43 protein-coding genes, 2 tRNA genes and 1 pseudogene are annotated in these 57,671 nt (G+C 63.5%); 20 read left to right on the top strand and 26 right to left on the bottom strand.

Going from position 1 to position 57,671, the window contains the following annotated elements; all coding sequences use genetic code 11:
- Window positions 1-44 precede the first annotated feature (44 nt).
- From yidD to KF708_20165, 7 genes are all read left to right on the top strand, one after another.
- Complete coding sequence (gene yidD / locus KF708_20195) at window positions 45-242, top strand: membrane protein insertion efficiency factor YidD (GenBank protein MBX3415015.1); 198 nt, start codon at window positions 45-47, stop codon at window positions 240-242.
- Window positions 243-421: 179 nt separating this feature from the next.
- Window positions 422-2,287 carry a flagellar basal body P-ring protein FlgI gene (locus KF708_20190; protein MBX3415014.1) on the top strand — a complete coding sequence of 622 codons (1,866 nt, stop codon included), beginning with the start codon at window positions 422-424 and terminating at the stop codon, window positions 2,285-2,287.
- 66 nt (window positions 2,288-2,353) lie between these two features.
- Window positions 2,354-6,007 carry a chromosome segregation protein SMC gene (gene smc, locus KF708_20185; GenBank protein MBX3415013.1) on the top strand — a complete coding sequence of 1,218 codons (3,654 nt, stop codon included), beginning with the start codon at window positions 2,354-2,356 and terminating at the stop codon, window positions 6,005-6,007.
- 911 nt (window positions 6,008-6,918) lie between these two features.
- Entirely contained in the window at window positions 6,919-7,491 is a 573-nt protein-coding gene (locus KF708_20180; GenBank protein MBX3415012.1) for a response regulator, read from the top strand.
- A gap of 356 nt (window positions 7,492-7,847) precedes the next feature.
- Complete coding sequence (locus KF708_20175; GenBank protein MBX3415011.1) at window positions 7,848-9,431, top strand: glycosyltransferase family 39 protein; 1,584 nt, start codon at window positions 7,848-7,850, stop codon at window positions 9,429-9,431.
- A gap of 224 nt (window positions 9,432-9,655) precedes the next feature.
- A complete protein-coding gene (moaC, locus tag KF708_20170) occupies window positions 9,656-10,144 on the top strand; it encodes a cyclic pyranopterin monophosphate synthase MoaC (GenBank protein MBX3415010.1) in 489 nt (162 codons plus the stop codon).
- A gap of 45 nt (window positions 10,145-10,189) precedes the next feature.
- Window positions 10,190-11,200, top strand: a complete 1,011-nt coding sequence (locus tag KF708_20165) for a polyprenyl synthetase family protein (GenBank protein MBX3415009.1) — start codon at window positions 10,190-10,192, stop codon at window positions 11,198-11,200.
- Between the two features lie 128 nt (window positions 11,201-11,328).
- Here the strand turns inward: KF708_20165 and KF708_20160 are convergent.
- Window positions 11,329-11,415: transfer RNA gene (locus KF708_20160), tRNA-Ser, on the bottom strand.
- A 365-nt stretch (window positions 11,416-11,780) separates the two neighbouring features.
- Between KF708_20160 and KF708_20155 the strand changes: the two genes are divergently transcribed.
- The gene (locus tag KF708_20155; GenBank protein MBX3415008.1) at window positions 11,781-12,074 is read left to right on the top strand and encodes a hypothetical protein; all 294 of its coding nucleotides are present in this window, start codon (window positions 11,781-11,783) and stop codon (window positions 12,072-12,074) included.
- A gap of 189 nt (window positions 12,075-12,263) precedes the next feature.
- Here KF708_20155 and KF708_20150 read toward each other — a convergent pair whose 3' ends face one another.
- The gene (locus KF708_20150; GenBank protein MBX3415007.1) at window positions 12,264-12,722 is read right to left on the bottom strand and encodes a type VI secretion system amidase effector protein Tae4; all 459 of its coding nucleotides are present in this window, start codon (window positions 12,720-12,722) and stop codon (window positions 12,264-12,266) included.
- Between the two features lie 185 nt (window positions 12,723-12,907).
- On the opposite strand from KF708_20150, the gene KF708_20145 reads away from it, so the two are divergent.
- Entirely contained in the window at window positions 12,908-13,918 is a 1,011-nt protein-coding gene (locus tag KF708_20145) for a ThuA domain-containing protein (protein MBX3415006.1), read from the top strand.
- Window positions 13,919-14,005: 87 nt separating this feature from the next.
- On the opposite strand, the gene KF708_20140 is transcribed toward KF708_20145, so the two are convergent.
- Window positions 14,006-15,721: a hypothetical protein gene (locus KF708_20140; protein ID MBX3415005.1), complete on the bottom strand. Its 1,716-nt coding sequence runs from the start codon at window positions 15,719-15,721 to the stop codon at window positions 14,006-14,008.
- A 343-nt stretch (window positions 15,722-16,064) separates the two neighbouring features.
- Entirely contained in the window at window positions 16,065-17,024 is a 960-nt protein-coding gene (locus KF708_20135; protein MBX3415004.1) for a C-terminal binding protein, read from the bottom strand.
- A gap of 163 nt (window positions 17,025-17,187) precedes the next feature.
- Between KF708_20135 and KF708_20130 the strand changes: the two genes are divergently transcribed.
- Both KF708_20130 and KF708_20125 read left to right on the top strand, forming a co-directional pair.
- Window positions 17,188-18,300 (top strand): aminopeptidase, encoded by a 1,113-nt coding sequence (locus KF708_20130; protein ID MBX3415003.1) that lies wholly within the window; start codon window positions 17,188-17,190, stop codon window positions 18,298-18,300.
- A 22-nt stretch (window positions 18,301-18,322) separates the two neighbouring features.
- The gene (locus KF708_20125) at window positions 18,323-19,552 is read left to right on the top strand and encodes a threonine synthase (protein MBX3415002.1); all 1,230 of its coding nucleotides are present in this window, start codon (window positions 18,323-18,325) and stop codon (window positions 19,550-19,552) included.
- A gap of 45 nt (window positions 19,553-19,597) precedes the next feature.
- Here the strand turns inward: KF708_20125 and KF708_20120 are convergent, their stop codons facing one another.
- Window positions 19,598-20,044 carry a hypothetical protein gene (locus KF708_20120; protein ID MBX3415001.1) on the bottom strand — a complete coding sequence of 149 codons (447 nt, stop codon included), beginning with the start codon at window positions 20,042-20,044 and terminating at the stop codon, window positions 19,598-19,600.
- A gap of 605 nt (window positions 20,045-20,649) precedes the next feature.
- Between KF708_20120 and KF708_20115 the strand changes: the two genes are divergently transcribed.
- Window positions 20,650-22,353, top strand: coding sequence for an alginate export family protein (locus KF708_20115; GenBank protein MBX3415000.1), 1,704 nt, complete (start codon window positions 20,650-20,652; stop codon window positions 22,351-22,353).
- 243 nt (window positions 22,354-22,596) lie between these two features.
- Here the strand turns inward: KF708_20115 and KF708_20110 are convergent, their stop codons facing one another.
- From KF708_20110 to lysS, 6 genes are all read right to left on the bottom strand, one after another.
- The gene (locus KF708_20110) at window positions 22,597-22,773 is read right to left on the bottom strand and encodes a hypothetical protein (GenBank protein MBX3414999.1); all 177 of its coding nucleotides are present in this window, start codon (window positions 22,771-22,773) and stop codon (window positions 22,597-22,599) included.
- A gap of 125 nt (window positions 22,774-22,898) precedes the next feature.
- Window positions 22,899-22,969: transfer RNA gene (locus tag KF708_20105), tRNA-His, on the bottom strand.
- Between the two features lie 42 nt (window positions 22,970-23,011).
- Window positions 23,012-23,875, bottom strand: coding sequence for a branched-chain-amino-acid transaminase (gene ilvE, locus KF708_20100; GenBank protein ID MBX3414998.1), 864 nt, complete (start codon window positions 23,873-23,875; stop codon window positions 23,012-23,014).
- A gap of 169 nt (window positions 23,876-24,044) precedes the next feature.
- Entirely contained in the window at window positions 24,045-24,854 is an 810-nt protein-coding gene (locus KF708_20095; GenBank protein ID MBX3414997.1) for an ABC transporter ATP-binding protein, read from the bottom strand.
- Window positions 24,847-26,658 carry an ABC transporter permease gene (locus KF708_20090; GenBank protein ID MBX3414996.1) on the bottom strand — a complete coding sequence of 604 codons (1,812 nt, stop codon included), beginning with the start codon at window positions 26,656-26,658 and terminating at the stop codon, window positions 24,847-24,849. The genes KF708_20095 and KF708_20090 overlap by 8 nt, the downstream gene beginning before the upstream one ends.
- Window positions 26,659-27,075: 417 nt before the next feature.
- The gene (lysS, locus tag KF708_20085) at window positions 27,076-28,596 is read right to left on the bottom strand and encodes a lysine--tRNA ligase (GenBank protein ID MBX3414995.1); all 1,521 of its coding nucleotides are present in this window, start codon (window positions 28,594-28,596) and stop codon (window positions 27,076-27,078) included.
- 413 nt (window positions 28,597-29,009) lie between these two features.
- Between lysS and KF708_20080 the strand changes: the two genes are divergently transcribed.
- Entirely contained in the window at window positions 29,010-29,300 is a 291-nt protein-coding gene (locus KF708_20080; GenBank protein MBX3414994.1) for a hypothetical protein, read from the top strand.
- A 21-nt stretch (window positions 29,301-29,321) separates the two neighbouring features.
- Here KF708_20080 and KF708_20075 read toward each other — a convergent pair whose 3' ends face one another.
- From KF708_20075 to KF708_20060, 4 genes are all read right to left on the bottom strand, one after another.
- Window positions 29,322-31,385 (bottom strand): WD40 repeat domain-containing protein, encoded by a 2,064-nt coding sequence (locus tag KF708_20075; protein MBX3414993.1) that lies wholly within the window; start codon window positions 31,383-31,385, stop codon window positions 29,322-29,324.
- 415 nt (window positions 31,386-31,800) lie between these two features.
- Complete coding sequence (locus tag KF708_20070; GenBank protein ID MBX3414992.1) at window positions 31,801-32,475, bottom strand: 1-acyl-sn-glycerol-3-phosphate acyltransferase; 675 nt, start codon at window positions 32,473-32,475, stop codon at window positions 31,801-31,803.
- Between the two features lie 67 nt (window positions 32,476-32,542).
- Entirely contained in the window at window positions 32,543-33,196 is a 654-nt protein-coding gene (gene cmk, locus KF708_20065) for a (d)CMP kinase (GenBank protein ID MBX3414991.1), read from the bottom strand.
- 4 nt (window positions 33,197-33,200) lie between these two features.
- A complete protein-coding gene (locus KF708_20060) occupies window positions 33,201-36,065 on the bottom strand; it encodes a hypothetical protein (protein MBX3414990.1) in 2,865 nt (954 codons plus the stop codon).
- Between the two features lie 218 nt (window positions 36,066-36,283).
- Between KF708_20060 and KF708_20055 the strand changes: the two genes are divergently transcribed.
- The 6 genes from KF708_20055 (at window position 36,284) to KF708_20030 (ending at window position 47,820) form a co-directional block, all read left to right on the top strand.
- Window positions 36,284-36,532, top strand: a complete 249-nt coding sequence (locus tag KF708_20055; GenBank protein ID MBX3414989.1) for a hypothetical protein — start codon at window positions 36,284-36,286, stop codon at window positions 36,530-36,532.
- Between the two features lie 344 nt (window positions 36,533-36,876).
- Window positions 36,877-39,012: a type IV pilus assembly protein PilM gene (gene pilM, locus KF708_20050; GenBank protein ID MBX3414988.1), complete on the top strand. Its 2,136-nt coding sequence runs from the start codon at window positions 36,877-36,879 to the stop codon at window positions 39,010-39,012.
- Between the two features lie 29 nt (window positions 39,013-39,041).
- A complete protein-coding gene (locus KF708_20045; protein MBX3414987.1) occupies window positions 39,042-40,298 on the top strand; it encodes a hypothetical protein in 1,257 nt (418 codons plus the stop codon).
- 29 nt (window positions 40,299-40,327) lie between these two features.
- Entirely contained in the window at window positions 40,328-42,013 is a 1,686-nt protein-coding gene (locus KF708_20040) for a hypothetical protein (protein ID MBX3414986.1), read from the top strand.
- A 474-nt stretch (window positions 42,014-42,487) separates the two neighbouring features.
- Window positions 42,488-47,098 carry a hypothetical protein gene (locus KF708_20035; protein ID MBX3414985.1) on the top strand — a complete coding sequence of 1,537 codons (4,611 nt, stop codon included), beginning with the start codon at window positions 42,488-42,490 and terminating at the stop codon, window positions 47,096-47,098.
- Between the two features lie 212 nt (window positions 47,099-47,310).
- On the top strand, window positions 47,311-47,820 hold the full coding sequence (locus KF708_20030) for a PH domain-containing protein (GenBank protein MBX3414984.1): 510 nt from the start codon (window positions 47,311-47,313) through the stop codon (window positions 47,818-47,820).
- Here KF708_20030 and KF708_20025 read toward each other — a convergent pair.
- The 6 genes and pseudogenes from KF708_20025 to KF708_20000 all read right to left on the bottom strand — a co-directional run bounded on the left by KF708_20025 (window position 47,810) and on the right by KF708_20000 (window position 53,222).
- Window positions 47,810-49,291: a hypothetical protein gene (locus tag KF708_20025; protein MBX3414983.1), complete on the bottom strand. Its 1,482-nt coding sequence runs from the start codon at window positions 49,289-49,291 to the stop codon at window positions 47,810-47,812. The genes KF708_20030 and KF708_20025 overlap by 11 nt on opposite strands.
- A 190-nt stretch (window positions 49,292-49,481) precedes the next feature.
- Entirely contained in the window at window positions 49,482-50,084 is a 603-nt protein-coding gene (locus KF708_20020) for a pyroglutamyl-peptidase I (GenBank protein MBX3414982.1), read from the bottom strand.
- Window positions 50,085-50,111: 27 nt separating this feature from the next.
- Window positions 50,112-51,077: an aldo/keto reductase gene (locus KF708_20015; protein MBX3414981.1), complete on the bottom strand. Its 966-nt coding sequence runs from the start codon at window positions 51,075-51,077 to the stop codon at window positions 50,112-50,114.
- A 50-nt stretch (window positions 51,078-51,127) separates the two neighbouring features.
- Window positions 51,128-52,012 (bottom strand): SDR family oxidoreductase, encoded by an 885-nt coding sequence (locus tag KF708_20010; GenBank protein MBX3414980.1) that lies wholly within the window; start codon window positions 52,010-52,012, stop codon window positions 51,128-51,130.
- Between the two features lie 72 nt (window positions 52,013-52,084).
- Window positions 52,085-52,828 (bottom strand): hypothetical protein, encoded by a 744-nt coding sequence (locus KF708_20005; GenBank protein MBX3414979.1) that lies wholly within the window; start codon window positions 52,826-52,828, stop codon window positions 52,085-52,087.
- 220 nt (window positions 52,829-53,048) lie between these two features.
- Window positions 53,049-53,222 (bottom strand): annotated as a pseudogene (locus tag KF708_20000) (transposase).
- Window positions 53,223-53,563: 341 nt separating this feature from the next.
- Between KF708_20000 and KF708_19995 the strand changes: the two are divergent.
- The gene (locus KF708_19995) at window positions 53,564-54,250 is read left to right on the top strand and encodes a transposase (protein MBX3414978.1); all 687 of its coding nucleotides are present in this window, start codon (window positions 53,564-53,566) and stop codon (window positions 54,248-54,250) included.
- A 212-nt stretch (window positions 54,251-54,462) separates the two neighbouring features.
- Here KF708_19995 and KF708_19990 read toward each other — a convergent pair whose 3' ends face one another.
- From KF708_19990 to KF708_19970, 5 genes are all read right to left on the bottom strand, one after another.
- Window positions 54,463-54,570 (bottom strand): hypothetical protein, encoded by a 108-nt coding sequence (locus KF708_19990; GenBank protein ID MBX3414977.1) that lies wholly within the window; start codon window positions 54,568-54,570, stop codon window positions 54,463-54,465.
- Window positions 54,571-54,656: 86 nt separating this feature from the next.
- Entirely contained in the window at window positions 54,657-55,052 is a 396-nt protein-coding gene (locus KF708_19985) for a hypothetical protein (GenBank protein ID MBX3414976.1), read from the bottom strand.
- A 153-nt stretch (window positions 55,053-55,205) separates the two neighbouring features.
- Window positions 55,206-56,369 carry a hypothetical protein gene (locus KF708_19980; GenBank protein ID MBX3414975.1) on the bottom strand — a complete coding sequence of 388 codons (1,164 nt, stop codon included), beginning with the start codon at window positions 56,367-56,369 and terminating at the stop codon, window positions 55,206-55,208.
- Between the two features lie 132 nt (window positions 56,370-56,501).
- Window positions 56,502-57,245: a hypothetical protein gene (locus KF708_19975; protein MBX3414974.1), complete on the bottom strand. Its 744-nt coding sequence runs from the start codon at window positions 57,243-57,245 to the stop codon at window positions 56,502-56,504.
- The coding region (locus KF708_19970) for a hypothetical protein (protein MBX3414973.1) at window positions 57,223-57,671 on the bottom strand (449 nt) is incomplete at its 5' end. The genes KF708_19970 and KF708_19975, both read right to left, overlap by 23 nt.

Genomic DNA, 57,671 nt, shown 5'->3' with positions numbered 1-57,671 from the left:
GGTCGGGGCAAACCGCCAGATTCGTCGTGCAATTGCCAGCGCTGATGCTGATAGCGCTGGTGCGATGTTATCAAGTCGCCCTGAGCCCATTGTTGGGGGCGAACTGCCGTTTCCAGCCCACCTGCAGCGCCTACTTTATCGAGGCCGTGCGCAAGTACGGCGCGCTGCGGGGTGGCTTCCGTGGCATTTTAAGGATCTGTCGTTGCCATCCGTTTCATCCCGGTGGATACGATCCGCCTTGAGGTTGCGCTCGCCGAACTTGTCTTGACCCGCGCTACCGGGCCGATTATCTTCCCGCCCTCGTCTTATCCGCTGGAACAGAGCGCGTGGGATCTCGCGAAGTAGGATGCTTCGCCGGGAGGCACGTTGCAACGGTCTGTCCCGCGCGAAGGTTCGATCCAAGGATGGAGCACACCTCGGCATGACGCGCTGGTCGTCGATCGCCGTTTGCGCCTGCCTGTTCGTCGCGGGTTGTGCTGCGCCTGCGGTGCGTTCGCAGAGCCCCGAAGCGGAAGAGATGGAGGCCGCATCGAAGGTGAAGCTCGTCGGCGAGTTGGCCGCCACCTATGGATTGCACACGGTCGAGATCGATGCGATTGGCCTGGTGACGGGACTCGACGGGACGGGGAGCGATCCGGCCCCCTCGCCTGAACGTGCCGCCTTGCTGGCCGATATGCAGGCCCGGGGGGTCGCTCAGCCGAACCAGGTGCTTGCCTCGCCCGATACCTCGCTGGTCTTGGTGCGCGGTTATCTGCGGCCGGGCATTCAGCCGGGCGACAAGTTCGACCTCGAAGTTCGCATTCCCTCGCGCAGCGAGACGACGAGTCTGGCTGGCGGTTGGCTGATGGAGACGCGGCTCAAGGAAATGGCCATGATCGGCAGCCGCCTGCACGACGGCCATGTATTGGCCTTGGCGCAAGGAGCGGTGCTGGTCGAGGCGCCGGCGACCGCGGGAAAAGACTCGGACAACGTTATGCAGAATCGCGGCCGTATCCTGGGAGGGGGCGTCGCGCTCAAGCCTCGCCCGCTCGGTCTGGTACTCAAGCCGGGCAAGCAATCGGTGTCGAACAGTTCGCTCATCGGCACCGCCATCAATCAGCGTTTCCACACCTTCAATCAGGGGGTGAAGGAAGGGGTCGCCACGCCCAAGACCGACGACTACATCGAGATCGTCGTTCATCCGCGCTACAAGGACAACATTCCGCGGTACCTGCAGGTGTTGCGCTCGGTGCCGCTGCGCGAGACGCCCACGCAGCAGATGGCGCGTCTGGCCCTGCTCGAGCGGCAAATGCTCGACCCGGTGACGGCCTCGACGGCCGCCCTGCGGCTCGAGGCCCTGGGCAAGCGCGGCATCGACGTATTGGCCAAAGGCATCGAGTCGAAGGACCTCGAGGTCCGCTTCTATGCGGCCGAGGCACTCGCCTATCTCGACGACAAGCGCGCGGTCGAGCCCCTGGTGGCCGCCGCCAAGAATGAATCGGCGTTCCGCGTGTTCGCCTTGACCGCGCTCAGTGCCATGGATGACCTGGCCGCGTACGAAGGGCTCCGCGGCCTGCTCGATGTGTCGAGTGCCGAAACCCGCTACGGTGCGTTCCGCTCGCTGTGGGCCATGAATTCGCAAGACTCGCTGGTCAGCGGCGAATATCTCGGCGGACAGTTCAGCTACCACGTGCTCGATACGTCCGGACCGCCGCTGATCCACGTGACCCGCAGCTACCGTCCCGAAGTGGTGGTCTTCGGCGCGGACCAACGCCTACAAACCCCCTTCGTGCTCGAGGCGGGCAAGCAGATCATGGTCATCTGCAAGGACGACGGCGACGTGGTCGTCAGCCGGTTTGCCATCGGCAAGGACGACCAGAAGCGGGTCGTCACGAACCGGGTCGACGACATCATTCGGGCCATCGTGGAGTTGGGTGGCACCTATCCCGACGTGGTCGACTGTCTGCAAAAAGCGGTCGCTGCGCGGTCCCTCACCAGCCGTTTTGCGGTCGATGCCGTGCCGCAGGCCGGCCGGACGTACGACCGAGTTTACGAGGACGAGGCCCTGGCCGACTCCGGCGACGGCGAGTCGGTCGACGGAGACGTGGCCCACGCCGCGGGGGGCGCCCACGAGGGTGAAGGGGTCAAGCAGGCCTCGTTCGTGGCCGACGGCCCCGTGCCCGACCTGTTCGCCCAGCCCAAGGAAAAGCCCGATCGTAAGAAGCGCAAGAAGACGGAATCGAGCCAGGGAGCGGACGCCAAATCGAAGAAAACCGCGGAAAAGCGGCGTTGGTTTGGTAAGCTATAAGAGTCCCACCGAGCACGGCGAGGCCGTGCCTTTTGCCTTTTCCGCCTCGGCCCTCCGAGCGCTCCCATGCTGAAGGCCCTCGAACTCGTCGGCTTCAAAAGCTTCGCCGATAAAACGCGTTTCGAGTTTCCCTCGGGCATTACCACGATCGTGGGCCCGAACGGGTCGGGTAAATCGAACGTCGTCGACGCCATCAAGTGGGTGCTGGGCGAACAGAGCGTCAAGAGCCTGCGCGGCAAGGAGATGGCGGACGTCATCTTCAATGGCTCGGGGAGCCGGCCGCCGCTGAACTGCGCCGAGACCACGCTCACCTTCAACAACGCCGATCGGCTGCTGCCGATCGACACGCCCGAGGTCCACGTCACGCGACGTGTCTATCGCAACGGCGAGGGGGAGTATCTCATCAATCGCCAGCCTTGCCGGCTGCGCGACATCCGCGACCTGTTTTCCGGCACCGGCGTGGCCACCGAGGCGTACAGCGTCATCGAGCAGGGCAAAGTCGACGTGATGCTGCAGTCCTCGCCGCGCGACCGCCGCGCGATCTTCGAGGAAGCGGCCGGCGTCAGTCGCTTCAAGGCCAAGAAGATCGAATCGATGCGGCGTCTGGAACGCGTCGAGCAGAATCTCTTGCGGCTGGCCGATATCGTCGCCGAGGTCGAGAACCGTTTACGCGGCGTGCGCAATCAGGCGGTGAAGGCCCGCCGCTACAAAGACTACAACGATCGGCTGCAGTCGCTCCGGACGCAGATCGGCCTGGCCGACTGGCGCCGCCTGGGCGAGGAACTCGACGCGCGGCTCTCGACCGTGCGGACGTTGACCGAAGAAGCGACCCTCCTCGACGCGAGTGCGGAAACGCTCGAAGCACAGTCTTTGAGCCACGACGTCGAGATCAGCGCAATCGGCGAAGCGATTCGCGCGGCCGAAGCACAGTTGGCCGTATGCCGCGAGCGCATCGCCACGAGCGAATCGACCATCGATCACGAACGTGGTCGTCTGGGCGACCTGGAAGCGCAGGCCGAGCGGCTGCGCCGCCACGTGGCCACCATGAGCGTACGCGCGGGGGATGTCGAGAATCAGCTCGTCGACGCCTCGCAGCAGTTCGCCGAAGCTGATGCCGAGCATCAGGCGATCCGACGTCGCGTGGCCGACGACGAGCGGCTCGTGGCGCAATTGACGGCGCAGCTGCAGGAGTTGCGCTCGCGAAACGAGATCCGCCGCGGGTCGCACATGGATGCCATGCGATCGGCCGCCCGCTGGACGAGCGAGATCAAATCGCACGAATCGCAGGCCACGAGCGCTCAGGTGGCCAGCGAACGCCTGACTCAGCGCCAAGCGGCCCTCTCGACCGAACGAGCCGCCTTGTCGCAAGCGGTCGACGCGGCGCGCGGGCAGCAGCAAGCTGCCAGCGAGGCGGTCCACGCACGCCAGCGCGAGCTCGTGCAGGCTCAAGCGGGATTGGCCGAACGCCGCGCCAAGCTCGGCGCCCGTATCGGCGAGTTGCACCAGGCGCAACAGCGCCGCACGGCTGCCCACGAGCGTGCCACGCTCCTCGAAGAACTCGAGTTGCGACAGGAAGGGCTCGGCGCCGGCGTGAAGCAGGTGCTCGATCAGGTGCATGGCGACGCCGAGAGCTTCTGGAAGCAGACGCGCGGGCTCGTCGCCGACCGCCTGCAGGCAGGGGTCGAAATGGCGCCGCTCGTCGATGCCGCGCTCGGAGCAGTGGCACAATACTTCATCGCGTCCAACGACCCTGCCTGGTTGGCCGAACTGGCGAATTGGTCTCGGCAACTGGCTGGTCCCGTCGGTGTCTTGCGTTTGGACGACTCGGGGGATCGCGCGACGTCGTCGGATCTCGACTTCACCGGGCGTTCCGGCGTCTTGGGGCGGGCCGATCGCCTGGTCGAAGCCGCTCCCGATTTCGCCACCCTGGCCCAGCAGTTGCTCGGCGAGACGTGGTTCGTCGAATCGCTCGCCATCGCGCTGGAACTCGCCGGCGAGGCGCCGGGACGAAACGTGACCTTCGTGACGCGGGCGGGCGAGGTCGCGACGACCGATGGTCGCCTGCTCGTCGGCCGCAGTCAGGGGGGGACCGGCATCATCTCGCGGCGCAGCGAGCTGCGCGCCCTGCGGCAGCAGATTGCCGACGCCGAGGTACACATCGGCGAGCTGTCGATCGGCGTGAACCTGCTCGAGTCGGAGGTGACCGAGTGGGAACAACGTTCGACGAGCCTGATCACGGCCCACCAGGAGGCGCTCGACAAGCTGTCCGAGGGCCGAGTTGCCAGCCAGGCGGCCGAGGCGCAACTTGCCCGGCACGATGAGCAAGCTACCCAGTTGGCCCAGGAGCTAGCCGACGCAGAAACGCTACTCTCCAGCAGCACGCAGGCCTACGAACGCGGCAGCCGCGAGCTGATCGCCAACGAGCAGTTGTTGTCCGAGCTCGAGGTATTGATCGCCGAGGCCTCGCGCGAGATCGACGAGCTGGACGAGGATCGCCTCGCTCGCAGCCGGGAAGCCACCTCGGTCAAGGTGCAGTTGGCCAAGAGCGAAGAGCGGCTCGCCAGCCTGCGCGTGCAGATGGAGCGCTATCGCCAGGATCAACTGGAGCGACAGCGTTCGCTGGAAGAGAATCGGGCGCAGCTTGCCGACTGCGGCGCGCGTGCGGCGCAGGCCCAGCAGTCGATCCTGCGGACCGAATCGCACGTGGCCGAGCTCTACCTGCAGAAGGAACGCTGGGGGGGCGAAATCGTGCTGCTGATAGCCCGCCGCGAGCAGTTGCGCGACGAACGCACGCAGCACACTCAGGTGGCGCAGGAACAGCGTGCGCAGGCCCGCGTCGTGCAAGACAAGCTGCACGCCGAGGATCTCGCCGCCAACGAGCTGCGCATGCAGCGCGATACGCTGGCCTCGCGGCTGCGCGACGACTACGGCATCGAGCTGGCCGAGTTGCAGCACACCCCCTCCGAGGAAGAGCAGCGGGAACGGGCGCAGATCGATCAAGAGATCGCCGAGCTGCGCCGCAAGCTGCAGAACATCGGCAGCGTGAATCTCGAGGCGCTCGACGAAGTGACCGAGCTCGAGACCCGTTTCACGAACCTCAAGTCGCAGTACGACGATCTCGCCTCGGCCAAGGCGTCGCTCGAACAGATCATCGTCAAAATCAACGCCGACAGCCGCAAGCTGTTTGCCACCACCCTGGAAACCGTCCGCGGACACTTCCAGGTGTTGTTCCGCAAGCTGTTCGGGGGGGGGCATGCCGACATCGTGCTCGAGCAGGACGTCGACATCCTCGATAGCGGGGTGGAGATCGTCGCGCGGCCGCCGGGCAAGGAGCCGCGCAGCATCTCGCTGCTGAGCGGTGGCGAAAAGACGATGACCTGCGTCGCGCTGCTCTTGGCCATCTTCCGCAGTCGGCCCAGTCCCTTCTGCGTGCTGGACGAAGTCGACGCCGCGCTCGACGAAGCGAACATCGAGCGATTCATCGGCGTATTGAAAGAGTTCCTGGCCTGGACCCAGTTCATCATCGTTACCCACTCGAAGAAGACGATGACCTGTGCCACCACGCTTTACGGCGTGACGATGCAGGAGACGGGAGTCTCGAAACGGGTTTCGGTCCGGTTCGAAGATGTCAGCGACAACGGCGAGATTCGTTTCCGACCGCGTGGTGCCAGTGCGGAAGATTCCCCCCCCGCCGACCACGACGAGACGCAAGCGGCCTAGCCGCGAACGCTGCTACCGAGTCGCGGCGAAGATTTTTATTCGGCGCGGCGACATCTTTTTCGTGGCGTGATCCGTGCGCGCGACGGGCGACAAGTCGCCGACGGGTTCCCCGTTAATCCCTTTAGGGCGCACATTCCGTGCCCGCGGCACGACTCCATCGTTCGATTTCACCGTTCCATTTCGTCGCAAGCGTGGCGAACTTGGAAGATTTTGCGGCCACGGTCGCGAACGCTACGGCCGTCAAAGTCTCGCTGGGTGCCCTCGTCAACCCGAAGGCCGCCAAGGCTTTGACGCGCAGATTCCTCGCCAGCGTCAACTTTGCCACGGCCGTTAGGGGTCACTTGATCGGACTCGCCCCTACGACACGCGAATCTTTCTAAAGAGTTGCCCCACGAAGACTCGAAACTAACTGACGGAAGACCTGCCTTCGTGACGCGTCTGGTTCGCCAGATCGCGAGCACTCGGGCAGGTTGCAGGGGGGAACCTGCCCAAACGGTCATGCCTTGGCCATCCTTTTGCCGATGAGGCTTTAGGAGCGGCGTTCTACCCCTGCGTCCACCGCTCGTCGTCGAGCGGTTGTGCCGCACTTCAGGAACGATCCGGATCGAGAGAGGCTCAAAACGCAGTCTCTCTATTTTACGGATTTTCGCTGACTTCCGCATAACCTGCTTGCCGATGCTAGCAGTACGGCGCGGTCCAGAGGGAGCTGAGCCAGAGCCACCGCAGAAAGAACAGAGAGCAAGAAGAGCTTGTCCCGGCCCAGATGCTTGCGGCCGGCCGGCTGAACCCCAGCCGGCGATGAAGGAGCGAGACACGGCCACCAAACCCGCAAGCAAGGGATGAGCTGGTTCCGCGGCAAAAGCGCGGGACGCATTCCAGAAATCAAGCGCACGTTATTTGGAGAGCCTGCAATGAAGGTTTTCACTACTGGTCAGGTCGCTAAGATCTGTAAGGTGGCCCCGCGCACGGTCAGCAAATGGTTTGACTCGGGTCGCTTGAAGGGTTACCGCATCCCCGGTTCACAAGACCGCCGGATTCCGCGTGAGTATTTGATTCGCTTCCTCAAAGAGCACGGCATGCCCTTGGGCGACCTCGAAGACGAGGCAATGGCCAAGGTGCTGATCGTGGCGCAGGACCAGGTCCTGATCGAAAACCTGAAGCGTGCGCTCCCCGCCGAGCGTTCGTTCAAGGTCGCGACTGCCGCCAGCGGCTTCGAAGCCGGCATCCAGGCCGAGAGCCTGCACCCGGATTGCATCATCGTCGACTTCTCGATCGGCCGCACCGAGTCGTTGCAGATCTGCCAGAACCTGCGTCGCAACAACGAGTATGCCGAGACGATCTTGATCGCTCTGCTGCCGGACGACGGCGAGACGCACAGCTTCGATCGCTCGAGCATCAACGAGACTTTCAAGAAGCCGTTCGACGCCGCCTTGTTGGCCGAGCGTCTCCGAACGCTGATCGGTGCCCGCAAAGAGCTCGTCTAAGCGGAACGTGCGCCCGCAAGACTCTCCTTGCAGCTCCCCAACTCGCCGATCGAATATCCAAGCCGTCGCGGCTGACCCCCGCGGCGGCTTTTTTCATTTTGTGCGAGCACGCGAGTGCGAGACGTGGCCGGCGACCTGGCCGAATCGACCGCGTCAGTGCCAAAGGTTGCTCCAAACGTGGGGCGTCCTTGCGCGGGGGGCCGACTGCCCGGCGGCAGGCGTCCTGGTTACGATGCTAGATTCGGGGGCCGGCGACTCGGCTGCCCGCTCGTTCCAGCACGGCGCGTGTTTCGATGACCGCAGTTGACGCTCGCAGGCCCTCATCTACCGTCCACACCAGGTGGCGACCCCGCTGGTTGGGTCCGCTGGTCGTGGCGCTGGTGGCCACGCTAGGGGTGCTGCTGACGCTCGGCGACCCCGGTATCACCTGCGACGAGTTCTACGACGTCCAGGCGGGCAAGTCGCTCGTGCGCGCTCTGCAACTCCAGGGGCTCGACTTTTTTCGCGCGGCGCACGTCGAGCAGAACTACGGTTGGATGACGCCCCATCCCCCGCTGGGGCGCTGGGTGCTGGGATGGACGCACCATCTGTTCGACGACGTTCCCGATGAACCGTTTGCGGTGGCCGTGATCGCCGGCCGTTTCGCTCCCGCGCTGGCCTTCGGCTGCCTGGTGTTTCTCGCGGGCTGGACCTCGCTGCAGGTGACGGGCGAGCTGGGGGGCACGGTGGCGGCGGTCGCCGTGGCGCTTTCGCCCCGGGCCTTTGCCGATGCCCACTTCGCCACGCTCGATACCATCACCGCGCTGACGCAGTTCGCCGCGATCGTTGCCTTGGCCAAAGCGGTCGAGGCGGGGGCTCGGCCGCGGAACATCGTGTTGGCGGGCTTCGTCTGGGGGCTGGCGCTAGCGACCAAGTTCCAGGGGCTGCTGCTGGGCCCCATCGGCATCGCGTGGCTCGTCTGGCGCCTGCGCCGTCGGGCCTGGCTGCCGATTCTGATCTGGGGAGCCGTCGGTGGTGTGACCTTCTTCGTGCTCTGGCCCTGGCTATGGTACGCGCCGGTCGAGCGGATTTTCTCCTACGTCTCCTCCTCGACACAGCGGCAGGCCTTGCACGTCTACTACCTGGGGCAAGTCTGGCGTGACGTCGACGCCCCCTGGCACTATCCGTGGCTGATGTTCGCCGTGACGTTGCCGGTGGGTTTTCTTTTGTTGGGGCTCGCCGGGTTGTGGGGAGGCGGACGCCGCTGGTGGCGCGATCCGTTGCTATCGCTCGTGGCCGCGGCATTCCTGTTCATCCTGGGTGTTTTCAGCGTGCCGGGAACGCCCGTCTACGACGGTATCCGTCTGTTCCTGGTGGCGGTGCCGCTCTGGTCCGTGGCCGTGGGCGTTGGCGCGCAGTGGCTCTTCGAGCATTCGCGGTTCGCCTTGTGGCCCGTCGCGGTGCGGGGTGGTGCGCTGACATTGCTGTTGGCCGCGCAGGCCGTGGGCTTGGCGATGTATCATCCGGTGCAACTCAGCTACTACAACGCGCTGGTGGACGGATTGCCTGGCGCAAGTCGCCTGGGTTTCGAGACGACCTACTGGGGCGATTCGGTGACGGAAGAGATGCTCGAGCTGGCCGCCGCCGAGTCCGCCGGCACGCCGATCTTTTACGCTCCCCACCTGGCGCCGTTTCAGGCCGCTTCGGTCGAGGCCTCTTCGCCCGGCTTCGTCGCCGCCGGCGGGAGCCTGGTCGGCTGGGACGCCACTCGAACTCCCGGGCCGAACGCGAGCCGGTACGCGCTCGTCTACCGGCGTCAGGCCGATCTGCCCGCGGTCGAGAAGCTGCTCCGCGGGGCGCGTGTCCGTGCCGAAACGAGCTGCCAGGGGGTTTGGCTCACTCGACTCTACGAATTGAATCCCGCGCCGTCGAACGAAATTCCCGCGCCGCCGCGGCCATAAAACCGCCAGGCGATGCCACCCAACTCGATACCAGAGTGAGAGTTACCCCCTGGACGGTAGTCGGGCGGCCAATAGAATTGACCCCAGCGCGCCGCATGGTCGGAAATCTCTGTTCCGCAAGCGGTTGAGTGTTGTCTCCAATCTCCCGATTGCGGTTGCTGTGACGCGGGGCGCCCCCCCTCCTGCGATAAGTGATGCGCTACGATCGGTCCGAGTTTGTACCTATGGATGAATTGAGTCATTTCGACGCTGCCGGTGCGAGCCGCATGGTGGACGTGGGTGAGAAGCCCGTCACCCGCCGCACGGCCACGGCCAGTGGTTGCGTGCGGCTGCAACCGACGACGCTCGAAATGATTCGCCGCCGTGAGTTGTCGAAGGGAGATGTGTGCGAGGTGGCGCGGCTGGCCGGCATCATGGCCGCCAAACGCACGCCCGAGTTGATCCCGCTCTGCCACTCGTTGCCGCTCGACAGCGTCCGCATCGAGTATGCGTTTCCCGACGAGCGAACGGTGCGCGTCGAGGCGACCGTGAGCGTCACCGCGCGCACGGGGGTGGAGATGGAAGCGCTCACCGCGGTCAGCGTCGCAGCGCTCACGATTTACGACATGTGCAAGGCGGTCGATCGCGCCATCGAGATCACCGACGTGCGGTTGGAAGAGAAATCGGGAGGGCGGAGCGGAACCTATCGCCGCTCGGCGCAGGCAGGCACCTAGCCACACGCGGGCAAGTGGCCCGCGCGACCACAAGGAAATGAGTCCATGAGTTCGACGACCCCGGATGTTGCCGCCTCGCGACCGCGGCTCGATGCCGTGTACGCCCCGATCCGCGACGACCTGCGCGCCGCCGAAGAGGTGTTGCGGGCAGAGCTACGCAACGACTATCCGTTCGTCGACGAGTTGGTGCAGCACGGTTTTCAACTGGGGGGCAAGCGGCTGCGGCCGGCGCTGGTGCTGTTGGCCGGCAAGGCGTGCGGCGAGCTGACCGCCGATCATCATACGATCGCTGCGGTGGTCGAGATGATTCACACGGCGACGCTCGTTCACGACGACGTGCTCGACGACGCCGACATGCGGCGACATCGACCGACGGCCAACGCCCGTTGGGACAACCAGGCGAGCGTGCTGCTCGGCGATTACCTCTTCACGCACTCGTTCTACCTGGCCAGCACGCTCCCCAGCACCCGTGCCTGCCAGTTGATCGGCCGGGCGACGAACATCGTCTGCGAAGGGGAGTTGCGGCAGATCAATCGCCGCGGTTACCTGGCGCTCGATGAGGAGGAGTATCTGAGCATCATCGAGGGGAAGACCTCGGAACTCTGCGCCTGCTGCTGCCAGTTGGGGGCGTTTCTCTCTGGGGCCGACGAGAAGGTGCAAGTGGCGCTCGATCGTTATGGCCGCTACCTGGGCAACTCGTTCCAGATCACCGACGACTTGCTCGACCTGCTGGGCGAAGAGGAGCAAACCGGCAAATCGCTCGGCACGGATCTGGCCCAGCAGAAGATGACGCTGCCGCTGATCTACCTGCGCCGCACGCTCGACGAAGCGCGCCGCCGCGAGTTCGACGCAGTGCTCAGTTCGCAGGGAGAGCCGGGCGCTCGCCGCGCGGCGCTCGACTCGTGGTTCCAGGCGAGCGACGCCATCGAGTACGCTCGCGGCCGGGCCGACGACTTCGCGGGCATGGCCCGAGCGGAGCTGGAGATTCTCTCCCCGAGCGACGCCCGACAGGTGCTCGAGCAGCTCACCTACTTCGTGGTCGCCCGCCGGCAGTAGAGGAGTAGAAGATCCGCCGGCAGTAGAAGAGCAGTGGAACAGTAGACCGCCGTGGAGCACCTCGTCCGAGGCCTGATCTCCTGCTCGCCTACTCCACGGCTCCGCTTTTTTCGGCTCGGGCCAAAAAGCGGACGGGGAGGGATTCGAACCCCCGGGGCAGTTTCCCACCCAGCGGTTTTCAAGACCGCCGCCTTAGACCACTCGGCCACCCGTCCAGGTTTGCCCTTTTGAGCATGCTGCCGCGGGCTTCGTCAAGTGGGGCGATCGTCCGCTCCTCGTACAGACACGGACCACTTGAATTGGTTCCTTGCGAACGGACCCTTTTCGCCGTTCGCAAGAGGGCCGCAGTGCGGTCACATGCGTGGGCAGCAAACGGCCGCGTGAGAGTACAGACGAGATTCAGGGCGGGCCGTTCGCGCTTTGGCCGGCCTTTCTCGATTGCGACTCGACCGTCAGAAGGCGATAATGATGTGTACATCCCCCATCTATGCAGGCTGACTTTTGAGCAGCCTACTCCCGAGCCTTCCTCCATAGATCCGGGCTGACGCGACTCAGCACCATCAGGCGAAGGAGACCAGTTGTGAGCGATAAGAAGCCGATTCCTGCTGCGCCGGAAGTCGCGCGCAAACGCTGTCCGGTCTGCGACAAAGCGGTGTACTCTGCCAGCGGAATCCACCCGCAATGCGCCCTCTCGCGCGAGAGCGCCGAGCAGTTTGCCGCCCAGAAGGCAGCGCGCGAGGCAGCGCCGGCGGCGGTCGCGGCGCCCGCCGTCAAACCGGCCTGGCTGAAGACCTGTCCGGTGTGCAAGCGACAATCTCCGTCGCGACGCTTTGCCTGCGAGTGCGGGCACAAATTCGCGTCTGCACCCCGTTGAAGATTTCGCAGCGGCGCTCATCAGAGGGGGCATTGTCTACAAGCACCGATGGTCGCAAGGGATGCGATGCTCGAGAGATCGAACCATCGGACGATTATCGCGAGCTCGACTCAACGCGCGGATCGATGGAGTCGAGCGGAGTCATGCGCGCAACCGTTTGTCACCCCCTCCGGCAATGATGAGCGACTGCTATTTCAGAGTCCACAACGAAGCCTCGCTGGCCTTGCCGAAAAAGCATTGGTCGGAGCAAATGCTCCCGTCCCAGAGCGTGACATGTCCGGTGGCATCGCTCCAGCCTGAGACTTGGAACGCCAGGATCCCCTTCTGTCCGGCGAAATCGGCGGACTTCGGATTCTTGGTCACCTGGTCAGGTTTTCCAAAGTTGTGGGTGAGATAGGCCACCAGATCCTTCACGCGATAAATGTACCACTTCTTGTCGGCGCCGGAGACAGTGGCCCAAGCACCGCGTGAAACGGGCTTGCCGGAGTTATTCAAGCAATAACTCATCCGGATCGCGCAGGCGTTGGTGAAACCCGCCTGGGGGTCTTTAACGCCTAGCTCGACGTTGACGCCGACCTTTCCGCCGATCACTTTGCCCACGCCGACGACATCGACATTGACCGTGGAGAAATGGTTCCACATCGTCATGAACGCAGGTCTCTCCGCCATTGGAACCTCCCTTGGTACAGACCGTGTGACCTCACCTGCCTGGAATCGCCCCCGGCTCGAGGGACGGCATTCTAGCATGGTCGATCGGCCGATGCCCCCAGGGGTTCACGGGGAGCGAACGCGTCGCGGCGGCGATGATGTGTCGCCGGAGAACGCTATTCGACTTGCTTGGCGGGTGCTGGGGCGGTGGTTATTCTGTTACCACGGAAGTCACGATTCGCCTGCCCTACGCCTTCATCCTGCCCTACCGCGCGGCCCGCGGGGTCGCCTTCGAGGAGATTCCCACCATGCGTCGTCGCGAAATGCTGTTGACTACGGGTGCTGCCTTGAGCCTGGCTGCTTTTCCGCGCGGTTGGGTCGCGGCCGAAGACAAGCGCAAGCCGCACGTACTGTTCTTTACACGAAGCCAGGGATTCGAGCACTCGGTCATCAACCGCGGCAAGGACGAGAAGCCGGGACACGCGGAGACCGTCTTCACCGAATTGGGCCAGCAGAACGGCTTCGACGTGACCGTCACGAAGGACGGCCGCGTGTTCGATGGCGATCTCGATCAGTTCGATGCCTTCTTTTTCTTCACGACGGGCGATCTGACGCAGCCCAGTCGCGACGGCGGCGAGCCGATGTCGGCGGCCGGCAAGGAACGACTGCTGGCAGCCGTGGCGGGGGGCAAGGGGTTCCTCGGCTCGCACTGCGCGAGCGATACGTTTCACTCGCAGGGGGATGCCCGCGAACGACAGAATCCCCCCGACCCGTACATCGCCATGATCGGGGGAGAGTTCATCAGCCACGGCCCGCAGCAGTTGGCCAAGCAGGAGGTGATCGATCCGAAGTTTCCCGGCGTGGAGAAGCTGGGCGATTCGTTCGCCCTGCTCGATGAGTGGTACGCGCTGAAGAACTTTGCCGACGATCTGCACGTCATCCTGCTGCAGATCACCGAGTTCATGAAAGGGAACGACTACGCGCGGCCGAACTATCCTTCGACCTGGGCGCGGATGCACGGCCAGGGGCGCGTCTTCTACACCTCGATGGGGCACCGCGAGGACGTGTGGACGAACCCGATCTTCCAGGGCATCGTGCTGGGCGCGGTTTCGTGGGCGGTGGGCAATGTCGACGTCGACGTGGCGCCCAACCTGAGCAGCGCCGCCCCGGACGCACACACGCTCAAGAACGCCTGAGCGGGCACGCGGCGGACAGCGTGCGCCGTACGACAGCGAGAACTTGCTGGCACAGGCGAAATGTCGTGGGGCGAACGGGTTAAACCGCTACGTACCGGAGCTTGCTTCGTCGTCCTTGAGGCCGAGGCGCGCGAGCCACTTGCCGCGCGTGGCCGGCTTCTTGCCAGTGGGATCGACCTCCCCCGCTTCGGGATGGCGTGCGCGCTCGTCTTCGGTCTGGCGCAGTTTTTCTTCGAGCTCGGCGCGCTCGCGGGCGATTTTGGCCCGTTCGAGCGAGAGGTCGATCTCGGCCTGGCGCAGCTTCTCGCGCCATTCATCCTGCATGCGGTTGAGCTTCTCGCGTTCGTGCTGAATCAGCTCGTCCTTGTCGAGCTCGGCAGCGATGGCGGCGGCGCCCACCGCCAGATTGCCGACCTGGCTGCTCTGCTGTTCGAGCAAGCGCTGCAGCTCGTTGATTTCGTGTTCCTTGGCGGCGACGACCGTTTCGGTCTTGCGAATCGTCTCCTCGATCGAGAGCCGTTCCTGCTTACGATCGGGATTGTCGTCTGCGGCGGCTTCGGCCTCGAGCGCGGCCAAGAGCCGGCGTTTTTGCGACTCCCAGTCGTTGCCTTCGATCTGGGTCGCCGTGAGACGCCCGCTCTTGAGCCCTTCGATCTCGTGCTCGAGTTTCTGATTGCGCTTTTTCTGCTCGCGCAGGTCTTCGAGCAACATCTCGTGCCGACGCTGCATGTCGGCGACCTGCGCATCGTTCGCCACAGCGGTCGACGCCGCAGCCAGTCGACGATCGGCATCGGCCAGCCGCTCGTTGAGCGATGCACAGCGGCTTTCGATTTCGTGCTGGGCGGCTTCGGCCGCTTCGAGCCTGGCCCTCGTCGACGCGAGCTCCGCTTCGAGCCGTGTGCGGGCCTCGCGCGCCCCGTGGCAGTCGGCGGTTAATTGCTGCAAACGTTCTTCGAGCTGAGGATCGCCCGCGGCGGCAGGTCCCGTCTCTTCGAGCTGGCGACGGAGATCCACGATCTCGGCCTCGCGCTCGGCGAACTTGGCCTCGCGCTCGGCGAACTGCTGTTGCAGCTCGACGGCTCGTTGCTGCAGCGTATCGGCCAACTTGTCCAGCTCGTTGTTGCGAGATTCCAGGTCCTTCTGGTTCGCTTCGAGCTCGGCCTGTTGTTTCTTGAGTTCGGCATCGAGCGTGGTCTTCTGCTGGCGCAGCTCGTGGGCGATGCGGCGGCGCTGGCCTTTGGTTTCTGCCTGCTCATGCTCCAGCTCTTCTCGTTCGCGCTCGAGCTGTGCCGACTTGTCGTCGAGTCGGGTACGCGCCGCCTTCAACTCGTCGGTGGCCGCTTCGAACTCGGCTCGTTCGTCGGCCAGTTGGCGCTGTTGCTGTCGCAGGCGGGTCTCGGTCTCGGCCAATTCGCACGAACGTGCGTCGAGTTCGCCTTGGCGACGATTCAACTCGTGGGCAAGCTGTTGCTGCTGCTGGTGGGTGGCCTGTTGGCTTTGTTCCCAGGCATCGCGCGCCGACTCGAGTTCTTGACGCAGCCGGGCCAACTCTTCGCGGCCGCGCTGTAGATCTTCATTCTGGCGACGGGTCGCGTCGCGCTCGTCCTCGATGCGGCGCGAGTCCTGTTCCAACTCGTGCGCCACCCGTTCGACCTGGCGGGCCAAATCGGATTCGATCTCATCGAGTCGCGCACGCTGCGCACCGAGGAACGCGCGGGCTCGCGACTGCTGCTCCTGGAGCGCAGCGGCGAACTCGTTTCCCCAGCCGTCAACCGGCGCTAACTGCGAGAGATGATCTTCCATGCCTGGCCGATATCGCGATGGAGCGGAACGCGCGCGGAACGAGCGATCCGCGTGACTCAGGCAGTGCCAGTTCGCACCCCGTCCGATGCGGGTGACGTCGCCCTAGGCCGACCGCCTTTCACCTAAGTTGATATAGGACATGGGGCTGGTGGGGTCAAAGCCGGGGGCCGTCTTTATCGAATGTGACGGCGACACGGGGTAAGAATGTGCCCTGGCCCCCCCGCTTCGGTGCGGTCAGTGGTCAGTGGTCAGTGGTCAGTGGTCAGTGGTCAGTGGTCAGTGGTCAGGCGATGGGGGGAGAAAGCCTGGGATGTAAGTTTGGCCTGTGCATCGGTGTGCGGCTTTACACCCACACGTCGGGATTCACGAGATTCCGCGGTCGCCGGCCCGACAGTACGTCGACCACCGACTGCGTGGCACGGCGACGCAGATCGGCCAGCGATTCCTCGGACGCGAAGGCGACATGCGGCGTCACGATCACGTGCGGATGGTTCCACGGTGCCTGCGCGAGATCGGGGGGCTCGGGCTCGTGTACGTCGAGGGCCGCGCCCGCCAGCTTGCCAGCCGAGAGTGCCCGGGCAAGCGCGGGATGATCGACCAGCCCGCCGCGCGATGTATTGATGAGACAGGCCGAAGACTTCATGCGCGCCAGACGTGCCGCGTCGATCAGGTGTCGCGAATCGTCGGTCAGCGGCAGATGCAAGCAGATGAAGTCGCTTTCGGCGAGCAAGTCGTCGAGCGGTCGCCACACGGCCCCCTCGAGCTGCGATTCGCGACGCGTCGTGGCGAGCACGTTGAGACCAAAGGCCTGCGCCTTGCGGGCCACCGTGCTGCCGATGTTGCCATAACCGATGAGCCCCAGTGTTTGCCCGGCCACGCGATGGATGGGCAGTTCGGCCCGCAGATCGTAGCGGCCTTGTTTGGTGGCCAGATGGTAGAAGGCCACCTTGCGTGCCAGGGCCAGCAGCAGTGCCAGCGTGTGCTCGGCCACTTCCTCGAGACAATAATCCGGCACGTTGGTCACGGCGATGCGCCGCGCCGTGGCACGCGCGACATCGATGTTGTCGAGCCCGATGCCCAGGCGTGCAATGACGCGACATTTTGGGGCGGCGTCGATCACTTCCGCCGGCAAGGGGGCCCAGCAGGTCATGATGGCGTCGGCCTCGCGCACTGCCTCGATCAACGAGGCCACGTCGTGCGCCGGCGCGACAGCGAGCTCTGCCCCGGCACGCGACAGGATGTCGCGCTCGACGTCGAGATCGGTCCAGGCGAAATCGGTGATGAGTACGTGAGGTGAGGCCATGCCGGATGTTGTCAAAGAGGATGCCGCCCGCGGTCCAGGTGCATTTTACCGCTCGGCTGGCGACGCGTTGTTGCCCCGCGGGGGATATCCTATCATGAGCCTGCTTTTGACCGCCCGACGAGCGTTGGCCACTTGGAAAAACACGCACAGCGATCACCCGCCGATGAACGATCCCCGCATAAAACGTCTCGCCGAGATCCTGATCGATCACAGTTGCCAGCTTGCCCGGGGCGAGAAGGTCTTGATCGAGGCCTTCGACCTGCCCGATCCCGCGCTCGTGACGACGCTGGTCGAGCTGGCGGCGGCGCGCGGCGCCGTGCCGCTGGTGACGTGGAAGAACAACGCCGTGCTGCGGTCTCTCTATCGCTCGGGCACGAAGGAGAGCATCTCGCTGGCGGGCGAGCTGGAGCGGGCCCGCATGGAGCAGATGGACGCCTACATCGGCATCCGCGGCGCGGCGAACAGCAACCAGTTTGCCGACGTCCCGCACGAGCAGATGGATTTGTACCAGACCTACTGGTGGCAGGTCGTCCACACCGAGGTCCGCGTGCCGAAGACGAAGTGGGTCGTGCTGCGCTATCCGACCGATTCGATGGCTCAGGCGGCCAACATGAGCACCGAGGCCTTCGAGAACTTCTATTTCGACGTCTGCACGGCCGACTACGTGCAGATGGCCCGCGACCAGGAGCCGCTCGTCAAACGCATGGAAGCGGCCAGCGAAGTGCGCATCGTCGGGCCAGGTACCGATTTGCGGTTTTCGATCCAGGGGATTCCGGTGCGTCCGTGCCACGGTCAGCGAAACATTCCTGACGGCGAGGTCTTTACGGCCCCCGTACGCGACAGCATCAATGGCACGATTCGCTACAATACCCCGTCGCGGTATCAGGGAACCGTGTTCGACAACATCGAGTTCGAGTTTCGCGAGGGCAAAATCGTCCGCGCCACGGCCAACGAGACCGAGAAGATCAATCGCGTGCTCGATGCGGACGAAGGGGCACGCTACATCGGCGAATGGTCGATCGGCTGCAACAATCGCGTTCGCCGTCCGATGCTCGATACGCTCTTCGACGAGAAGATCGGCGGTTCGATCCATCTGACGCCCGGCAACGCCTACGACGAGTGCGACAACGGCAATCGCAGCCGGGTGCATTGGGATCTCGTGTTGATTCAAACGCCCGAGTATGGCGGCGGCGAGATCTGGTTCGACGGCGAATTGCTCCGCCGCGATGGTCGCTTCGTGCCGGCCGATTTGCAAGGACTCAACGTGGGGCTGTAGACCGATCCGCAGGATGCTCGGCGTGAGCAGGTTCGTCACTCATCTCGAAAGTGCGCTCGACGGAACGTCGTTGCCGGCCGATCGCCTGCAGACATTGCACCGCGAGCGCCCGTTGTGGGTGCGCTACGACCTGGAGGCCATCGGCCGCGCCGTGACATGGGATGAAGTCGTGGCCCGACCGGCCACGATGTGGCGCTGGCGCGAATTGTTGCCGGTGCCGGACGAGCACAGCATCGTCTCGCTGGGCGAAACGGTAACTCCCTTGCTGCGCTGCGCGCGACTGGGGGCGAGGTTCGGACTCGAGCGGGTCTGGATCAAGGATGAATCGCGCCTGCCGACGGGCAGCTTCAAGAGCCGTGGCCTGGCGATGGCCGTGAGCATGGCACGGCACTTCGGCGTGCAGCGATTGGCGATTCCCACGGCGGGCAACGCTGGCGGCGCCGCGGCCGCCTACGCGGCGCGGGCCGGACTCGAAGCGTTCGTCTTCATGCCCGACGACACGCCCGCTATCAATCAGTACGAATGCCGCTTGGCCGGGGCCAAGACCTTTCTCGTCGACGGCCTGATCACCGACTGCGGCCGCATCGTGCGCGAAGGCAAAGAGCGTCTGGGCTGGTTCGACCTGTCGACGCTCAAGGAGCCTTATCGCATCGAAGGCAAGAAAACGATGGGGCTCGAACTGGCCGAGCAGTTCGCTGGGCATTTGCCCGAGGTGATTCTCTATCCCACCGGGGGTGGCACCGGGTTGATCGGCATGTGGAAGGCGTTCGCCGAACTGGCCTCGCTCGGTTGGCTGGCCTCGGGTCGACGACCGCGCATGGTGGCGGTGCAATCGGACGGCTGTGCGCCGATCGTCCGCGCCTTTGAGGCCGGAGAGCGATTTGCCGAACCATTCGCCGGCGCCGCGACCATCGCCAGCGGCATCCGCGTGCCGGCGGCGGTCGGAGACTTCATGATCCTCGATGCCGTGCGCGAGAGCGCCGGACGCGCCATCGCCGTCGACGAGAGACGCATCTCGGAATGGATGCAGTTCGCGACGTCACTCGAAGGAATCAGCGTTTGTCCCGAGACCGCCGCCTGCGTCGGGGCCCTCGAGATGCTCGCTGCCGAAGGTTGGATCGCCCCCGACGATCGCGTGGTCGTGTTCAATACCGGGGCCGCGCAGAAGTATCCCGAGGCGATGGCGATCGACTTGCCACGTCTGCGGCATCGCGAACCGATTGACTGGGCGCGCCTCGAGCGTGGAGTCTGAACCGCGCGGCCATCGCAAGAGGGGCCTTTTCGGTGCGGCCTGTGTCTACGAGCGAGTGGAGACGCGCGTCTCTTTGTACACGCGCAGCACGCGGGTATTGGACAGGTCGATGCGCACGGTGCCGACTTCGCCCGGCTGCAAACGCACGCTAGTGGTCAGGTTGCGCAGCCTGCCGCGACCATCGAGGTACTCGATTTGCACCGGTGCGTTGCGCGTGGCACGGGTGCGGACGCTGCGCTCGCCGCCAGCCGCAAGAAAGCCCATCACGCGCGAGGCGTCGGGCAATCGCACCACCACATTGCGCATGGGCTGGTCTCCCCTGTTGCGCAGCTCGATCGTTAGCTCGGTCTTCGTGCTGCCGGCGCCCAGCATGACCAGGAAGAAGAATACGATAAAGGCGAGCGCCACGAAGGCCAGACGATAAGGGCGCTGGCTCTCCTGCTGCGGCTGATCGTCGAACACTTGGGGTTCATAGTCCAGCGTGCTGCTCATCGTGTACACCTAGGAGAATAGGCTTGCCCACGAGTGGAAATGCCGTGAAAGGCGATGCGCGCAGAGGTGCCGCGGCGAGAATCGAGCGTGCGCGCGCCATGGGCAAAGGCCGCACAGCCAGGCTCCCCTGCTTCGCTGGAGCGCGTCGCACACATGGACACAGCAGAGCGGAGAACTCCGCAACCGTGCCCGATCTCTCGGCGCCGGAATAGCGCCTGACGAAACCAACGCCGCACAAAAAAACTAGCGACCATCAACGCCACCGCCCCACGCCTCCGTATGATGTCAGAAAGTGCGCCTAAGGAAAGAAAAATCTGCGGAAAATCCAGCATCCGTTGGTCGCCCAACTACGGCGACAACTCGGGGCTTGGAGGAAATAGGCCGACCTTGACGGTTGCACGACCGGCCAGGGCATTTATCCGCCTCCTCTGCGAGCCTGCCATTCGTCGACTTTGATGGCGCAGCGCCCCACCCTTGCCTGGCACGTTGAGTACAGCCGATGTAACCCAGGCAGGCAATACAGTGCGGATAGGTAATGGAAATTCACGCCGGTGCCGACGAAACTTGCGTTTTTCTGTGTCGTATTCGCTGCGCTTGGAGGTGGTTTGGCAAAAGCCACCTGGGACGAGGAGGCGGAGTTTTCTTCCTTCGGCACGGTCGCGCACGAACGATTCGAAGGCTCCGCCGCGGCAACACGCGGCGACGGGGGAATGAACGATTCGCTGACGGATGAATCGGCCGCGAGCGAAGGCCCCGGCGAAGGTGTTTCGTTCGATACCGCTCTCAGGAGCGAAGCTGTATTGCAGCCCGCTGCTCCAAGCGGTTCCAAGCCAAAGCCACACAATCCGTTCGCCGGCACGCCACCGATCTTCATCTTTCCACGGCTGGGGCTCTATCCGGTTCCACCGACCGGCCCGGGTTACTATTCGGCGTGGGATGTTCTCACCGACAACTACCGGCAAAAGCCGCCCCCTTTTCCCTGGGGACGAATCAGCCTCAAGCCCTACCCGCTCTACGACGTCGACTTCCGCTATCTCGACGATCCTCAGAACAAGTACCACCTGTGGTCCGACTTTTTGAAACGTCGGCGCGTGGGAGAGGGGTGGCTCGTTTCGGCCGGCGGCGAAGTGCGCGACCGCTACATGAACGAACTCGACAGTCGCTTCACGACCGTGACGAACCGCTACGAGCAACTGCGCACGATCGCGTACGGCTCCGCCTATTACGAGGATCTTTTCGGCGTCTACGTGCAGTTTCTCGACGCGCAACATTTCGGCGAGGAATTGCCGGCCCTACCGATCGACCGCGATCGCGCGGACCTGAGCGATTTGTTCGTCGATCTGAAGCTCTTCGAGTGGGACGAACGGCCCGTCTATGTACGCGGCGGGAGACAAGAAATCATTCTCGGATCGCAGCGCCTGGTCTCGAACCTCGAGTGGGCCAACGTGCTGCGCACGTTTCAAGGAGTGCGCCTCTTCCGGCAGGGAGAAAAATGGGACGCAACGGGCTTTTGGCTGCAGCCGGTGATTCCCGACCCCTCGAACTTCGACTCGTCCGACGATCGGCAGAACTTCACCGGTCTGGGGACGACGTATCGCTCGCAGCCAGGGCGGTTCTGGGATCTCTACGCGCTGAACCTCGAGAACTCGAATCAAGTGGCCGTAGGTCGCGATGGACGGCCCGGTGGCACGAACGTCACCACGCTCGGCACACGCGTCATCGGCGATCTGGACAACACGTGGCTCTACGACTTTGAAGGCATGCTGCAAGTGGGCCGCTATTCGAATCAGCAATTGCAGGCGGGGGCCGTGACCACGGGGGGCGGCTACCGTTTCAAAGACCTGTCGATGTCGCCGCAGTTCTGGGTCTACTACGATTTCGCCTCAGGCGACTCGAACCCGGGCGAAGGGGACACCTTCGGCACGTTCAACCAACTCTACCCGTTCGGCCATTACTACTTGGGGTACCTCGACCTGGTGGCGCGGCAGAACATCCAGGACTTCAACGTGCAGTTCGCCTTCTATCCGAACAAGTGGACCTACGTGCTGCTGCAATACCACAGTTTTCATCTGGTGGAGTCCCGTTCTCCCTTGTTCGGCGCGGGAGGCAATGTCTCGCGTTGGGATCCCACCGGTGCGGCAGGCACCGATGTGGGGAGTGAGCTGGACCTGCTCGTGAACTTTCATCTCACCGCCCATCAAGACATCTTGATTGGCTACTCGAAGCTGTTCGCCGGCAATTTCATCCGCCAGACGGGTCCCAACGTCTCGCCCGAGCTGTTCTACATCCAACATCAGTTGCGCTGGTGAGCAAGGCGATCTCAGCTTCGCCATTGCTGCTCAAACTCGGCGACGCTCAACCGTCTGTCACGCAGAATACTTCGGAGCGTTCCAATCTTTAGTAACTTGCCTGCGTGTACGGGACGTGTACGGGAACTGATGTACGAGCATCCTCAGATTCCATAATAGTGATGACTTCCGCGGACTCGTACCACACGGAAGCCACGGCGTTCGAGAAAGCGGACCATTTCCTTGCCGGCTGGCCGAGGTAGTCTAGCCACGAGCGAAGTCCGCCAAGTTTTCTTCGAACTGGCGGATTGCTGGCGAACTCAAACGGCTTAACGCGTCGTCGAGTCCGAATGCCTCGATGTAGCCGCGCAACGCATCTTTGAGGTCGGCGATCGCTTCGTCTTCCGTCTCACCTTCGCCGTACGCGGGGATGTCCGGCAATCACGCCGTGAATCCGCCTTCATCAGGATCGGGAATGATCTCGACTACGAGTGGCATCGTTGAACTCCTTACCTGCATTGTAGGGCAACGCAAAAAGGTCGTGCAATCGACAATTGCCACGCGAGTAGGCCAGGCTGGAATCGAACCAGCGACACGCGTCATAAGAGCGCCGCTCTCACCACGGAGCTACTGGCCTGCCAGAACGTCGGCCGACCGGTGGCTCAGTGCGTTAGCGGCTTCAACCCGCGCTGCGGGCGAGCTTGTGAAAGCGCTCGCGAAGATCGCAAGTGATGGGGCCGGGCTTGCCCGCGCCGATCCGACGGCTGTCGACCTTGACCACCGGTATCACCTCGGCGGCGGTACCCGTGAGAAAACATTCGTCGGCGATGTAGACGTCGTGCTTCGTCAGGGCGGTCTCGCGCACCTCGATCCCGGCCTGGCGGGCCAGGTCCATCACCGCTTCGCGCGTGATGCCTTCCAAAATGCCGGCGTCGACCGGCGGCGTCAGCAGCACTCCGTCGCGCACCAGAAAGATATTATCGCCCGTGCATTCGGCCACCTCGCCGCGCGTATTGAGCATCAGCGCTTCGACGCAGTTGGCTTGCAGCCCTTCGATCTTGGCGAGAATGTTGTTCAGGTAGTTGAGCGACTTGATCCTCGGGCTGAGCGCCGCCGGATGATTGCGCAGCGTGCTGACCGAGACGATCTCGAGTCCCCGCTCGTACAGTTCCTGGGGATAGAGCTGGATGTGATCGGTGATGATGATCACCTGGGGATCGCTGGTGCGATTGGGGTCGAGCCCCAGGCTGCCCGCGCCGCGCGTGACGACCAGGCGGATGTAGCCATCCTCGATGTTGTTCGCGCGGAGCGTTTCGACCACGGCCTGGCCGAGTTCCTCGCGCGAGATGGGGATCTCGAGCCAGATCGCCTGGGCCGAGTTCCACAAGCGCTCGAGATGCGCCTCGAGCCGGAAGACGCGCCCGCTGTAGCTGCGGAGCCCTTCGAACACGCCGTCGCCGTAGAGCAGGCCGTGATCGTACACGCTGATCTTGGCGTTCTCTTTGTCGTAGAGCTTCCCGTTGATCCAGATCTTGAGAGACATCGGCGCTCGGACGTGGCGCGGTGCGAGCGCAACGTTTGAAAGAGGTTAGGGATGGGTGCGCGGACTGTGGCTTCCTGGGGGAGCGTGCGTTCGCGCTGCTCGGGCATCCAGCGGCGCCCCGGCTCATACGCCGCACGCACCGATACTGACTCCGATGCCGCGTGTCACCTCATCTCGCCTGCACGCGCCCATCGGCCAGCCGAACGATGCGATCCGCCTGCTCGGCGATCGATTCGTCGTGCGTCACCATGATGATAGTGAGCTTCCGATGGTGGTTCAAGTTGCGGAGAATCTGCATGATATCTCCCCCCGTCCGATGGTCGAGATTGCCCGTCGGTTCGTCTGCTAACAGAACCTCGGGGGCGCCGATCAAGGCCCGGGCGATGGCGGCCCGCTGCATTTCCCCCCCCGAGAGCTCGCGGGGGCGATGTTTGAGGCGATGCCCCAGGCCGACCATTTCCAGCAACTCGGTCGCGGCCGCCGTGTGCTGGCGCTTCGACTTCCAATAGCTCCACAGGCTGTTGCCCACCATGATCGGCGACAGCACGTTCTCGAGCGTCGTGAGCTCGGGCAGCAGGTGGTAGAACTGGAAGATCATGCCGAGCTGGCGGTTGCGCAAACGCTCGCGTTCTTTGCGCGAGACGTTGTCGATGCGGCGGTCCTCGAAGCGGATCTCGCCCGAGTCGGGGGCGTCGAGCGTGGCCAGCAGATGCAACAGCGTCGACTTGCCCGAGCCGCTTTGACCGACAATGGCGAGAAACTCACCCCGCTCGATGCTCATGTCGACGCCGCGGAGGACGGGAATTTCGACGCCCCCCTTGTAAAAGCTCTTCTGGACGTTGACCGCCGCGAGCTGGGGCGCGCGCTTCGGTTGCGCGGCGTCGATGCGCGATAGCGACGGCGAGTGTTCGCTGCCGACCATGCGAACTGCCTGGGCCAGACGCGGCGCGGCGACGCCGCTGGGGATGGGGTTATTCATAACGCAAGGCCTCCACGGGATGGAGTCGCGCGGCGCGGCGCGCCGGCAGGATACTGGCCATCACGGCGATCGCAATGGCGCCGGCGACGACCCAGGCCACCGTCAGCGGGTCGATCAGAGTCGGAATACGATAGAAGTAATAGATCGAGGGATCGAACACTTTGTGCCCGGTGAAGAAGGCGAGCACGTCGGCGATCTCGTTGATGTAGATTACGAACAGCAATCCCATGACCAGGCCGGCGCCCGCGCCGACAATGCCCAGCGACAGGCCATAGCCGAGGAAGATGCCCATCACGCCCGGCCCCGAGGCCCCCAGCGATTTGAGAATGCCGATATCGCGCGTCTTCTCGACCACGATCATGAAGAAGATCGCCAGGATGCCGAAGCCGGCCACCGCGATAATCAGGAACAAGAGCACATTGAGGATGGCCACTTCCATGTCGACCGCGGCCAGCAAGGGGCCCTGCTTGTCGCGCCAGGTGAAGATGCCGTAGACCTCGGGCGGAAACGTGCCGCGAAGCTTGTCGCGCACGAGATTGATTTCCTTCTCGTTCTTGAGCTTGATCTGAATCGAGCTGACGAGTCCCACCCCGGTGCGCGGATCGATCATGCCCCGCAGGCGCTGCAGCTCGCGCAGCGGCACGAATACGAGGCTGGCGTCGTACTCGCTCATCTTGCTTTCATAGAGGTCGACGACGGTGAAGAAGTCTCCCTCGATCTTGGGGGGTGTGCCGGCCGAGGGGAACGACAGCTTGACGTCGTTGCCAGGCACCACGAGAAACCGCTCGGCGCCTGCGTGGTCGCGAAAGCTCGACAGCGCGATGCCGAGCACTACGCCGGTGTGCTGTTTGGTACCCACGTCGAAGCTTTCTTGCGTCGACGGCCGATCGGCAAAGGGATCGGCGGGGGGGGCGCCGTCAGCCGCCTCGGATTGCTGTGCAACATGCGGTTCGAGCGTCGTCGCCTCGACGAGATCGGCCGGAGTAACTCCGGGCTCGCGTGGTTCTTCAGGGATCGGTTCTACGAACATCGGCTTGGCGTCGCCTTTCGGATCCATGACCACGACCGACACCAAGCCGGCTTGCTCGGACGCTTCATTGCTCAGTTCGTTTTTCGAGGAAGGATTCTCGGACGTGGTGAAAACAGTCTGTTGAACCGCTTGCTGCTCGTTGTCAGTTGACGCAGGCAATGTCACATTGACGCGTGCCGCCTGCTCTTCGACCATCTGCCGGATGGCCATTTCTTCGTAGAACTTCACTTGGCGGGCGTGCTCGGCCTGCGCGCGACGCACGGGCCAGCCGGCTTCGCGCAATTGCTCGCGCGGTCGCGCCTCGGGGCCCGACTGGTGGTCCAGCACATCATAGCCGCCGTCACGCAAGTCGAAGCTCATCGCCTCGCGATTCGCGGGATGCTGCAGGTAGTGCGCGTAATCGCCGACCTGGCCGACCGTCTTTTCGTCGATGCCCACGAGCTGCACGGGCCGCGTCACCGTGCTGCCGCGAAACTCGAAGCTGAGCATGGCCGGCACCGTGACCGTGGCGGTCATCGCCTCGATATGCTCGCCGGCGACACGTTTGATCTCCTGCATGTGCCAGTCGGGGTCGGGGAATCCTTCGAGGCTGCGGCTCTCGAAGACCACGTCGGAGAGAATGCCGTGGATGCGGTCCTGCATCTCGACCGTAAAGCCCGACATGACCGAGTTCACGACGATCATTGTGGCCACGCCGAGCGTCACGCTGATGATCGAGGCGAGCGCGATGTAGCGCGTGCGGAGATACCGCCAGCAGAGCAGCACTTTGTACATGACCAATCCTTGGGTTGCGTTGGATGGCCGCCGGTCCTTGGCGGCTGCTTGCTCGTCTTGCTCGTTTCCTGGTTGGTCTCACACGCTGACGCGGAGACGCGGATTTGTTTTGATGCCCAACTCGAATGAAGTGCCGACCGAGACGCGACTCTGTGGACTGACTATTTTGAATTCGAAGCTCTCACAACACTGCTGGGCAAGCCAGCAGTGCCACGCTCGTGATTTTTTTCTGCTTGCTCCGTGGCTCCGCGCCTCCGCGTGAACCCTATCTAATCTTTGTCAGGTACGGGGTACCTGACCTACTTCATGCGCAGTGTCTTCGCTTGGCGTTGAAATTCTTCACTCTCCCTCGCTGACGCTTCGGGTTGTGAGGGTACTGCTCCGCGTCTCCTCTGCACTTCGCGTCTCCGCGTGAGCCTACTTCGTCTCGGGACGCAGCAGCGGGAACAGAATCACGTCGCGGATCGTTTGCGTATCGGTCAGCAGCATGCAAAGACGGTCGATGCCGATGCCCAGGCCACCGGCGGGGGGCATGCCGTGCCGCAGCGCGCGGACGAAGTCGGTGTCCATTCGGGCCATCGAGTCGTCTTCCTTCTGGCCTTCCAATTGCTTGCTGAAGAGTTCTTCTTGCAGGTCGGGGTCATTCAGCTCGGTGTAGGCATTGGCCACTTCCATGCCTTGTACGAACAACTCGAACCGCTCGGCCACGGCCGGGTTGTCGGCCTTGCGCTTGGTGAGCGGGCAGATGCTCGCCGGGTAGTCGAGCACGAAGATCGGCCCGACCAGCTTCTTCTCGACCTTTTCCTCGAACACATCGCTCTTGATGACATCCGGATGGCGTCCGGCGACGTCGAAGCCGATCTTCTCGGCGAGCGCGCGAATCCCGGCGACATCATCGCCGGCGACGCCCGTGTGCTCGGCGAACAGTTCGTCGTACGTCTTCCGCTGGAAGGGGGCGGTAAAGTCGAGTTCCACGTCACCCCAGCGCAGTGGATTCGATCGTCCGGTGGCAGCCACGGCGTCGACGATCAACCGCTCGGTCAGGTCCATCATCGTGCGGTAGTCGCCGTACGCCTGGTAGACCTCGAGCATGGTGAACTCGGGATTGTGCTTGGGGCTGATCCCTTCGTTGCGATAGACGCGTCCCAGCTCGTAGACCTTCTCGATGCCGCCGACGAGTAGTCGCTTGAGGTGCAACTCGAGCGCGATACGCAGCACGAGCGGGATATCGAGCGCATTGTGGTGCGTCTTGAAGGGGCGCGCCGCGGCGCCGCCGGCAATCGTGTGCAGCGTGGGGCCTTCGACCTCGACGTAGTCCTGATCCCCCAGGGTGCGGCGGATCGACTGCACGATCTTCGTCCGCGCGAGAAAGCGATCGAGCGCCCCATCCGTGTAGACGAGATCGAGATAGCGCATGCGATTGCGCAGCTCGGGATCGGTGAGCCCCTTGTGCTTCTCGGGGGGCGTCTCGATCGACTTGGTGAGAAAGGTGAGCCCGGTGGCGAAGATCGTCAGCTCGCCCGTCTTGGTATGCTTCAGCTCGCCATCGACGCCGATGATGTCCCCCAGGTCGAAGCATTCGGCGATGGCCCAGCTCTCTTCGCCCACCTGCTTGCGGCCGATCATCACCTGGATGCGCCCGGTCCAGTCGTGGATGTCGAGGAAGATGAGCTTGCCCGTCTTGCGCTGCAGCACGATACGGCCGGCGGCGCGCACGGTGGGGCCCTGTTCCGTGTTGGGTTGCCCCTCTTCGGCGGCGGAGACGATGGTAATCTCGGCCTCGCGGCGGCGCAGGTTGCCGATGGCCTCGTGTCCGTCGAAGCGCTGCCCCCAGGGATCGACGCCGAGCTCGCGCAGGCGGCGCAGCTTTTCGCGGCGCGCCGCTTCAAGGGACGTGGGGTTCAGGTTCTCGCCCGGCGGTTCTGGTGCGTCGGTCATAGCGGGGCGCGGTGTCTGGGTGGTCGCTTGGTGCATGCCATCCATGGGGCAATCGCAGGCGCGGCGCCCGCGAAGGAAAAGGATCGAAACAACGACTCAAGACGCGCTGCAGGCGCGGCCCGAGCGCGGCACTGCACGGTGAAAAAGGAACGCAGCTTTGCCGGGCATCGATAAGCCAAAGCGTCGCAGCATTTTAGTGAACCCCGGCAGGGGGTCAACGCCAGCTTAGGGGGGCGACGGAGGCCAGGGGCCGGCTGCTAGCGGCGAAAACGTCGACGACAAATGACGTTGTGTGAAGCTGGGGTTTCGGATATTCACTCGCACCCCCGTTCATGGATGAACGGGACCGCGTCTGTATGCGCAGGCCGGTACAAGCAGGGGGGATGAGGCTGCTGAGATAGAAGGTCTCGACGATGTCGAAATCGCTTCGCACGCTCTGTGTCTCGCTGGCGGCGGCTGGAATGTTGCACGTTGCCGCGGGCTGTTGTGGGCCGTGTGGTGGCAACTGCGGGGGGGGGAGTTGTGCGGTTCCGTCATTGCCCCCGGCAGGGGCCCCAGCCTATAGCACGCCGGCGGCGGTGACGGCGCCGGCCGGCTACAACGCACCCGTGACGGGCGCCGCGGCAGGCGAGGTTGGCCCCGCTTCGGCCCGGACGGCCTCGGCCCAGGGGAACTCGCTGGAATACAGCGACGATCAGTTCTAGCGTCAAATCATGGAGGCCAGGTTACGGCGCGACGTCCCACACCAGCACGGTGGTATCGCCGCTGCCCGAGGCCAGACGCTTGCCGTCGGGCGAGTACGCGACGCAATGGACGCCCCCCTCGTGTCCGAGCAGCCGGCGGTGACGCCGGGCGCTCGCCACATCCCAGATGCGCACCGACTTGTCGAGTGCGCCCGAGGCGATGTTGCGCCCGTCGGGTGAGAAGGTCAGCGCCTGAATGGCGCCGGTGTGTCCTTTGTACTCGAGCCGTCGTTCGTGGCGCGCGAGATCCCACAGGACGATCGTGTTCGCGCCGGTGCCGGTGGGATCGAGGCTGGCGCTGGCCAGCGACTTACCGTCGGGAGAGAAGGCCACCGAGTCGACCATGCCGTAGGGGCCAGCGAGCCGAGCAACTTGCTCGCCCGACTTCGTGTCCCACAGCAGGATCTGGCCTTCGGCACAGCCGGCGGCCAGTCGAGTGCCGTCGGGCGAGAAGGCCACGGCGCGATAGTAGGTGCCGCTGGCCGGCAATCGCAGCCCCTCGAGCGGTTGCCGATTGGGGAGCGTCCACCGGCGGAGATCGTAGCCGCCGGCCGCCAGACAGGCGCCATCGTTCGAGAAGGCGAGACAGTAAGCCGCGCCGGGCCGATCCATCAGTTCGAGTCCGGTGGCGAGATCCCATACGTGGACGGCGTCTTCACCCCCCGAGGCCAGCGACTTGCCGTCGGGGGAATAGGCCAAGGCGTGGACATCGGCCGGTCGTTGATCGACTTGTTCGCCGGTCGAGCTATCCCAGAAGCGAATCGTATTGTCCCAACTGCCGCTGGCGATCGTGCGTCCATCGGGGCTGAAGCAGACGGCCGACACGAGGTGCTCGTGGCCCCCGGTCTCGTGGAGCGGACGATCGGTGGCCAGGTCCCAGAGACGAATAACGCCGTCATGGCAACCGGCGGCCAGACGCTGGTCATCGGGCGAGAACCGCAACGAGTAGAGCGCCTGACCGTTGCTCTGCAATTCGACGCGCGGCTGCATCTCGGGCACGTTCCAAAGGCGGAGCTCGCCGTGCCAACTCCCCGAGGCCAGGCAGGTGCCCTCGTGATTGAACGTCAGGCAATCGACTCCCCCGCGGTGACCGACGAGCGTGCCGAGCGACTCGCCGGTGGCGACATCCCACACGACGATCTCGCCGTCGCGGCCGGCGGATGCGAGCCATTGGCCGTCGGGCGAGAAACACATGGCGAAGACGACCCCCTCGTGCGCATCGATCGAATGGAGCTCGTCGCCGGTGTCGGCTGACCAGAAGCGGATGCGCCCCGACATTCCGCCGGTGGCCACGAGCTGGCCGTCGGCCGAGGCGGCCACTTGATTGATTTCTGCCTCGTGAGAATCGAAGGCACGCGCGTAGCCCTCTTCGTCCACGTGCCAGAGTTGAATCTCGGTCGTACTTCCTTTTTTGAAGACGACGGCCTGCCGCACTTCGGCGTGGGGGTTGTAGCCGCGGCAATGCGATACGGCGAGCAGCTTGCCATTGCCGGCGAGCGTGACCTGGTTTACTTGGCGCTGACGGCCGCTGATGACGCGCAGCGGTGCGCCGTCGGCCACGTTCCACACGCGGATCGTATCGTCCCAACCGCTGGTGAGGACCTGCTCGCCGGCGGAACAGAAGGCGGCGTAGCGGACCTTGCCCTTGTGTCCCGCCAGCTTGCGAACTTGACGGCCGCTGTCGACGTCCCAGAGACGGACGACGTCATCATCGCCGGCGGAGACGAGCGTCTTGCCGTCCGGTGAAAAATCGAGCGCGAAGATGGCGTCCGAATGGCGAAAACGCACCGTCCCCAAGCGGGCCACGGCGCCGACCGGCAGCGGGTCGGCATACCGATCCAGGCCCGGGGCGTCCGTGACCAGCGCAGCGTCTGTGGCGCGTGACACTGGCGTTTCGAGCGAGGCGGTCTGTGCCTGGCCTCTGGCCGGTAAGAAAGCCATCGCCATTGTGAGCAGCAGCGCGAGGCGCTCGCTCGATGAAACGAGCGTCTGGCGCCGCGTGCCGGCCGGACGCCGGCTTTGTTCTCGCCCTATGCGCTGGCTCATCGGGGGCTTCCCGGGGAAGCAGACGATGGGCAGCGGCGCAGACTCGCGGTCGTGGAGTGCGGCGGGGCACTCGTCCCTGAGTTTGCCGCGACGCGTGCCGTCACCACGTTTGGCGGTCACGCGTGGGCCGGCGCAGCTTCCCTGGCGAACCGGCCCCGTTGTTCTTATCGGAACTTGGGGGAAAAAACGCCCCTCGGAAGTCGCGCAAAAAGGGGCGGTTGCCCGTATTTAGCCCTGGAAATCAAGGGGTTTGTGAAAAAAGGCACAAATGTCCCGCTACCGCGACGACGAGGCCTTTCGTTGTAAGTGCCTATCTGGCCGTCTCTTGCCGCGTGGCTGCGGCCGTGCGAATCGCGTACCCCCGCGATACACGATCGGTGTTCCATGCAAGGCCGCACGTTCTCGCCAGGCGAAACTACGTCGCCAGGCTCCCACGCTTGTTCCGCGCCGTGCGCTGCTCGAGCGCCGCCCGGGCGGAGGTGTGACAGACGCGGATGCGCCGCTCTACCTCGGCTAGCAACTCATCGTCCGTCAGAAGGGCGATCTCCTCGGCCGACATCGGCTCGCCGAATTCGACCTGGATGCGGCTCAGTCGTGGGAACTTTCGCTCGCGCGGCCAGGCCAGATGGGCGCCATCGACCGCCGCCGGAATGATGGCCACCTTCGAGCGTCGCGCCACGGCCGCGAAGCCCGGCTTGAGCGGTCCAACATCGCCCGTCTCGCTGCGTGTGCCCTCGGGGAACACGACCACCACCTCCCCCTGCTTGAGACGTCGCAGCGTTTCTTTCAAACCGGCCAGGCCCGTCCCTTCGCGATCGATCGGAATCGCATCGAGCGAACGAATCAACCAGGCCAGCCCCGGCACGTTGAACAACGTGTCGCGGGCAACATAGTTCAGCATCCGCCGGCAGGAGAGTCCGAAGAGGATCGGATCGAGGAAGCTCTGATGATTGGCGAGCAACAGCGCGCCACCTTCCAGCGGGACGCGCTCGCGCCCGGCGCTGCGAAAGCTGAAGAAGACGACCGCGCCGACCTGGCAACATGCCTGCAGCGATCGATACCAAACGCGTTTGGGAAGTGAACGTGACACGATCGAAACAGGGCACGCGAAAAGAGGAAGCGAATAGGGGAGATTCTTGTTGCTTCTCGGGCGTCGATCAAGGCTGCATCCGCGAGCGAACGAGCGCCTCGAGCCGGTCGATGACCTGCTCGAACGAGAGTCCGTCGGTCAGAACCTCGATGGCGTCGTCGGCGGCACGCAAAGGCCCCACGTCCCGCGCGGCATCGCTCGCGTCGCGTTCGTTCTGCCGGGCCAGCACTTCGGCCAGGGTGGGGGCATCGCCCCGCTGTGCCATCTCGGCCTGGCGGCGGCGGGCCCGTTCCTCGGGGCTGGCGGTCAGAAAAATCTTGCACGCGGCGTCGGGAAAGACCACGGTCCCTTGGTCGCGCCCTTCGGTGACGATGTTGTCGTGGCCCGCCGCACGGCGCTGCAGCGAGACGAGATGCTCGCGCACGCCCGGGTTGTTGGCGGCGTAACGAGTAACGGCGGTGATTTCGGCAGTGCGAATGGCCTGGCTCACGTCATCGCCGTCGAGCAGGATGCGTTCCTGGTCGATCGCGATCGACACGCCGCGCGCCAGGCGAACCAGGGCATCGGGATCGTCCCACGACAGCCCGCGACGCACGGCGGCCAGCGCCACGGCGCGATACATGGCCCCCGTGTCGAGAAAACGGAAGCCGAGTCGCGCGGCCAGGGCCCGGGCAGCCGTCGATTTGCCGGCGCCGGCCGGTCCGTCGATCGTAACGATCATCTTCCTATTCCTGCCACCTGGCTTCGATTTGCACCCATTCGCGCCGGCCGAGATCGATGTGGATGGTGTCGTCTTCTACCCGCAATGACGACAGCGTTTGACCGAGGAAGTTGACCTGTCGCGCCGATTCGGCACGTCGGAAAGTACGTAACTCCGCCCGTCCGCTCCGGCCGGAGGTTTCCAAGAAGCGAGCCCGAAAACCGACGACGCGCCCGTCTTCGACCAGCGGCTCCCAATTCGTGGCGATGACGTTGCGGGCATCGAGATGAAAGAGCCAGCCCGAGGTCGCACGGGGGCGAGTGCCCCGCGAAGACCAGGTGTGGGGTGTAATCAGTTCCATCGCTTCGCGAAGCGGGTAATCGAGTTCGGCGCCGATGCCGAGGCGAAAATGGCGAGCCCCTTCTCCCCGGACGACAAGCAGCGTGTCGAGCATCCGCTCCCCCACGCGGCGATGATAGGGGAGGCCGCCGGTCAGGATCGTGGTCCGCGCCGTGTCGAAGTGCAAGTCGACGAACAGGGGCGACTCGATGCGTTTGGCCGTGGTCGATTCGCTGCCCAAGGCGAGGTTGCGAAACAATTCGGCATCGACATTCGGCCAGGCGAAACGAGCGGCGAAGTAGGAGTTCCAGGGATCGTCTCCCAGTTCCTCTTCGGTTTCGAGCGAGATATCGACCGTGGCCATCGACGCGCCGGAGACGAGCCCCGTGCGCTGCGTGAAGCGGGCGAGTAACGTGTCGTCGGAGCCGAGGATGCGACCTCGACTGGTGATTTCGCCGTAGGGGGGGCCGGCTGCGGTGATTTCGACCGTGTCGGCCACCATGCGCGAGTACGTGGCCGATTGATCGGGATCGCTCCAGACGTCGCCCGGCTTCGGTGGGGGGGGCGGAATGCGGCAGGCGATCTGCTGCGAAAGGCGATTGCCGCGATACTTGCCCGACCAGACTGAACGCACGCCGCCGGTCGCTTCGTCGATAGTGACGCGCAGATGCTCGTTGCGCAGCACGTTGTCGGTGGCGATTGTGGCGACGGCGGCTCGGCGTTGAAAGAAGCCGCTGCGCGCCGGCGCCGGGGGCTCTGCCTGCGCGTCGACCCAGGCGAAGCCCAGCGGTGCGACCTCGACCGTGCGATAGCGCTGGGTGGCGGTCGCGTCCCCCGTATCGATGAGAATGTTCCGCTTCCAACTCAAGGGATTGGCGGCGACATAGCCGGCCGCCGTGCATCCCGGCTCGACGACCGTCGACGAGGCGACGGTCGAGACGAATCGGTTGATCGCCTGTGGCAGAACGGTCGCGATTTCCGCGTCGAGGTCCTGCGCGTCGAGCGGCGCGCGGGCGCTGTCGCCAAACTGCGTTTCGAGGTTGTCGAGTAGATGCCGCGCTGAAACAGACACGTTCGCGCCGCTCGAGTGGACGAGCGTGGCGAGGGTTTCGAGCGTCACGGCGGCATCGATCGCGGCCCGGCGTGCAACGTGTTGCGCGAGCCGTGAGAGGGGATCGGGTCGACCATCGGCCACGGCCTGCTTGAGATAGGGCGCGCGATACTGGTCGCTCTTGAACCTGGTCAACCGCGAGGCCGAATCGGTCTGCCGCAGATACTCCTCGATCGTGATGAGCTTGCCCAGCACCGGTACATAGGACGTGATGCGCCGCAGATCGTCGTACCAGGGGCTGGCCAGGCCAGGCCAGTGCGCGAACATCACGCTGGCGACGTGATCATGATCCATGGCGTTGCCCAAGCGAGCGGGCAGCGCCAGGAATTCTTCCGCGCCGCGCGCGTCGAGCGGCAATCTTGCCAAGGAATCGATCGTGGTGCCGTCGATTCCTTCCCAGCGGATCTTGCTCTGCTCGCCGCGCGGGAATTGCCCGTCGTCGAGCGCCACGTGCAGCACGCCGTCGAAATCGAATCGCGACAGAAGTTGCGGCAGCGCGGTCGACAGCCCGAAGCTGCGCCGTCCGAAGACCGTCGGACGCTTGCCCAGGTGTCGCGTGAAGGTGCTCGTTCCCCGGGCAAGCTGTGCGTAGGCCGATTCGGCCGACAGGAGCGGCAACTCGGTCTCGGCATAGTCCGACGAACAAACCGTGACGCGTCCTTCGTCGAACGCCACTTTCAGAGCGGCCAGGGACGCTGGTTCCTTGGTGGCCATCTCGTCGAGCACGCGCGGCGAGACGACGAGATTCAAGGGCGAAGTGCCGGTCAGTTCCTGACGCAAGGTCGAGCCGAGCGTGGTCGACGCCACGAGCGTGAGATCGAGCAGGTAGCAATCGACCGGATAGAATCGCTCCCGCGCCTCGAGCAGCACGTCGAAAGCCTGGTGCAACTTGTCGCGGGCCGTGTCCGTGTCGCCGGCCACGGCCGCCCGGGCCGCGGCGAGTGTTTCGCTCGACAGGGAGGCCTCGTCCAGGTTGCTCATGTAGCGCATCTGCCGCGTGAGCAACTCGACGAGCAGGTAGCCGAAACCGAGGGCCAGAAAGTCGTGGGCAAGGTCCGCATCGACCGCGGCGGTCGCCGGGGGCGTATCTCCCTGGGGCTCGGGCGCGGCCAGGCCTGCGAGCAGCGCGGTCACGATCTCGTCGCGGGAGACGAGCCCCTCGACGACGACCGCTCCTGCCGAGCGGGCACGCTCGGTCCAATCGTGGTCGAGCATGAACGCCGAGACCTCGGGCACGACGATGAAGCGGCCGGCGAGGTTTTCAGGGGGCGTATCTCCCCGGTACCAGCGTGGCACTTTGCCGGCGGCGGCCAGAAGCTGCGGGTGCCAGGGGGCCGACCAGGCGGCCAGCAGGCCCTCGGCACGGTCTCCCTCGGCGTGGAGGGGGAAGTCCTCCAGGCTATGGCACGGCAGAAGGATGACCAGCTCTTCGCAGCGCATCGTGTTCGCTTGGGGGAAGTCTCGTCGCGGGTTAGAGATCCGACGTGCCCACGATAACGGTCCAGCCGCGGAGCGTCGAGAAGGCGGGATCCTTCTGAAAAGGGGGGCGCGATGAGCCGCAGAGACCTGCCTGTGGCGAGCGAGCGGACGTGTCATGGCAAAAATTGACGTAAATCGGGCGAAAAAGTACGCTCGTCTCAGGACCTAGGGGATCAATCATGGCCCACTCGCTCAATCTTTCTTTGACCGACGAGCTCCGCGCCTACATCGATCAGAATTCTGGCGACGGGTCGCTCTATGCGACACCGAGTGAATTCGTGCGCGATATCATTCGCCGGCATAAGGCTCGAGAAGAGGTCGCCGCCGTGCGCGATGCCATCCTCGAGGGATTCCAGGACGCGATCGCCGGGCGTACGGTTGCCTTCGACGGGGATCTCAAGTCGCTCCTGCCCCGGTCAAAGAAATGAGTGGCAAGGCTGGGGCAAGCGGCCGAGGCCGGCTTGTTGCATGAGCATCTGGGACGGAAGCCGCGGCGCTGAGCGCGTTTGCCCCGGGGCTGGCCGGCCGGCGACCGAAATCACCCCCTGGTGGCGCGGAGGGGCTGGGTCGTATCCCGTTGTCGGGGGCCATTTTTCGTTGACTTTTCCCGCGCGAGGCCGATAGAGTGGGTAGTAGGTGTACAAGCTGCGCGCAGGTTCTTGCCATCACGTGGCGCGTTCGCCGCCGCAAGACCATCGGGAGAGGCCCGTCGGGTAATGCATCCGGCGCCGAAATGCCGCGCAGGACGTGGGAATAGAGAGGATTTGTCGAGATGGCCAAGGGTGGCGCCGTCTGGGGAATCGATATTGGCCAGTGCGCGGTCAAAGCGCTGCGCGTCAGCCTGGGCGACACGCCTGGCTCGGCGGTCGCCGACGCGTTCGATTACATCGAGTACCCGAAGATCCTCAGCCAGCCCGAGGCCGATCCGCGCGAGCTGGTGGCCGAGGCCCTCCAGCAGTTTCTCTCGCGCAATTCGGTGCGCGGCGCCAAGGTAGCGATCTCGGTCTCTGGCCAGAGCGGCCTGGCCCGCTTCATCAAGCTGCCGCCGGTCGAGTCGAAGAAAATTCCCGACATCGTCAAGTACGAGGCGCGGCAGCAGATTCCGTTCGCGCTCGAAGACGTCATCTGGGACTATCAGCAGATGGCGGGGGGGAGCGTCGAGGAGGGATTCGCCCTCGAGACCGAAGTCGGCCTGTTTGCCATGAAACGCGAGCAGGTGGAACGCGCGCTACTGCCGTTTAAAGAAGCAGGCATCGAAATCGACATCGTTCAGTTGACCCCCCTGGCGCTGTTCAACTACGTCGCCTTCGACGAGATGAGCGACCTGCCCCCTCCCGAGGAATACGATCCCGAGAATCCGCCCGAGTCGACGGTGCTCTTGTCGCTGGGCACCGACACGACCGACCTGGTCGTCACGAATGGTTATCGCGTCTGGCAGCGCAGCCTGCCGCTGGGGGGCAATCACTTTACCCGCGCGCTCACCAAGGAGATGAAGCTCACCTTCGCCAAGGCGGAGCATCTGAAGCGGAACGCCCAGCAGGCCGAGGATCCGAAGGCGCTGTTCCAGGCCATGCGCCCAGTGTTCAACGACCTGTCGACCGAGGTGCAGCGATCGATCGCCTACTTCTCGAGCATCGATCGCAACGCCAAGATCGGGCGCATGATCACGATCGGCAACGCGATGAAGTTGCCCGGGCTGCAACGCTTTCTGCAACAGAACCTGGGTTGGGACGTCAAGCGCGTCGAGAGCTTCAAGCTGCTTGCGGGCCCTGGCGTGGTCGACGCTCCGGTCTTCAAAGAAAACATTCTCAGCTTTGCGGCCTGCTACGGGCTGGCGCTGCAAGGGCTGACCGAGACCAAGATCCGTACGAATCTCGTCCCGCGTGAAATTGTCCGCGAGCGGATGATTCGCTCGAAAAAACCGTGGGCGGTTGGCGCCGCGGCGGCCCTGTTGCTCGGCCTGCTGCTGAGCGCGTTCGGCTATTCGCGCCAACTGGCATCGGTCGACAAGGACTGGTTCAGCCAGGCGGTGGCCTCGGCGGACTCGACCTCGCAGCGACTTTCGGGGCAGGCCAGCGCGTTCAACACGGTGAAGAGCGATTTCCAAACGACGAAAGCGGCAGGCGACGGGCTGTTGCAAGATGTCGGTCGGCGGCGTTTGTGGCTCGAGGTGTTGCACGCGATCAATGCCGCCATCCCGCGCGATCCGCAAGGCGCGAACGCCGATAACCCCAGGCCGATTCCCGAGCGCGAGGAAGTTCATATCACGAGCATCGAGTGCGTGAAGGTGAACGACGTGAGCGTGTGGGCCACGGCGGTGCAGCCGCGCTACGTCGCTCCGGCGAAGGCGGCGCAGCCCGGTGTCGCGCCCCCTGCCGAAGGGGACGCGGCGGCCGACGGCGCCATGCCGCCGGAAGGAGATCCTGCGGCCGAACCCGCGGCAGAGGGGCAGGTCGACGAAAACGGCAATCCGGTCGAAGGCGAGGAGACTGCCGCGCTACCGACGGGCCCCGGATGGATCTTCGAGTTGAAGGGCTACCACTATCACAACTCGGACTCCGACCCCGACAACAGCGGCGCCAACTTCGTCCAGAACACCCTGATCAAGAACCTGCACGAACAGGTCGTCAAGTTGCCGGGGGCCGGCGGCCAGGAGTTGAAGATCTCGGACCTGGGGATCAAGTACCCGGTGCTGCTCGAGCCGGCGCGTCCGCGTGCCGTGTCGCTGACAGACAAGAACGCGGTGGCGCTGCCCGACGGCACGATGCCGCCGCCGATCAGCGCCAAGCAACTCGATTTCGTGGTCCAGTTCGCCTGGATCGAGACGCCGCTGAGCGTGCGCGAAAAACAGGCGGAAGATGGTGGTGGGGATGCCGCCGCGGGTGAAGAACCGGTGGCGGCCAATTAGCAACGCAGCAAGCGAACGAAGTCCGCACGATGGATAAAGTCAAACAGTTCCTGGCCGTGCTCAAACAGCGCCATTTCTGGGTGCTGTGCGGGGTGATTCTCATTCTGGCCTTCGTCTCGTGGTCGTCGGCCAAGTCGTACTTCTCGGCCGAGTACACCAAACAAAAAGGGACGGTCGAAAGCAAGTTTTCGGCCTTGAGAACGATCAGCGGCACGGCGAATCACCCCAACGAGGGCTTCGCGACCAGGGGCACGACGATTGCCAACGATCTGAAGCAGAAAACCTATGCCGCGTGGGAGCAGGTCTACAATGCGCAAAAATCGCAACTGACCTGGATTGCCGATCCGCAGGCGATCGGCGAGGTGCCGCCCCTGCCCGAAGGAGATCCTTCCGCTCCGCCGGTAGGCGCCGAGAAGCAGTTGGTGCAGCGTTTCTACGATTACTACTCGCAGAATTACGTGCCGCAGCTTTTTTCTCCCCAGGTGATCAATCTGCTCCGCGTCACGCCGGCCACCGATACTCAGCCGGCCAGGGTGGAGGGGGTGATCCAGTGGGATGAAACGCAACGCAATTCGATTCAACAGCGCTACAACTGGTCGAAGATTCCCTCGAGCAAGGCAATTCGTTTCGCGCAGGAAGACTATTGGATCTACCGCGCCGTCTTGCAGGCCATCAATTCGGCCAACGGCAATGCCCAGGCCTCCCACGAGGCCGCGGTCAAGCAGATTCGTGTGCTGAAGATCGCCCAGGACGCGCTGGCCACGGTGTCGAGTTCGGCCATCAGCGTGGCGAACGTCACCGCCGACCAGGTGGTGCGCGAGGTGACCGACGAGCCGAAGGCGCCCGGCGTGGATGCGACCGATGAGGAATTGGAGGCCAACCGCTACGCCAGTCCGGCGGTGTCGGGGGGCGAAGGTGGTGGAGGATCGTCGCAGTACAAGCTGGTGCCGGTTTATCTGGAATTGTTGGTGCGCGAGTCGAAGGTGCCCGACGTCTTGGCCGCTTGTGCGAATGCCACGTTGCCCCTCGAAGTGCGCAAATGCACCTTGCAGCAAGCCACCAGTGCCAAGCCGGCAGGGGGCAATGCACCGGCTGCATCCGTGGCTCCCGGCGCACGTGCGGAAGGAGGCGCGGGTGCTGCCAATACAGCGGGTCTGGCGGATGACGGCGACGTCGTGGTTTCGCTCTATGGCGTGATTTATCTCTACACCCCGCCGAGCCGTACGGCTTTGAACATGCAAGAAGAGTCGCCCGCCGACGAAGCTCCGGTGGAAGAAGGAGTCTGACGAGCCGTCCCGCGACGGGAGTCACTGCGATGAAAAAGCCCAAGCTCGATCTATCGAAAATCAAGACACTGCTCATCGAGCACGTGGAGAAGATTGTCCTCGGTATCTTCGGCGTGCTGTTCTTGTACTTCACGTACAAGGGCTTCACGCTGGAGAAGTACGACAAGACGCCCGTGGACCTGCAAAATGAAGTCCAGCGCGCCACGACGCACGTCACGAGCTCGACCTTCGATCCCAAGCGGGAAGAGATGGTTTTCGTCGATCCCACGACGACCGTGGCACAGAACAATGTGCAGATCAATGCGGCGGAGTTTCCGCTGGCGCCGATGAACCCTCCCGAGTTTCCGCCCGCGAACAAACGCGGCGAGCCGCAGTATCTCGCGGTCGAGGATTTGCAGCTCTCGTCGGGCTTCGGCACCTTTCAATTGAAGCAGGGTGGTGCGATCGCGCCCCCAGCAGGGAATGCCGGCAGCTACGCGGCCAAACGTTGGATCTGCGTGACGGGCCTGATTCCCTACGAGCGGCAACGCCTGCTCTACCACGAGCAGTTTGCCAAACGCGGCGGTAGCGAGCCGGAATGGGTCGCCTATCGTGTGGAACGCGCCGAAGTAGGCAACATTCCAGGCGCGGAGCCCGAGTGGAAAGTGCTGCCGTTGGCCGATTCTGCCACTCAGCAAGCGCAATGGTCCGGGGTAAGCCCGGAGCTTATTCCTGAAGATTTCCGCGTGGCGCAGCCCAAGTCGAAATCGGTCCCCATGCTCTATCCGTTGGGACCCCGCGTCGGCTCGAACTGGACTCCGGACGAAGTCAATCATCCCAAGGTTTTATCGATCCTGGCTGCCGAAAAGCCGGCCGTCGCCGCTCCGGCGGCCCCCGCTGCCGCAGGCGATCCGCTAGCGACCGCGCCGGCGGAAGCACCGGTGATCGATGTGTTCGATCCGGACGCGGCGCCCGCGCCGGTCACGCCTGCCCCGAAACCAGCGGACAAGCCGGCCGTGAAGCCCGTGCGCGACGTGCGCGTGTTTCGCTTCTTCGACTTCAATGTCACGCCGGGCAAGCGTTATCAGTATCGCGTGCTGCTGTACCTGACGAATCCCAATTTGGGTCAGGCCGCACGCGACCTGGTCGATCCCAAGCTGGCGGTTGGTCCTTATCGCACGACGGACTTTAGCGCTCCCAGCCCGGCCATTACGGTGCCGCACGATGCCGGGGTGTTGCTAGCAGGTGTGGAACAGGCGAAAGGCGCAAATGAAATAGGATTAGTGGTCATCGCGCGACAGCTCACGGCAGATGGCTCGACGGCGCTAGCTAAGAAAACTGCCCGTCGTGGAGAAGAAATCAACTTCCGCGCCACCCCGGCAGAGCAAGCGACCGTTGTCCGCGCGGGAGGCACTTCTGCCGTACGTTCCAACGCCATCGAGATTCGTACGGAATCGCTCGTCGTCGATATTCTCGAAGGGGCCAACGCCGCGGGAGGGACCGACGCGCGTGCGCTCGTCCTAGGGCCCGATGGTCGCCTGGTCGTCAAGACACAGTCGAACGATACTCCCGAAGTGGCCAAGGCCGAGGCGGACTTTCAGCGGGCATCGGAGACTGAGCCGGCGGCGCCTGCCCCTGTGGCGGGGGCCGAGCCGGCGAACAAGGAAAAGAAGCAGGGCGCCGGTGGAAGTCTGCTCGAGCAACCGGCGGCTACTCGCGGTGCGGCCGGGCGATAAGCAGGGGGATTCAGTCGCCCTGCGGGCCTTGGGGCGGTCTCCTTTTTCGACGCTCCGACGTGTGATGCACCGCTAGCATCACGCGGCAAAGTACCGATCCAGCATTCTTTACGGCGTGCGCGCTCCTCACGCCAGCATATCTCGCAGGAGGCAGGTTTTAACTCAAGTGCCCTTGACCGTCTGCCGGGGCCTGAGTATCTATCCCGCTCCCTTCTACTGCGCTATCCAACCCGGGCAAGGAAGTTCGGTGCGGAACCGGCGTATCGATGGACCTGTGTCCCTCGAAATCGACGGAACAAGTCGCGTCGCACAAGGCTGAATGCACGACGAATACTCGCTCTTGGCCGTCGAGACGGCCACGAGGTTCGATCACGAATTCGGCAGAGGTGAGGCCACGCGAGCGAAAAGGAGTTCGTGTTGAGAGCGATAACTCGCTTCCCGGTCGTTTTGATGCTTTGCGGACTCGGCGCTTCGGTGTCGAACGTATGTGCGGCTGGTCCGTTGACGACGAGCGTCTCGCTCGCTGCGGCGGCACTTGCACAGGCGGAGGGCGCGAAGAAGGATCCGCGCGCCGAATCGGACGAGCTGATCGCTCGTGCCCGCGACGCCATGTCCGCGCATCATTGGGAGACCGCCGAGTCGCTCATCAAGCGCGCCGAGTCGCTCCATGTGAAGTACGGGCTGCTGCACCTGGGCGATACTCCGGCCAAGGCGCGCAAGGACCTCGACAAGCTGATGAAGGGCGCGCCGGGCGAACCCCAGCGTCCGAGCCTGCGTTTTGCTCCGCAGGGGGAAGAAGACAAACCGGGCAACAAACCTGCCAAGGCGGGAGCGACGCCCGACGACCCCTTCGCTACGCCGAAAAAGGGGGTCGAGATTACCCTCGATGATCCTGCCGCCCGAGCCCGCGCGAGCCTGGCCAAAGGTCGCAAAGAATTCGAGCAGGGCAATCTGGCGGCCGCCGCACATTGGTGCCGCGAGGCTGCCGAGCAGAATGCCGAGTTCGGCCCGAACGACGATACGCCCGATCGCTTGATGGCCGACATCCAGGCCGCCGGTGGGTCGGTATCGCTCGGACAACCCGCCGTTGCTCCCCAGGGGTTCGATGCCACGATCAGCGCAGCGTCGGGGGCCCCGATGATGCAGGGCGCCATCGATCCCGAACAGGACGCGAAAAATCAAGCGGGCATCAAGCTGAGCATGCGGCGTCGCGATGCGGATGCCGCCGCGACGGTCTCCCCGGCCGTGACGTCCCCTTTCGGTCGTGCCACCATGACGGAGCCTCCGCGCGAAGGTGACACCGGCCCGGCGCTCACGGTGGCGGGCACGCAGGCCGATGCCTCGGTCTTCGAGTTGCCAGCTTCGAGTCAGGCCGCCATGCCGGCCGATGTTGCCGTGCGGGCGGAGTCGTTGTTGCTCGAAGCGCGTCGCGCGCTGGCAAAAGGAGACATCCGCCAGGCGGCAACCTTCGTGAATCAAGCCGAGAAAAGTGGTGCGAACTTTCCCCTGGACGGAGATTCGCCCGCTCGCGTGAAGGCGCTGCTCGAGCTGGGCGGCCGGGCCATGCAACGCCAGGGGGCCGATGCCGAGTCGGTCGAGGCGCGCCGCGAGCTCGTCTCGTTGTTGATGGAGCAGGCCGCGGGCTTGCTCTACTGGCAGGACTTCGAACTGGCAGAGCGGCTCGTCGCCGATGCGGAGCAGGTGCCGCTCGAGTACGGCCCGTTCGATCCCCGCCCCGCGGAACTACGTCAGGCGATTGCCGCGGCACGCGAGAAGTACGCCGCAACGCATCCGGTTGCCGAGCGAGAGTACAACACACGCAGCAATCTGGTCGCTCCGGCGGCCGCTACGGTGGCCGGCGATAACTCCGCCGAATTCTTCCTCGACGAACCAGTCGATCAGGATTGGAACAACATTTTTGGCGACGCGGCGGCTACGGTCAGTTCGGATCCCTCGGGCGCGAGCGCGCCGGCGAGCGGTCCGGCAGCGGCCGAGGTCGCCGCTCCCGCGCAGAACGTCGCTCAGGCGAAGGCGCACGCCTTGCAGTTGCTGGGACAGGCGCGGAAGGCGCTGGCGGCGGGCGATCTGAACGCCGCCGAGCACCTGGCGCGCGAGGCTGCAAAACTCAAGGTTCCGGAGACCGCCTATGGCCAGCGCGACGACAATCCCTGGCTGGTGATGCTCGAAATCCAGAATGCCCGCGGCGCAAGGCCCGCGGGTGCTGCCCCGGCGTCGGCCGCGGGACAGGGCTCGCCCGTGGCGCCGGCGGTTGGTCCCGGCGTCCCGATCCCCTCGCCGGTCCGTCCGACTGCGGCGGACGGTGCGCTGCCCGCGGAATTCCAATTGCCGAACGCCACGATGGAAGAGGCCTCGTCCTCGTCTGGCCCGAACAGCGCGGCCGACCTGCCTGCGTTGCCGACGAGCGCGGCGCCAGAACGCTTGCCTTCGCCCGATGGGGCGCCGTTGCCGGTCTCGCCGGGCGCCGCGGTGGAGCCGGCGCCGTTGAGCGAAACGCCCGGCCTGACGCCGGAAGTGGCTGCCCCCGTCGAGCAGTCGCCGGCCGCGCCGACCAACACGCCCTTGATGCAAGGGGCCGCCGCCGATCAGCAGTTGCTCGCGCGACAGCTCGTCGACGAGTCGGGCACGGTGCAGCAGCAGGCCGATCGGATGCGCGAGAGCGATCCGCGCGGTGCCCTCAAGCTCTTGACCGACATGCGCGCGAAGATCGCCGATTCGAAGCTCGATGCCACGTCGAAGGATCAGTTGGTCCGCAGGATGAACGGCCGGATTGCCGATCTCGAGAAGTACATCCAGCAGAACAAGTCGCGCATCGATCTGGCGGAAAAGAACAAGGCGATCCGCGCCGATCGGGATCGCAAGGAAGAAGTGAAGATCGAGGTCCAGGGCAAGCTCGCCGTGATGGTCGATGAGTACAACCGACTGATCGACGAGCGCCGCTTCGCCGAGGCGGAAGTCGTCGCCAAACGGGCGGCCGAGATCGCTCCGGACGACGTCACCTCGCAGCAGTTGGTCAAGCAGTTGGTCTTGAACAGCGCGTTCCTGCGGGCGAATGCCAACCAGATGGACGTGCGCGATCTCAAGCAGCAACGCTTTCTCGACGCCATGCAGGCCGTCGACGATTCGAGCGTGCCCTTCGACGACAACAATCCCTACCAACTGCCCGACGCCAAGTTCTGGCAGCAGTTGACGGCCCGGCGCAAGAAGCCGAGCGAAGGCATCCAGCGCACGCCGAAGGAACGCGAAATCGAACGCAAGCTCCAGACCGACGTGACGGTCAAGTTCGACAACGCGCCCCTCGCGACGGTGATCAATTACCTGGGGCAGCTCGCCCAGGTGAACATCCATATCGATCATGCCGGGCTGGCCGAGGAGGGCGTGACGAGCGATACCCCCGTCTCGATCGACGTGGGCACGCCGATCATGCTCAAGAGTGCCCTGGGGCTGATTCTCGAGCAGCACAAGCTGGCCTACACGATCAAGAACGAGGTGCTCAACATCACCAGCGAGCAATTGCTCGAAACGCGGATGGTGAAGATCACCTACAATGTGGCCGACCTCGTGATCCCGATTCCAAACTTCACGCCCAACAGCAACCTGGGCATGACCGGCCTGTTGAATAATGCTTATCAGGCACAAATCGGTTACATGGGTGGTGGTGGAGCTGGCTTCGGAGGAGGGCCCCCTCTGGCCGTGATGGCGCAGAATTCGAGCAACTCGCCGGCGCCGGGGGGCGTTTCGCCGGAAGTGCTTGCCCAGATGGGGGGCGCGACCGGACCTGGTGGCGGACCAAGCACGCAGCCGATGGGCTTTGGTCCTGGCGGCATGGGGGGCGGAGCGCAGGCCGACTTCGACACGCTCATCGATCTGATTACGACGACGATCGCCCCCACCAGTTGGGACGAGGTCGGCGGCTCCGGCTCGATTCAGCCCTTCCCGACGAATCTCAGCCTGGTGATCAGCAACACCGAAGAAGTTCACGAACAGATCGTCGATCTGCTCGATCAATTGCGTCGCCTGCAGGATTTGCAGGTGACGATCGAAGTACGTTTCATCACGCTCAACGATAGCTTCTTCGAGCGTATCGGCGTCGACTTCGACTTCGACATCAACGACAAGATCGACGCGCCGTTGCAGCCGTTCGGCAACCCCGACCCGAACTTCCAGCCGAGCTTTTCGAACCTGGGCATCAACACGGGACCGGGCCGCAACGTGCAGGATCGCGATTTCGCTCCCAGTGCCACGGTCGGTATGTCGAACCCCGGCATCTTCAGTGCCGACCTCGACATTCCTTTCCGACAAGGCAACTTCGATCTGGCCGTGCCGCAGTTCGGTGGTTTCGACCCGGCGGCGGGTGCCAGCCTGGGCTTTGCCATCTTGAGCGACCTGGAAGCGTACTTCTTCATCAATGCCGCGCAGGGCGACCGCCGCAGCAACGTGTTGCAGGCTCCGAAGGTGACGTTGTTCAACGGCCAGCAGGCGTTCGTGGCCGACACGTCGCAGAGCCCCTTCGTGATCAGCGTCGTGCCGGTGGTGGGAGATTTTGCCGCCGCACAGCAACCGGTGATCGTGGTCCTCTCGGAAGGCACCTACCTGACGGTGCAGGCCGTGGCGTCCCCCGATCGGCGCTTCGTGCGGCTCACCGTGGTCCCCTTCTTCAGCCAGATTGGCGAGGTGAATACGTTCACCTTTACCGGCGAGACGAGCTCGACGGTGATCAACTCTTCGCAAGGCCCGGACGACGATACCACGTCGCGGGACAACGAGGTGCGGACAACCACCTCGGGCACGACGGTGCAGTTGCCGACGTTCTCGTTCCTGTCGGTGGCCACGACCGTGAGCGTGCCGGACGGCGGTTCGGTGTTGCTCGGCGGCGTGAAGCGTCTGAGCGAGGGCCGCAACGAGTTCGGCGTGCCGATTCTCAACAAGCTGCCCTACATCAGCCGCCTGTTCAAGAACGTCGGTATCGGCCGCGAAACGCAAAGCCTGATGATGATGGTCACGCCGCGGATCATCATTCAGGAAGAGGAAGAAGAACTGCTGGGCGTGCTGCCGCAGCAACCGTAAGACCGCGGCTTGCGAGAGGTAGTTGAGCCGCTTCTCGCCCCCGCAACCGCTCGAATTTGCCCCCTCCCCGCTTGGGGCGGAGAGGAATCTTGCCCGCTAGGCAAACGCCGGGCCGTTTGCTACCGTGACACGCTTGGATCGGTCCGGTTGCGCTCCTGGTCTAGGGGGCCGACCTTTTCGATGAATTCCAGCGCGTGCGACGAGGTAGAGCGGTGAAACAGGCGATCGCGGGCGTAGTCGCGCCCGATCAAGCGGAAACGCAGATCATGACGGTCTGGCCGTCGATTGGCGCCATTGCTCCGGGGCGCTGGGTCGGCAGCATGTGCGGCATTCGGGCCGGCTTCGGCAATATCCTGACCATCGGCAACCTGATGGCGGCCGCCCTGATTCCTTTTGCCCTGTTGCTCTTTTTTGGCGGCCTCGCGCCGGGTGTTTGCCGCCGCTATACGCTGACGAATCGTCGCCTGATCGTGCGCAAGGGGCTGACGGGCGTCGATGAGCGCTGGGTTTCACTCGATAACTTCGACGCGATCGAGATCAAGGTGCTGCCGGGCCAGGAGTGGTTCCCCTGTGGCGAGATGATCTTTCGCAAGGGCCCGCTCGAAACGTTCCGCATCAGTGGCGTGCCCCATCCCGAGTCGTTCAAGCAGACCTGCCTCAAGGCCCAGCGGGCCCATAACAGTGTCCGCAAGGTGGTCGAGCGTCAGCACGTCACGGCCTGATCGCCGGCGCGTGCGGGATCGGCGGTTGCGGCAACGCCCTTTCATCGAGCACCGGCACGGCTGGCGGTAGCTTCGACGCTGGTCGTGCGCCCGAGGTCGACGGTGGCGTATCTGGCGTGGGGGGCGTTGTGGCGGGGGTGGCGCTGCGGATTTCTACCCGCTGAGGACGACGCCCGAACGGGCTCCGAAATGCTGGAATCGCGTACGAGCCGCTCTGCTCGGGCGAAGTGCCGTCGACCCCCATAGCCGCCGAGGGGACGGTGACGGGCACCAGTTTGCCCCCGGTTGCCAGCTCATCGGCCGAAAGGACCCGCGGTGCGTTCCCATTCCAAGCCTCGACTGGCTTTGCCGATGTGGAACCGTTCGGTATTACTTCGCGCGCGTCGCGCAGCAGAAAGCTGTGGTTGTGCCGAGGCTGCCCCCCCGATCCCTCTCCGGCCACGGCAGGAGTCGCCACGACTCGTGCGGGCGTGGCCTGAAGCTCGGGCCGCGATACCACGACGGTTGAAGAGTCGGGCAGCACGGTGAGTACCGGCACGCTCGGCGCCGGCAGCGGGGTCACGATCGCCTGTTTCACCTTCACCGGAGGGGCGGGTCGCAAGGGAGAGTAGGGGGGGGGATCGTTCTTGACGACCGGTACGACCGTTTTCTCGAATCCGTGCGAAACCGCGCTCGCCAGGCCAGCGCGAACGCGCGGCCAGAGCGTGACGATCTCTTTCGTTCGAGGTAGCGATACGCTGACGCACGGGATCGCCCGGTCCTGACCCAGCAGCACCACGATCGATCCGGAGTGCTTCACGAGGTCGGGCACGACGAGCGGCAGTTGCGCCTCGTGCGCGGACTTCAGCATCCAATCGGCGCGTGAGCCCGCGTAAACCATTTGCGGAGTTTTCACTACGGTCGAGAGAACCAGCACGCGCTCGGGCCGAATCTGGGCCACCAGCTCGGTGAGGGCTTTGGTCTCGGGTTCGCTCTCGGGTAGGCGTCCTGACGTGTAGATGTTCTGTTCGTGCAGTTTGCGCCAGTTGGACGCCGCGAAATTGTGTTCCAGGAGCACCCCGTGCGCGTTGGCTGCCGTGCGGCGCGCGCGGCCGTCGGGATTGGCGTCCCGTACGAAGGTGACCGTCGTGGCGGCGACGAGGGACGGGAACTCGTTGAGATGCGCAATCAGGCGCTCGCCGAGCTCGACCGACAACGTATCATCCCCCGCCAGCCCCGCGATCACCAGCACCTGGTGGCTGCCGGCGCCGATCCGTAGCAGCTCGATCGGGCGTCCTTCGGACGATTGGGCCCATGTTTGCCAGGGCAGCGACGTTGTGGGGGCTGTCTGGACTGGAGGATTCGTCGGCGCCACGGGCGCGACCGTAGCGACGGGCGGCACGATCTTCGCCTGCGCGAATACCTCGTGATCGGCGGCTGCCACCGAAAGACAGATCGCCAACGCGCCGGTTCGAGTCAGAGGTCGCATCATCGTGACGCAACTACCTCGGGTGATTGCCAAGAATCCAAATGAATCGTGCGCAAGTCGCGCACCTGTAGCGGCACGAGCGGTTATGCCGGCGCGAAATCGCTCGTGCGGACCGAGAGTGGCCCGGCAAACATACACGCTGCCGCGCACCGGTCAAGTTTGCCGCGCGGGAAATACGCAGCGGTTGTGCCTTTCACACGGCAACGGGCAACGCGTCGAGGATGAACCGCAGCGCCTGCGCGCAGGTCGAAGCAGGCAACGAAGCTTGCGGTTCGCGCAACTCGCACACCTGTCGCGGATCGAGCGGCAGATGGATCATCACCGAGCGCGTGCGGAGCTGCTGCTGTTCGGCAAAGTGTTGCGACCAGTAGTACACCGCATTACAGAGATACGTGCCGGCATGAAACGAGATTTCGGCCGGTATGCCGGCCGTGCGCATCGTGCTGGCCCAGTCTCCCAGCGGCAAACGCGTACGATACGCCGCGGGGCCATCCACTTCGAGGGGACCAAACTGCTCCGGCTTTTGGTCGGCGCGGCCACCGACATTGACCGCGATCTGCTCGAGCTGCACCCGCGTGCCGCCAGGCGCCTGCCCCAAATGGATGGCCAGATCGTAGTTCGCCGCGAGATCCTCGGCCACTCGCGCGCGAACCTCGTGAAAGTCGACGGGATAGAGTCGCGTCGTCAGCCTCACATGGGCAGGAAAATCTCGCGTCAATTGCTCGACGCACAGCCAACTCGCGTTCGACGTCCAATGATCGTATGGTTTGAATGCGGTGAGCAGGACGGTCGGCATGCGTTCCTCACTGGTTGGCCCGCGTGACTAAACGGCGGCACGTGAGACGGGCATGCCGCGCGCGGCCAGCGCGGCGTCGATCGCGGCGGTCTGCGACGTCGTCAGTTCCCAACTGGCGCCGCCGGCGTTGTCGCGAATCTGCTCGGGCCGTTTCGCGCCACACAGGGCGACGGTAATGCCCGGCTGGTGAATCGTCCAGTTCAGCACGAGTTGCGCGAGCGTGACCCTTGCCTCGGCGGCGATCGGTCGCAGACGATCGAGCAGGTCCTGGTTCTTCTGGAACTCCTCGTCCTGAAACATAGGATACTTCGTGCGGCCGTCGCCGGGAGGAAAAACATGGTTGCGCGAGAACTTGCCCGTGAGCAACCCCTTGAGCAGCGGCCAATAAATCATCACCGAAATGCCGCGCTCGCGGCACCAGGGCAACGTGTCGAGCTCGATCTCGCGCTGCAGCATGTTGTAGTGGGGCTGAAAGGCCGAGATCGGACAGACCGCGGCAAACTCGGCGAGCTGCGCGACGTTGAAATTCGAGACGCCGATGCTGCGCGTCTTGCCCTCTTCCATCAAGCGGCGAAGCTCGCCTGCCGATTCGGCCACCGGGACCTGCGGATCGGGGGCATGCAGGTAGAGCAGCTCGACGCGGTCGGTATTGAGACGTCGCAGGCTCTCTTCGCACTCGCGCCGCAGCGTGGCGGGAGAGCCGTCGCGAATCTGTTCTCCGTTCGCGCCCCAATGGATGCCCCCCTTGGTGGCGATCACCATTTCGTCACGCCGACCGGCGAGTGCGCGAGCAATGAGCTTTTCGCTTTCACCGTTGGCGCCGTAGCAGTAGGCCGTGTCGAGGAAGTTCACGCCGAGATCGAAACAGGCCCCGAGCGTCGCCAGGCTGTCGGCGTCGTTGACCTCGAGGCTGGTCATGCCCGCGATCGGCCAGCAGCCGAGCGCAATGGCGGAAACGCGGATACCAGTATTGCCGATTTCGCGATAGAGCATGGATGTGGCTCGGAGTTGAAGTCAATTCGAGGCAGGTCGTCAGAAGGCCACTACCCCTTCTTGGGCTTCATCATCGCTTGCAGCATATCCCACTGTTCGCTGGTGACGGCCTCCAGGCCGTTGAACTCGCCGGCGCCGCGGAGCCATTCTCCGCCGTCGATGGTGACGCAGGTACCGGTGACGTAGGCCGCGTAATCCGAGAGCAGATACGCCGCCAGGTTGGCGAGCTCTTGATGCTCGCCGTAACGGCCGAGCGGGATCTTCTTTTTAGCATCGAACGCGTCCCCCAGCTCCGGCGGCATGAGCCGGCTCCACGCTCCTTCGGTGGGAAAGGGGCCGGGCGCGATCGCGTTCAAGCGAATGCCGTACTTGCCCCATTCCGAGGCGAGTGAGCGCGTCATCACGAGCACGCCCGCCTTCGCCACGGCCGAGGGCACCACGTAGCCCGAGCCGGTCCAGGCATACGTCGTGCTGATGTTCAAGAAGGCGCCCCCCGTCTTATCCGCGATCCAACGCTTGCCGAAGGCGAGCGTGCAGTTGTACGAGCCACGCAGCACGATATCGACCACCGTGTTGAAGGCGTTGTACGACAAACGCTCCGTAGGGCAGATAAAATTTCCCGCCGCGTTATTCACCAGGCCCGATACTCCACCGAAACGCTCATACGCTGCCGCCAGCATCGCCTCGACCTGCTCGGGCTGGCGCACGTCGCACGCCGTGCCGAGCACCTGGCCGCCGGTCTCTTGCGAAAGCTCGGCGGCGGTCTTTTCGATCACCGCCTGGCGCCGTCCGCCGATGACCAGGTTCGCGCCGAGCGTGAGCAGGTAATGCGCCATCGAGCGCCCCAATCCGGTGCCGCCTCCGGTGATGACGATCGTTTTACCGTCGAAGGAACCTTCTTTGAGCATCGACGTGGTATTCATGGGCGCGGTCATGACGCGTGGACCTTGGGTGCAAGGAATGGGCGAGGCAAGGCGAACCGGATTATGAAGGGACCACGCGCGCTGTCAAGCGCGCCGCCGCGCGGCGATGGCGTCCCATAACTCGGGCACGCCGCGGCCATCGGCCGCCACGACCGAGAGGACCGGCACGGGATCTTGCCCCGGCACCAGCGACAGCGCCGCGTGCAACTGTTGCCGCACGCGATCGGCGCCGGGCAGGTCGGACTTGTTCACCGCGATCAAGTCGGCGACCTCGATCAGGCCGGCCTTCTCCCACTGCACTTCGTCCCCCGTGTGCGGAGTGACCAGCAGCACCAGCGTATCGACGACCGAGCGTGCGGCGACCTGATCCTGGCCGACGCCGACCGTTTCGACGAGAACACAATCGAAGCCAAACGCCGCCAGCCAGGGGAGTGCCGGTTCGACGGCGGCCGAGATGCCGCCGGCCGCGCCCCGCGTCGAAAGGCTGCGAAAATAGACCCCTTCGTCCCCGGGGGCAAATCGCACACGAATCCGATCCCCCAGCAGGGCGCCCCCCGTGCGCGGGCTCTGGGGATCGGTAGCCAACACGGCGACGCGCAGGCCTGCCGCGCGTAGGTGGCCAATCAGGGCGGCCACCAGCGTGCTCTTGCCGGCGCCGCCGCTGCCGGTGATGCCGACGACGTGGACATCTTGCCGCCGATCGAGGTGAGGGGGCAGCGCCGGGGCCGCGCCCGATTCGACGAGGGTGAGCATCTCGGCCAGCGCGCGCCGATCGCCCGCTTCGAAGCGTCTGATCAAGTCGGCATGTGTGGCAAAGGTATCGACCATGCCGCGCGATGATAGCGAGCCGGCGGCAGAGCGACAACCAGCGCGTGAATGGTGCGTTTCTCTGGCGATCTGACGCACCAACGATCTCAATCACGAAGCGTCCGTTTTGAGGTTACGCTTTTCGCGGAATCGTAAGCGCGAAGCGTAAGCGAGGAGTGCTTTGAACGACGCTTTTGTCAGGAATCTCCTCGCTTACGCTTCGGGTTAGGAATTAGAGGGCTTAACACAACCTGCTGATGATGCTGAAGCAGATGAGGCCCTCGGCGAGGGTCATGAAGGCTTCGTGGATGTCGTCCCGCCGTTCCCAGCGTATCCGCAGGCGACGGAAATGATGCAGCCAAGACAACGTGCGTTCGACCACCCAGCGACAGACGCCCAAGCCGCTACCGTGTTCGCGGTGGCGATGCAGCAGAAAAACAGAAAAAAGCAGAAAAAAGGGGTCAGAACGAATGGCACTTCCTGAGTTCGTAACTGATTTACAACAATGAACTTCGTCGTGCCATCGTGATTGGCTTTCAACGAGTTGCTGTCGGAGCGTAAATCAGCGACGCCCGGCGAATCGTGGGGCGATCGTCGCATACTCTGAATCGTACACCCTCACCAACGCAAGCTGCCACCGTGGTGACAGCATAGCTTACGCCTTTGTCCTCTGGAGTTTAACGCTTCAGGAAGTGCCATTCGGGGTCAGAACTATTTTCTGGACGGGAGTGGTCGCTTCTTGGTAAGGTGTGTGGCATGCCCCGGCCCTTGCGACCGATCGACGACGGCCTGATCTACCACGTGATCAATCGTGGCAACAATCGTCAGGACGTGTTTCACAAGCCGGCCGATTATCAGGCATTCTTGCAGACGCTGGTCGACCTCAAGGCGCGTAAGCCGTTCGAGCTGTATGGCTACTGCCTGATGCGCAATCACTTTCATCTACTGCTCCGCCCGACGGCAGCCGCTTCGATCAGTCGCATCGTGCAGAGCCTGCTGGTCTCGCACACCGCACGGTATCACGCGCACTACCGCTCCGGAGGTCACGTGTGGCAAGGGCGTTTCAAGAGTCCGGTGATCCAGCATGACGAACACCTGCTCACGGTGCTGCGGTACATCGAAGCCAATCCGCTCCGCGCCCGGCTGGTGGCGCGTGCCGAAGAGTACGCGTGGAGCAGCTACCGCCTTCACGCGCTGGGGGAAGTGAACACGCTGGTCGATCCGCTGATCACCTATGACGAGCTTTCGCCCTATCCCAAGATTCGTCAGCGTCACTGGGCCGAAAAGGTTCATCGGCCGCTCGAGGAGGCGACGCTCGCGCACCTACGCCGCTCGACGGCGAGCGGCCTTCCCTACGGCGAGAAGGCCTGGGTCGAACGCCTGGCCAAGAAACTCAACCTGGACCTGCTCATTCGACCGAGAGGAAGACCCCGAAAAAAATAGTTCTGACCCCTTTTTTCTCCCATCCACAAAGCCACGCCACTGCTCGCGGACCAACTGGTAGGTAGGATCGTACGACCAGGTGGTGCGTTGGCCGCTAGCCTCGATGACCCGCGTGCGGTTGCCCACCGAATTGTCAAAGAGCGTGCCGCGCCGACATCAGCGACGCCGCTGCCCCGCTTGTGTAACTCACCTAAACGCTAACGCTAAATACCTCACACCTGTCCACTGACGATTCCCTGGGCCGTTACATAGCCCAGGGTAGTCCTGTTGCCGAGCCGATTAATCGAACCGGTCAATTGCCCCGCCGCGTCGCAAACCAACGTAGTGCGCTAATCGAGGGAATCGATCTGCTGGCGCGACATGCAAGGCCACTCAACTTCTTATCATTTTTATGGTCACCTACATTCTATCCTTTTTTTCGACGTCTCTTGGTCTCTCTTTTATCGATCTCGGCTTGCCCACAAAATACGTCATGCTTAACTCCATCGGATTGCGCAGAAATAATGTAGCGGCAGTTGCCTGCACCGTTGGACATATCAATCCCCCCGCCACCACACTCCGATGAAGCACCCAATGATAAGACTTGTTCACCTGCTTGAAGAGAAAGTGATATATATGGATCTCCGCTCGAATCAAGAATGAATGTCATTCTTACACGACCGTCCGCATCATAGAAATTCATGAACGGACCGCCACTAGGCGATGGAGACACTCCTATTAAGATGCGCAGCTTTCCATTACTGTCCTGCAAGCTAATAGATTCATGCAATTGGTCACTTGCAGGCGTTCGTTTCTTAGCCATAAAGCCAACACTCCCATCACTCCCATGAGAACATAAAAAACGACCTAGCGGCTATTGTTCACCGCCATAAGAAGCGCAAGCAGAAATATTCGAGACCGCTCTGATCGTCAATGAACATGAGGCCCATAGATGTGCCTGCGCGACGGCAGCTCACTACGCAATATCATCTCGCATTCCACATAAGCGTGGAAACCACAAACAACAAGTAACGCAAACGGGTATCAATGGAATTGGAATTGAGATCTTGGGCCTTTTTACGCAATGAATTGTCGGCGGATGTTCACATGGGCGCCCATAATAGGACAGCGGCGTAAATCCGGGGCTATACCCAGAAGGACATCTACAGGAAAAGTCACATAGAGTCACACAGGTGCTTGGATCCACATAACTGCGCAATACGGTGCATGTGGCTATTCTAAATACAGACAGGCCAGAGGGGTCAGAGATATTAGTTGGATTATTTATCGCGTAGTTGTAAAGGTTCGAGTCCATGCCGCCATCTAAACCGAGTGGGTCTTTCGACAGCCAACGACCACCTAGTGTCGGACTATAAAACCTTGATCGGACAGAAAGTTCGGCGAAGAGGCGGGCGTCGCGGAAGTAGCCGAACTGTCCGAGCCAGCGGAAGGGGAGGGTCACGTCGGCCACGTTTCCCAGCGTCGTGTTCGTCTCACCGAAGGCCTGGAAGTTGAAGGTGTTCGTTACTGCCTGCGCGGCGTCCAGGAGACGATCGGTGGAACCGAGTGCGTTGAACAGGTAGAACCTCGTCGCAGCTCCACGGCGATGACTGACCACCTGACCGTACTGAAGCGGTTCCATGGTGAAGACTGCCTGGGTCACATCGGAGCCGTTCGTCTCGGTGAGGATGTTCTCCCCGTCCCAGACGTATTTCACGGTGCTGGTGGGGAACTGGATCCTCACGCGGCGGCCGTCCCCATCGTAGGTGTAGGTGCTGCGCGGTCCGGCCAGCCCCGCGCCGTGCCAGTCGACCAGGCGATTATCTCCGTCCCAGGTCATGGTGATTGGGCCAAGCGTCGCTCGTGCCAGGTTGCCTGCCCCATCGTAGTTGAACTGCGAGTCGCCGAAATCGCCTCCCACCAGGTCCGTGACCTGATTGGCCGCGTCGTGAGTGTAGGTCGCCCGGCCGAAGGCGACGCTGTCGCGCAGCGTGCGATTCCCCACCGGGTCGTAGACATAGGTCACGTCCACAAAGCCACGCCACTGCTCGCGGACGAGTTGATACGTGGGGTCGTACGACCAGGTCGTCCGCTGGCCGCTGGCCTCGATGACCCGCGCGCGTTCCCACTGAATTGTCAAAGAACGTGCCGCGTCGGCTGCGCTGACGCTACAGCCCTACTTGTGTAGATCTCACAAACTCCAAACAAAATCGCCTCACGTCTGACCACTGACGATCCCCTGGTCCGCTACACTACACTACACTACACCGAATCAGTAGCTCTCTTCATCCGTCGATGAACGCCATTGACCACCCTGGCTGTCAAACTTGACGTGGGTACCATCAAGCAGTTTTCTTTCGTATTGAGATCGCCCATCACTAACGTCTCTCCATTCTCTCTCATGCCACACTTGAACGAGACGGCGACGCATGTCGATGCGCAAGTCGTGCATAAGATCCGCATTCAGATCAATCATTGATACATCTTTATTTGTGATCTTCAATTCATGTATTATAAGTCGTTTGTTTCTGTCGATCGAGTAATAGCATTCCATATCGAAATCGACACCCAATGAAATTGAAGCCCTCATGACTGTATCCCCAGGAGAACCCTCAAGCATCTCGTTGACTGTTTCTTTCGGCACGACTTCCCGTAGGATATAGAGTTGTTGACTGGTGTCAAAGATCTTGATTCCGGGATTTCCAGGAAACCCCTTATCCACAAACACAGACAAAGACCCTCTCGCGCCACACAGATCCATTCCCAGCTTGGCGCCATTTTCAGACGCTTGTGCCACCGCCTCATCGGGAGGTGACAGGAGGTTTGGGTTGAAGGCGACGAGAGCAACCAGGGTAAAGACCAGGATTGCATTGGTCCCCGCAAGCAAAAGAGTCCACTTGGACAATGAGCGAAGCGGTGTCAATAAAAATCCCACTTTGGAACATAAACGCCTGATGTCGTCGTATCTTTGTTGTGGCTTCAATTCATTCATTTTATTGATTGAAACGCTTTCCATGTAGGGCTTTGAGTCGCTCCCATTCTCTTAAGAGGCGATCTATCTCCTCCTCATTTGGAGGGCACCTGCGCGCTGCCTCAAGATATCGCCTTTTTGCTTTTTCGAGATCAGCGAGGCGTATTACCTCAGGGGCAACCTCTAAAGCTCCAGCAGCTTCACTCGTGCCGGTTGGAGCCAAGGGGCCCGTAGTGGTTCGACCCCAATCGAACCAACTCCAAAGCCAGTCGCCCCATGATTGTTCTTGGGCTTGCACAGTTCGAGTCTGATCTTCAAGTCCGCTTGGATCCACTGCATTGATTGGATTGTTTAGTACATACCGATAGAGATTCCAATCCGGGTCCTGAATTGGATCCCACGACAGCCACTGTCCCCCCAGTTCGGTGCTGTAGGAGAAAAAAGGGGTCAGGAGAAAAAAGGGGTCAGAAC

It is taken from the genome of Pirellulales bacterium (assembly GCA_019636335.1).
GTDB lineage: Bacteria > Planctomycetota > Planctomycetia > Pirellulales > JAEUIK01 > JAHBXR01.
The sequence above is the reverse complement of the archived record's forward strand: the minus strand, read 5'-3'. Positions and strand labels throughout refer to the sequence as shown.

Excerpts from the sequence above, each read along its gene's own strand:
- yidD (MBX3415015.1), top strand. The coding sequence starts at position 45 with ATGCTGATAGCGCTGGTGCGATGTTATCAAGTCGCCCTGAGCCCATTG.
- KF708_20190 (MBX3415014.1), top strand. The coding sequence starts at position 422 with ATGACGCGCTGGTCGTCGATCGCCGTTTGCGCCTGCCTGTTCGTCGCG.
- smc (MBX3415013.1), top strand. The coding sequence starts at position 2,354 with ATGCTGAAGGCCCTCGAACTCGTCGGCTTCAAAAGCTTCGCCGATAAA.
- KF708_20180 (MBX3415012.1), top strand. The coding sequence starts at position 6,919 with ATGAAGGTTTTCACTACTGGTCAGGTCGCTAAGATCTGTAAGGTGGCC.
- moaC (MBX3415010.1), top strand. The coding sequence starts at position 9,656 with ATGGATGAATTGAGTCATTTCGACGCTGCCGGTGCGAGCCGCATGGTG.
- KF708_20165 (MBX3415009.1), top strand. The coding sequence starts at position 10,190 with ATGAGTTCGACGACCCCGGATGTTGCCGCCTCGCGACCGCGGCTCGAT.
- KF708_20150 (MBX3415007.1), bottom strand. The coding sequence starts at position 12,722 with ATGACGATGTGGAACCATTTCTCCACGGTCAATGTCGATGTCGTCGGC.
- KF708_20140 (MBX3415005.1), bottom strand. The coding sequence starts at position 15,721 with ATGGAAGATCATCTCTCGCAGTTAGCGCCGGTTGACGGCTGGGGAAAC.
- KF708_20135 (MBX3415004.1), bottom strand. The coding sequence starts at position 17,024 with ATGGCCTCACCTCACGTACTCATCACCGATTTCGCCTGGACCGATCTC.
- KF708_20130 (MBX3415003.1), top strand. The coding sequence starts at position 17,188 with ATGAACGATCCCCGCATAAAACGTCTCGCCGAGATCCTGATCGATCAC.
- KF708_20120 (MBX3415001.1), bottom strand. The coding sequence starts at position 20,044 with ATGAGCAGCACGCTGGACTATGAACCCCAAGTGTTCGACGATCAGCCG.
- ilvE (MBX3414998.1), bottom strand. The coding sequence starts at position 23,875 with ATGTCTCTCAAGATCTGGATCAACGGGAAGCTCTACGACAAAGAGAAC.
- KF708_20095 (MBX3414997.1), bottom strand. The coding sequence starts at position 24,854 with ATGAATAACCCCATCCCCAGCGGCGTCGCCGCGCCGCGTCTGGCCCAG.
- KF708_20090 (MBX3414996.1), bottom strand. The coding sequence starts at position 26,658 with ATGTACAAAGTGCTGCTCTGCTGGCGGTATCTCCGCACGCGCTACATC.
- lysS (MBX3414995.1), bottom strand. The coding sequence starts at position 28,596 with ATGACCGACGCACCAGAACCGCCGGGCGAGAACCTGAACCCCACGTCC.
- KF708_20080 (MBX3414994.1), top strand. The coding sequence starts at position 29,010 with ATGTCGAAATCGCTTCGCACGCTCTGTGTCTCGCTGGCGGCGGCTGGA.
- KF708_20075 (MBX3414993.1), bottom strand. The coding sequence starts at position 31,385 with ATGAGCCAGCGCATAGGGCGAGAACAAAGCCGGCGTCCGGCCGGCACG.
- cmk (MBX3414991.1), bottom strand. The coding sequence starts at position 33,196 with ATGATCGTTACGATCGACGGACCGGCCGGCGCCGGCAAATCGACGGCT.
- KF708_20060 (MBX3414990.1), bottom strand. The coding sequence starts at position 36,065 with ATGCGCTGCGAAGAGCTGGTCATCCTTCTGCCGTGCCATAGCCTGGAG.
- KF708_20055 (MBX3414989.1), top strand. The coding sequence starts at position 36,284 with ATGGCCCACTCGCTCAATCTTTCTTTGACCGACGAGCTCCGCGCCTAC.
- pilM (MBX3414988.1), top strand. The coding sequence starts at position 36,877 with ATGGCCAAGGGTGGCGCCGTCTGGGGAATCGATATTGGCCAGTGCGCG.
- KF708_20045 (MBX3414987.1), top strand. The coding sequence starts at position 39,042 with ATGGATAAAGTCAAACAGTTCCTGGCCGTGCTCAAACAGCGCCATTTC.
- KF708_20040 (MBX3414986.1), top strand. The coding sequence starts at position 40,328 with ATGAAAAAGCCCAAGCTCGATCTATCGAAAATCAAGACACTGCTCATC.
- KF708_20025 (MBX3414983.1), bottom strand. The coding sequence starts at position 49,291 with ATGATGCGACCTCTGACTCGAACCGGCGCGTTGGCGATCTGTCTTTCG.
- KF708_20020 (MBX3414982.1), bottom strand. The coding sequence starts at position 50,084 with ATGCCGACCGTCCTGCTCACCGCATTCAAACCATACGATCATTGGACG.
- KF708_20015 (MBX3414981.1), bottom strand. The coding sequence starts at position 51,077 with ATGCTCTATCGCGAAATCGGCAATACTGGTATCCGCGTTTCCGCCATT.
- KF708_20010 (MBX3414980.1), bottom strand. The coding sequence starts at position 52,012 with ATGACCGCGCCCATGAATACCACGTCGATGCTCAAAGAAGGTTCCTTC.
- KF708_20005 (MBX3414979.1), bottom strand. The coding sequence starts at position 52,828 with ATGGTCGATACCTTTGCCACACATGCCGACTTGATCAGACGCTTCGAA.
- KF708_19995 (MBX3414978.1), top strand. The coding sequence starts at position 53,564 with ATGCCCCGGCCCTTGCGACCGATCGACGACGGCCTGATCTACCACGTG.
- KF708_19985 (MBX3414976.1), bottom strand. The coding sequence starts at position 55,052 with ATGGCTAAGAAACGAACGCCTGCAAGTGACCAATTGCATGAATCTATT.
- KF708_19975 (MBX3414974.1), bottom strand. The coding sequence starts at position 57,245 with ATGGAAAGCGTTTCAATCAATAAAATGAATGAATTGAAGCCACAACAA.